The organism is Burkholderia ubonensis (genome assembly GCF_001718695.1).
Lineage (GTDB): Bacteria > Pseudomonadota > Gammaproteobacteria > Burkholderiales > Burkholderiaceae > Burkholderia > Burkholderia ubonensis_B.
The window spans coordinates 1,311,689-1,368,006 of record NZ_CP013420.1 but is presented as its reverse complement, the minus strand read 5'-3'; the positions used below and the strand labels follow the sequence as shown (position 1 = coordinate 1,368,006).

Annotated in this window: 53 protein-coding genes, 3 pseudogenes and 1 riboswitch (2 of these 57 running past the window's edge); of the genes and pseudogenes, 39 read left to right on the top strand and 17 right to left on the bottom strand. The window is 65.9% G+C overall.

The genetic code is table 11. The features are described 5' to 3' along the window. The 3 genes from WJ35_RS06135 to WJ35_RS31095 form a co-directional block, all read left to right on the top strand. A protein-coding gene (locus WJ35_RS06135; protein ID WP_060234507.1) for an NAD(P)-dependent oxidoreductase crosses the window boundary here: on the top strand, nt 1-291 show its final stretch. Its footprint begins 351 nt before the window's first position; 291 of the gene's 642 nt are visible here — the last part of the coding sequence; the start codon falls outside the window, past its left edge; it ends in the stop codon at nt 289-291. Between the two features lie 263 nt (nt 292-554). Beyond that, entirely contained in the window at nt 555-1,025 is a 471-nt protein-coding gene (locus tag WJ35_RS06130; protein WP_069238917.1) for an Lrp/AsnC family transcriptional regulator, read from the top strand. A 190-nt stretch (nt 1,026-1,215) separates the two neighbouring features. Continuing rightward, on the top strand, nt 1,216-1,377 hold the full coding sequence (locus WJ35_RS31095) for a hypothetical protein (RefSeq protein ID WP_011884072.1): 162 nt from the start codon (nt 1,216-1,218) through the stop codon (nt 1,375-1,377). A gap of 312 nt (nt 1,378-1,689) precedes the next feature. Here WJ35_RS31095 and WJ35_RS06125 read toward each other — a convergent pair whose 3' ends face one another. Continuing rightward, nucleotides 1,690-3,981 carry an FUSC family protein gene (locus WJ35_RS06125; RefSeq protein WP_069238916.1) on the bottom strand — a complete coding sequence of 764 codons (2,292 nt, stop codon included), beginning with the start codon at nt 3,979-3,981 and terminating at the stop codon, nt 1,690-1,692. A 180-nt stretch (nt 3,982-4,161) separates the two neighbouring features. Between WJ35_RS06125 and recC the strand changes: the two genes are divergently transcribed. From recC to arfB, 4 genes and pseudogenes are all read left to right on the top strand, one after another. Then, the gene (gene recC, locus WJ35_RS06120; protein WP_069238915.1) at nt 4,162-7,500 is read left to right on the top strand and encodes an exodeoxyribonuclease V subunit gamma; all 3,339 of its coding nucleotides are present in this window, start codon (nt 4,162-4,164) and stop codon (nt 7,498-7,500) included. Then, a pseudogene (recB, locus tag WJ35_RS06115) lies at nt 7,497-11,214 on the top strand (exodeoxyribonuclease V subunit beta). Before recC ends, recB begins: the two are co-directional and overlap by 4 nt. Then, nucleotides 11,211-13,433: an AAA family ATPase gene (locus WJ35_RS06110; RefSeq protein ID WP_060234500.1), complete on the top strand. Its 2,223-nt coding sequence runs from the start codon at nt 11,211-11,213 to the stop codon at nt 13,431-13,433. Before recB ends, WJ35_RS06110 begins: the two are co-directional and overlap by 4 nt. Continuing rightward, nucleotides 13,430-13,834, top strand: a complete 405-nt coding sequence (arfB, locus tag WJ35_RS06105) for an alternative ribosome rescue aminoacyl-tRNA hydrolase ArfB (protein ID WP_059614563.1) — start codon at nt 13,430-13,432, stop codon at nt 13,832-13,834. Before WJ35_RS06110 ends, arfB begins: the two co-directional genes overlap by 4 nt. Nucleotides 13,835-13,843: 9 nt before the next feature. Here the strand turns inward: arfB and WJ35_RS06100 are convergent. From WJ35_RS06100 to thiC, 5 genes and pseudogenes are all read right to left on the bottom strand, one after another. Then, nucleotides 13,844-15,134: pseudogene (locus tag WJ35_RS06100) on the bottom strand (EAL domain-containing protein). Between the two features lie 217 nt (nt 15,135-15,351). Further along, a complete protein-coding gene (locus tag WJ35_RS06095; RefSeq protein WP_069238914.1) occupies nt 15,352-16,278 on the bottom strand; it encodes a DMT family transporter in 927 nt (308 codons plus the stop codon). Nucleotides 16,279-16,407: 129 nt separating this feature from the next. After that, nucleotides 16,408-16,656, bottom strand: a complete 249-nt coding sequence (locus WJ35_RS06090) for a hypothetical protein (protein WP_069238913.1) — start codon at nt 16,654-16,656, stop codon at nt 16,408-16,410. 211 nt (nt 16,657-16,867) lie between these two features. Beyond that, nucleotides 16,868-17,080 (bottom strand): glycine zipper 2TM domain-containing protein, encoded by a 213-nt coding sequence (locus WJ35_RS06085; RefSeq protein WP_029226608.1) that lies wholly within the window; start codon nt 17,078-17,080, stop codon nt 16,868-16,870. Nucleotides 17,081-17,347: 267 nt separating this feature from the next. Then, on the bottom strand, nt 17,348-19,279 hold the full coding sequence (gene thiC / locus WJ35_RS06080; protein ID WP_042583550.1) for a phosphomethylpyrimidine synthase ThiC: 1,932 nt from the start codon (nt 19,277-19,279) through the stop codon (nt 17,348-17,350). Between the two features lie 75 nt (nt 19,280-19,354). Beyond that, nucleotides 19,355-19,472: riboswitch (TPP riboswitch) on the bottom strand. Between the two features lie 176 nt (nt 19,473-19,648). Here thiC and WJ35_RS06075 point away from each other — a divergent pair. The 4 genes and pseudogenes from WJ35_RS06075 to WJ35_RS06060 all read left to right on the top strand — a co-directional run bounded on the left by WJ35_RS06075 (nt 19,649) and on the right by WJ35_RS06060 (nt 23,083). Next, nucleotides 19,649-19,906, top strand: a complete 258-nt coding sequence (locus tag WJ35_RS06075) for a pentapeptide MXKDX repeat protein (protein WP_060234497.1) — start codon at nt 19,649-19,651, stop codon at nt 19,904-19,906. Between the two features lie 105 nt (nt 19,907-20,011). Next, nucleotides 20,012-20,644: a cytochrome b/b6 domain-containing protein gene (locus tag WJ35_RS06070; protein ID WP_060234496.1), complete on the top strand. Its 633-nt coding sequence runs from the start codon at nt 20,012-20,014 to the stop codon at nt 20,642-20,644. Between the two features lie 29 nt (nt 20,645-20,673). After that, on the top strand, nt 20,674-21,462 hold the full coding sequence (locus WJ35_RS06065) for a molybdopterin-dependent oxidoreductase (RefSeq protein WP_069238912.1): 789 nt from the start codon (nt 20,674-20,676) through the stop codon (nt 21,460-21,462). A gap of 446 nt (nt 21,463-21,908) precedes the next feature. Continuing rightward, a pseudogene (locus WJ35_RS06060) lies at nt 21,909-23,083 on the top strand (EamA family transporter). Nucleotides 23,084-23,105: 22 nt separating this feature from the next. Here the strand turns inward: WJ35_RS06060 and WJ35_RS06055 are convergent. From WJ35_RS06055 to WJ35_RS06025, 7 genes are all read right to left on the bottom strand, one after another. Further along, nucleotides 23,106-24,311 carry an MFS transporter gene (locus WJ35_RS06055; RefSeq protein ID WP_069238911.1) on the bottom strand — a complete coding sequence of 402 codons (1,206 nt, stop codon included), beginning with the start codon at nt 24,309-24,311 and terminating at the stop codon, nt 23,106-23,108. Between the two features lie 222 nt (nt 24,312-24,533). Next, nucleotides 24,534-25,358 (bottom strand): phosphodiesterase, encoded by an 825-nt coding sequence (locus WJ35_RS06050; protein WP_060234491.1) that lies wholly within the window; start codon nt 25,356-25,358, stop codon nt 24,534-24,536. 54 nt (nt 25,359-25,412) lie between these two features. Then, nucleotides 25,413-26,450: an ABC transporter ATP-binding protein gene (locus WJ35_RS06045; RefSeq protein ID WP_060234490.1), complete on the bottom strand. Its 1,038-nt coding sequence runs from the start codon at nt 26,448-26,450 to the stop codon at nt 25,413-25,415. Between the two features lie 22 nt (nt 26,451-26,472). After that, on the bottom strand, nt 26,473-27,363 hold the full coding sequence (locus tag WJ35_RS06040) for an ABC transporter permease (RefSeq protein ID WP_060234489.1): 891 nt from the start codon (nt 27,361-27,363) through the stop codon (nt 26,473-26,475). 10 nt (nt 27,364-27,373) lie between these two features. Next, complete coding sequence (locus tag WJ35_RS06035) at nt 27,374-28,198, bottom strand: ABC transporter permease (RefSeq protein WP_060234488.1); 825 nt, start codon at nt 28,196-28,198, stop codon at nt 27,374-27,376. A 16-nt stretch (nt 28,199-28,214) separates the two neighbouring features. Continuing rightward, a complete protein-coding gene (locus WJ35_RS06030) occupies nt 28,215-29,252 on the bottom strand; it encodes an ABC transporter substrate-binding protein (RefSeq protein WP_060234487.1) in 1,038 nt (345 codons plus the stop codon). Between the two features lie 71 nt (nt 29,253-29,323). Beyond that, on the bottom strand, nt 29,324-30,352 hold the full coding sequence (locus tag WJ35_RS06025; RefSeq protein ID WP_059723445.1) for a substrate-binding domain-containing protein: 1,029 nt from the start codon (nt 30,350-30,352) through the stop codon (nt 29,324-29,326). Between the two features lie 791 nt (nt 30,353-31,143). Between WJ35_RS06025 and WJ35_RS06020 the strand changes: the two genes are divergently transcribed. Then, nucleotides 31,144-32,346 carry a tyrosine-type recombinase/integrase gene (locus WJ35_RS06020; protein WP_069238910.1) on the top strand — a complete coding sequence of 401 codons (1,203 nt, stop codon included), beginning with the start codon at nt 31,144-31,146 and terminating at the stop codon, nt 32,344-32,346. A gap of 292 nt (nt 32,347-32,638) precedes the next feature. After that, entirely contained in the window at nt 32,639-33,133 is a 495-nt protein-coding gene (locus WJ35_RS06015) for a hypothetical protein (RefSeq protein WP_155121881.1), read from the top strand. 381 nt (nt 33,134-33,514) lie between these two features. On the opposite strand, the gene WJ35_RS31090 is transcribed toward WJ35_RS06015, so the two are convergent. Next, nucleotides 33,515-33,682, bottom strand: a complete 168-nt coding sequence (locus WJ35_RS31090) for a hypothetical protein (RefSeq protein WP_155121880.1) — start codon at nt 33,680-33,682, stop codon at nt 33,515-33,517. 279 nt (nt 33,683-33,961) lie between these two features. Continuing rightward, nucleotides 33,962-34,993: an acyltransferase family protein gene (locus tag WJ35_RS06005; RefSeq protein WP_196222090.1), complete on the bottom strand. Its 1,032-nt coding sequence runs from the start codon at nt 34,991-34,993 to the stop codon at nt 33,962-33,964. 501 nt (nt 34,994-35,494) lie between these two features. On the opposite strand from WJ35_RS06005, the gene WJ35_RS31085 reads away from it, so the two are divergent. Next, nucleotides 35,495-36,133 carry a hypothetical protein gene (locus WJ35_RS31085; protein ID WP_155121879.1) on the top strand — a complete coding sequence of 213 codons (639 nt, stop codon included), beginning with the start codon at nt 35,495-35,497 and terminating at the stop codon, nt 36,131-36,133. 82 nt (nt 36,134-36,215) lie between these two features. On the opposite strand, the gene WJ35_RS05995 is transcribed toward WJ35_RS31085, so the two are convergent. Next, nucleotides 36,216-36,788 carry a hypothetical protein gene (locus WJ35_RS05995; protein WP_155121878.1) on the bottom strand — a complete coding sequence of 191 codons (573 nt, stop codon included), beginning with the start codon at nt 36,786-36,788 and terminating at the stop codon, nt 36,216-36,218. Nucleotides 36,789-37,414: 626 nt separating this feature from the next. On the opposite strand from WJ35_RS05995, the gene WJ35_RS05985 reads away from it, so the two are divergent. The 13 genes from WJ35_RS05985 to WJ35_RS05930 all read left to right on the top strand — a co-directional run bounded on the left by WJ35_RS05985 (nt 37,415) and on the right by WJ35_RS05930 (nt 44,817). Continuing rightward, on the top strand, nt 37,415-37,783 hold the full coding sequence (locus WJ35_RS05985) for a hypothetical protein (RefSeq protein ID WP_080484252.1): 369 nt from the start codon (nt 37,415-37,417) through the stop codon (nt 37,781-37,783). Next, nucleotides 37,776-38,063 carry a hypothetical protein gene (locus tag WJ35_RS31080; RefSeq protein ID WP_069246198.1) on the top strand — a complete coding sequence of 96 codons (288 nt, stop codon included), beginning with the start codon at nt 37,776-37,778 and terminating at the stop codon, nt 38,061-38,063. The genes WJ35_RS05985 and WJ35_RS31080 overlap by 8 nt, the downstream gene beginning before the upstream one ends. After that, nucleotides 38,056-38,349 carry a hypothetical protein gene (locus WJ35_RS05980; RefSeq protein WP_155121877.1) on the top strand — a complete coding sequence of 98 codons (294 nt, stop codon included), beginning with the start codon at nt 38,056-38,058 and terminating at the stop codon, nt 38,347-38,349. Before WJ35_RS31080 ends, WJ35_RS05980 begins: the two co-directional genes overlap by 8 nt. 603 nt (nt 38,350-38,952) lie before the next feature. Next, nucleotides 38,953-39,648 (top strand): hypothetical protein, encoded by a 696-nt coding sequence (locus WJ35_RS31075; RefSeq protein WP_155121876.1) that lies wholly within the window; start codon nt 38,953-38,955, stop codon nt 39,646-39,648. 137 nt (nt 39,649-39,785) lie between these two features. Then, on the top strand, nt 39,786-40,052 hold the full coding sequence (locus WJ35_RS32035) for a transcriptional regulator (RefSeq protein ID WP_230459678.1): 267 nt from the start codon (nt 39,786-39,788) through the stop codon (nt 40,050-40,052). A 253-nt stretch (nt 40,053-40,305) separates the two neighbouring features. Beyond that, nucleotides 40,306-40,629 carry a hypothetical protein gene (locus WJ35_RS31070; protein ID WP_146125939.1) on the top strand — a complete coding sequence of 108 codons (324 nt, stop codon included), beginning with the start codon at nt 40,306-40,308 and terminating at the stop codon, nt 40,627-40,629. Beyond that, entirely contained in the window at nt 40,626-41,336 is a 711-nt protein-coding gene (locus WJ35_RS29625) for a helix-turn-helix domain-containing protein (protein WP_080484251.1), read from the top strand. Before WJ35_RS31070 ends, WJ35_RS29625 begins: the two co-directional genes overlap by 4 nt. Before the next feature lie 3 nt (nt 41,337-41,339). Then, nucleotides 41,340-43,079, top strand: coding sequence for a DnaB-like helicase C-terminal domain-containing protein (locus tag WJ35_RS05955; protein WP_069238902.1), 1,740 nt, complete (start codon nt 41,340-41,342; stop codon nt 43,077-43,079). After that, nucleotides 43,079-43,303: a hypothetical protein gene (locus WJ35_RS05950; protein WP_069238901.1), complete on the top strand. Its 225-nt coding sequence runs from the start codon at nt 43,079-43,081 to the stop codon at nt 43,301-43,303. Before WJ35_RS05955 ends, WJ35_RS05950 begins: the two co-directional genes overlap by 1 nt. Then, a complete protein-coding gene (locus WJ35_RS05945) occupies nt 43,300-43,494 on the top strand; it encodes a hypothetical protein (protein ID WP_059734002.1) in 195 nt (64 codons plus the stop codon). Before WJ35_RS05950 ends, WJ35_RS05945 begins: the two co-directional genes overlap by 4 nt. Then, a complete protein-coding gene (locus WJ35_RS05940) occupies nt 43,491-43,844 on the top strand; it encodes an ArsR family transcriptional regulator (protein ID WP_069238900.1) in 354 nt (117 codons plus the stop codon). The genes WJ35_RS05945 and WJ35_RS05940 overlap by 4 nt, the downstream gene beginning before the upstream one ends. Then, nucleotides 43,841-44,194 (top strand): hypothetical protein, encoded by a 354-nt coding sequence (locus WJ35_RS05935; protein WP_059607368.1) that lies wholly within the window; start codon nt 43,841-43,843, stop codon nt 44,192-44,194. Before WJ35_RS05940 ends, WJ35_RS05935 begins: the two co-directional genes overlap by 4 nt. Nucleotides 44,195-44,637: 443 nt before the next feature. Beyond that, a complete protein-coding gene (locus WJ35_RS05930; protein WP_069238899.1) occupies nt 44,638-44,817 on the top strand; it encodes a hypothetical protein in 180 nt (59 codons plus the stop codon). Here WJ35_RS05930 and WJ35_RS05925 read toward each other — a convergent pair. Continuing rightward, the gene (locus tag WJ35_RS05925; protein WP_155121875.1) at nt 44,814-45,221 is read right to left on the bottom strand and encodes a hypothetical protein; all 408 of its coding nucleotides are present in this window, start codon (nt 45,219-45,221) and stop codon (nt 44,814-44,816) included. The genes WJ35_RS05930 and WJ35_RS05925 overlap by 4 nt on opposite strands. A gap of 700 nt (nt 45,222-45,921) precedes the next feature. Between WJ35_RS05925 and WJ35_RS05920 the strand changes: the two genes are divergently transcribed. From WJ35_RS05920 to WJ35_RS05870, 12 genes are all read left to right on the top strand, one after another. Beyond that, nucleotides 45,922-47,925, top strand: coding sequence for a hypothetical protein (locus tag WJ35_RS05920; protein WP_069238897.1), 2,004 nt, complete (start codon nt 45,922-45,924; stop codon nt 47,923-47,925). Between the two features lie 2 nt (nt 47,926-47,927). After that, a complete protein-coding gene (locus tag WJ35_RS31065) occupies nt 47,928-48,089 on the top strand; it encodes a hypothetical protein (protein WP_155121874.1) in 162 nt (53 codons plus the stop codon). After that, on the top strand, nt 48,086-48,265 hold the full coding sequence (locus WJ35_RS05915) for a hypothetical protein (protein ID WP_059459737.1): 180 nt from the start codon (nt 48,086-48,088) through the stop codon (nt 48,263-48,265). Before WJ35_RS31065 ends, WJ35_RS05915 begins: the two co-directional genes overlap by 4 nt. 7 nt (nt 48,266-48,272) lie before the next feature. Beyond that, nucleotides 48,273-50,462, top strand: a complete 2,190-nt coding sequence (locus WJ35_RS05910) for a hypothetical protein (protein WP_069238896.1) — start codon at nt 48,273-48,275, stop codon at nt 50,460-50,462. Beyond that, complete coding sequence (locus tag WJ35_RS05905) at nt 50,459-50,809, top strand: M48 family metalloprotease (protein WP_059695371.1); 351 nt, start codon at nt 50,459-50,461, stop codon at nt 50,807-50,809. The genes WJ35_RS05910 and WJ35_RS05905 overlap by 4 nt, the downstream gene beginning before the upstream one ends. Continuing rightward, a complete protein-coding gene (locus WJ35_RS05900) occupies nt 50,799-52,598 on the top strand; it encodes a hypothetical protein (protein ID WP_069238895.1) in 1,800 nt (599 codons plus the stop codon). The genes WJ35_RS05905 and WJ35_RS05900 overlap by 11 nt, the downstream gene beginning before the upstream one ends. An 8-nt stretch (nt 52,599-52,606) precedes the next feature. Beyond that, entirely contained in the window at nt 52,607-52,798 is a 192-nt protein-coding gene (locus tag WJ35_RS05895; RefSeq protein ID WP_059695366.1) for a hypothetical protein, read from the top strand. Between the two features lie 76 nt (nt 52,799-52,874). Beyond that, nucleotides 52,875-53,369, top strand: coding sequence for a hypothetical protein (locus WJ35_RS05890; protein WP_059695364.1), 495 nt, complete (start codon nt 52,875-52,877; stop codon nt 53,367-53,369). A gap of 8 nt (nt 53,370-53,377) precedes the next feature. After that, a complete protein-coding gene (locus WJ35_RS05885; RefSeq protein WP_059695362.1) occupies nt 53,378-54,142 on the top strand; it encodes a hypothetical protein in 765 nt (254 codons plus the stop codon). 16 nt (nt 54,143-54,158) lie between these two features. After that, nucleotides 54,159-55,574 (top strand): N4-gp56 family major capsid protein, encoded by a 1,416-nt coding sequence (locus WJ35_RS05880; RefSeq protein WP_069238894.1) that lies wholly within the window; start codon nt 54,159-54,161, stop codon nt 55,572-55,574. A gap of 10 nt (nt 55,575-55,584) precedes the next feature. Further along, nucleotides 55,585-56,100, top strand: coding sequence for a hypothetical protein (locus tag WJ35_RS05875; RefSeq protein ID WP_060081934.1), 516 nt, complete (start codon nt 55,585-55,587; stop codon nt 56,098-56,100). A gap of 60 nt (nt 56,101-56,160) precedes the next feature. Further along, nucleotides 56,161-56,318: the start of a hypothetical protein gene (locus tag WJ35_RS05870; RefSeq protein ID WP_155121873.1), read on the top strand. 232 nt of this gene lie beyond the right edge of the window; only the first 158 of its 390 coding nucleotides appear in the window; it begins with the start codon at nt 56,161-56,163; its stop codon lies beyond the right edge, outside the window.

Here is a 56,318-nt window from a genome sequence, read left to right as displayed (position 1 = left end):
CAGCTCGTCGACGCCGAAGGCTTCCCGGACGCGTACAAGGCGGTCGCGCTCGCGCACCGCGATGCGCTCACGTACCTGCGCAGCGTCGGCGATCTCGACTGGACGTTCTTCGCGCCGGCCGCGCTGATCGCCCCGGGCGAGCGCACGGGCACGTTCCGCACCGGCGTCGGCAAGCTGATCGTCGACGCGAACGGCGACAGCAGGATTTCGGCCGAAGACTACGCGATCGCGTTCGTCGACGCGCTCGAGCAGGGCAGCTTCGTGCGCGAGATCGCGACCGTCGCGTATTGACCGCTGCCGCGCCGCCGCGCCGTCCATGCGCGGCGGCCGCCGTTGTCGTGACTTCAGGCGATTTCACCCGAACGGGTGAAGTCGCCTGTTTCGTTTGACGGGCGGCGTAACTCGGCGCCGCCCGCGCCCGAACCGGGGGTGAGGCGGTGTCGGATGCGCGCGGATTGGTATTTATCCCGGTCGACGGCAGCGAGTGCTTTCCATATTGTTCCCCGTTATGCTGGATGCATAGAATAAATTTCTATACACGAGGAACCGGGGAAATGGATGCCATCGATCGCAAGCTGCTGGAGCTGTTGCAGACGGACGCCACGCTGCCGATCGCGGAGCTTGCGCAGCGCGTGAACCTGTCGCAGACGCCGTGCTGGAAGCGCGTGCAGCGGCTCAAGGAAACCGGCGCGATCCGCGCGCAGGTCGCGCTGTGCGATCCGCGCAAGCTGGGGGTCGGCACGACGGTGTTCGTCGCGGTGCGCACGAACCAGCATACCGAGGAATGGGCGCAGCGCTTCACGCAGGTGGTGCGCGACATGCCGGAGGTCGTCGAGGTCTACCGGATGAGCGGCGAGACCGATTACCTGCTGCGCGTCGTGGTGGCCGACATCGACGACTACGACCGCGTCTACAAGCAGCTGATCCGTTCGGTGCCGCTGTTCGACGTCAGCTCGTCGTTCGCGATGGAGCAGATCAAGTACTCGACCGCGCTGCCGGTGCGCGACGTGTCCGAACCGGCGTAACGCGGTGCGCGCGCACATCGGTCGGCGCTGTGCGGCGTGTTGCCTGCCCGTCAGCGGCGCGCGCCCGCGCACGGAAACGATGTTCGACGGAAAACCAGGGGCGCAGTGCGACGGCGCAACCCGGCGCGTCGTAACGGGCGCAAGCGCGTAGAATGCCCGCTTCGACGAATTCGACGGAGCCGCACCGGCCATGAACGATCAGCGCAAGAAGAACCCAGTCCGCAACGTGAGCATCCTGATCGTCGTGGCCGTACTCCTGGTGATCGGGACGATCATGTACAACGCGATCTCGCAGAAGCACGCGTACGACGAAGCCCACCCGGCCGAGGCCGCGAGCGCCGCGTCGCACTGACGTCGGCGCGGGCGCGCAGCCGCAGGCGCGTGCTCTACGGGGCGGGAGCGATGTGCGCCTAAGAGGCGTGAGGCGTGACGACGCGCTCTGTTGCGTCGGGACCGACGCGGCCGCCGAAGCCTGCGCTCGCCTCCGAAGGCTGCCGTCGCTGCCCACGCCGGTCCACCGGCCGATCGACATCAGCACGGCATCGGCAACACGTGGAACAGCAGAATGCGCTCACGCACCGTGTTGATCGCGCGCGGAATCACGCGTCACGAGGCACGCGCGGCCGGGAAGATCGGCCGGTCGAACCATTGCGCACCCGCTTAGTCACGCCGGCAGGCGGATGACGCTCGCATCCTTGCGGATCAGCAGCGACGACGCGAGCATCTGCTTGCACTGGTGCGCGAGCACCTTCAGGTCGTGCGTGAGGTCGGCGCCCACGGCGTCCGATTTTTCCGCCGACACGACCATTTCGTCGAGCGCGCGCGTGATCTGTCTGGTCGTATCGAGATGGTCGGCCGGCGGCGGCTCGCCGGCTTCCGCCTTTTCGAGGTTGTCGAGCACGGCGGACAGGCCGCGATGCAGCGCGTCGTCGTGAACGCGCTGCCCGTCGGCTGAGCATGCGCTGCGAATCAGCGGCGCGGCGGCCGTGATCTGCGCGCCGAGCACGTGCGTCTGCACGAGCAGGTCGTTCAGCTCCGGCACGAAGCGCTGGTGCGCCTTCGGCTCGATCATCATCCGCTGGAACGCCTGGCCGAGGTTCGCGAACGCGATGTGCACGTTCTTGCGGGCGAGGCGGTACGGATAATCGTCGTCGAGGCCGGCGGCCGGCGTCTCGACCGCCGCGGCGACGACCGGCACGACGGCCGCGCCGTCGGCGGTCGGCACCGCCGGCGCGGACGTGCCGCGCCCGGCGCGCCACGCGGCCTGGAAGTACTTGCGGGTGGCCGTCAGCATGTCGGCGACCTGCTTGCCCATCAGCCGGTATTCCCAGTACGGGAACAGCCGGCTCGCGGCGATCGCGATCATGCAGCCGACCACGGTGTCGATCGCGCGCTCGCCGATGATCGCCATGTTGCCCGGCGCGAGCAGATGGAACATCAGCAGCACGTATGCCGACGTGAACACGACGCTCGCCGCGTAGTTGAACAGCAGCAGGCTGTAGCTCATCACCATCGAGCCGAACATGATCGCGATCAGCAGGTGCGCATCCTTGACCGTGTAGATCAGCGCGACGCTCGCCGCGCAGCCGATCAGCGTGCCGACGATACGCGCCGTGTTGCGCTGCTTGGTCAGCGAGTAGCCGGGCTTCAGGATGATGATGGTCGTCATCACGATCCAGTATGCGTTGGTGAGCGGCAGGAGCCGTCCGAGCCAGAAGCCGACCGCGACCGCGATCGTCACGCGCAGCGCATGGCGGAAGCTCGGCGAGCGCATGTTCAGGTTCGAGAAGATCAGCAGCGGCGACACGCTGCGGCGCTGCAGGAAGCGCGTGAGCGCCTTGTCGATCCGCAGTTCGGTCTGCTGCGGATCGGCGCGGCCCGACAGGTTGCGGCGCATCCGGTCGATCAGGCGCGTCGCGCTCCAGATGCGCCGGAACGTTGCGAGCACCGCCGCGTACGCTTCCGCGTTGGTGGTCGGGAAGTTCTTCTTGCGCATCAGCTCGATCTCGTACTCGATCGCGCGCAGTTCGGCCTTCACGCTGATCCGCGAATGCGGCGCGCGGTTCTCGAGCACGGCGAGGCCGATCTGCTCGAGGTCGATGGCCGCCTTGCGGATCAGGTCGCGGTAGAAGATGATCAGGTCCGAGCCGCCGAACGTGTTGCGCACGAGCGGGTAGTCGGTGTGCGCGCCGACGAACAGCTCGTGCAGGTCGACGCTGTTGATGAACAGGTTGTACATCGTCACGCGGCCCGGGTCGAGCTTGCCGCGCCGCAGCTTCGGCAGGTTGCGCAGCACGATGTCGCGCGCGGTTTCCTGCGTCTCGACCGCGGTGATCTGCTTCGCGACCAGGTTGCGATAGCACTCGTCGAGATCGGCGTCGAGGTCGTAGAACGCGGCGCGCGCGAGCAGGTAGTCGGCGCACGCGAACAGGCTCTCGGCGAGCGCCTGCTGCTCGATCCGGCGCGCCTGCCAGCTCGACACGACGGTGGCCCAGTACGTGTACCAGAGGCCGCCCGCGAGAATCCAGCCCGCGTTGACGAACGCCTGCAGCGGCGTGAGCTTCTCCTCGAGCGTCATCACCATCATGAACAGCGTCGCGAAGCTGATCTGCGGCCAGCGGTTGCCGTACACGACGATCAGCGACAGCACGAACGTGAGTGGCACGATCGTCAGCCACAGCGCGAAGATGTTGGGCGTCGCGAGGCCCGTCGCGAGCGCGGCGAGAAAGCCGATCACGCTGCACGCGAGCATTTCGTTGTGCTTGTGCTTGAGCGGGCCCGGCATGTCGACGACGCAGGCGCCGAGCGCGCCGGTCGAGATCGTGAAGCCGATCTCGCGGTTGTTGAACACGATCAGGCACAGCACGGCCGGCAGCGATACGCCGATCGCGATGCGCAGGCCGCCGAAAAAATACTGGCTGTAAAGAAACTTTCTGATTTCGACGGAGTAGCGCATCGATGGTCGGAATGGCTGACGACGACGCCAGGGCGGCATCGAGACTGGCGACGAGTCTATCGTATTTCGCGGGGCCCAAGCCCCTGGCCGTTCGACAGATACGCTTTGCGGCGGCCCTTTGCTATCCTTGGTGCTTCCGTTCGCCCGGCCCGGCCGGCGCGACGTCCCGACGCTTGTTTCATGCTCCATCTCTTCTATTCGAACCGTCACGAAACGCTGGCCGACGCGCTGCTCGACGACCTGGCCGCGTTCCCGGCCCGCAACGCGCCGTGGGCGCCTCAGCAGATCATCGTGCCGAGCGCGGCGCTGCGCCGCCGTCTCGAGCTCGACATCGCCGAGCGCCACGGCGTGTGCGCGAACGTCGAGTTCACCTATCTCGCGCAGTGGCTGTGGGCGCAGATCGGCCGCGTGATGACGGTGCCGGCGCGTTCGCCGTTCGCGCCCGACCGCCTCGTGTGGCGCTGCTACCGGCTGCTCGCGCAGGCGAGCGGCGATGCGCCTTGGCTTGCGTCGCCGCGGCTCGCCGGGTATCTGTCCGCGTCCGACGACGCGATGCGCTACGAGCTCGCGCAGCGCGTCGCGACGGTCCTCGATCACTACCTGACCTATCGTCCCGAATGGCTCGCCGCGTGGCAGGCGGGCGAGTCGGTGCTCGCGGGCGACGGCGCGCCGCGCGGGATCGGCGACGCGGCGCGCGACGACGAGCGCTGGCAGGCGGCGCTGTGGCGCGCGCTGCTCGCGGAGCTGAGCGACAGCGGCACGCCGCCCGCGCACCGCTTCCTCGGCGACGCGCGGCATCTCGATCTCGACACCGTCGCGCGCGCGGACTGGCCGGAATCGGTCAGCGTGTTCGCATTGCCGACGATGCCGCCGCTGCACGTCGCGCTGCTGCGCGAGCTGTCGCGGTGGATCGACGTGCGCATCTACGCGCTCAATCCGTGCCGCGAATTCTGGTTCGACATCGTCACCGCCGCGCACGCCGAGGCGCTCGACGCGGCGGGGCGGCTCGACTACCAGGAAGTCGGCCACCCGCTGCTCGCCGAATGGGGCCGCCAGACGCAGGCGCAGCTGCACATGCTGCACGAGCTGACCGAAAGCGCGGCGTCGAGCGATGCGTCGCGCTACGTCGGGAATCCCGCGCCGACGTGGCTCGCGCGGATCCAGAACGCGATCCTCGACCTGCAGCCCGAGGCGGAGCTCGGCGAGCCGCCGGCCGAGCATGGCATCGAGGTGCACGTGTGCCACAGTCTCGCGCGCCAGCTCGAGGTGCTGCACGACCGCCTGCTCGCATGGTTCGACGCGGACGACAGCCTGCGGCCGTCCGACGTGCTGGTCGCGGTGGCCGATCTCGCCGCGGCGGGGCCGCTGATCGACGCGGTGTTCGGCACGTCCGGCGCCGGCAGCGCGCGCATCCCGTACCGGATTTCCGGCCTGCCGCCGTCGCAGGCGAACCCGGTCGCGCGCGTGCTGCTCGATTGGCTCGCGCTGCCCGAACGGCAGGTGGGCGCGCCGGAGCTGGTCGAATGGCTGCGCGTCGATGCGGTGGCCGCGCGCTACGGCATCGACGCGGCCGCGCTCGAAACCGTGCAGACCTGGCTCGCGGCCGCCGGCGCGCGCCGCGGGCTCGCGCCGCAAGCCAGCGACGACGCGCTGGTGCCGTCACCGCGCCATACGTTCTCGGACGCGCTCGCACGGCTGTTTCTCGGCTACGCGATGCCGGACGGCGCGGCGCCGGTCGGCGGCTGGCTGCCGATCGAAGCCGCGACCGGCAGCGAGGCCGAACTGCTCGGCCGTCTCGCGCGCTTCACCGACGATCTCGACGGATTCGCGCGGCGGGTGTCGGAGCCGCACGCGCCGCGCGCGTGGAGCGAGCTGTTCGCCGACACGCTCGCGCGCTTCTTCGATTCCGGCGCCGCTTACGCCGACGCGCTCGCGGGCGTGCGCGACGCGCTCGACGCGATGCTCGCCGCGATGGCGGAGGGCGCGCCCGAGCAACGGCTGCCCGCCGCCGTCGTGCGCGCGGGGCTGGCCGCCGCGCTCGACGATCCCGCCCGCGGCGGGGTGCCGTGGGGCGGCGTGACGTTCTCGTCGCTGACGAGCCTGCGCGGGCTGCCGTACCGGATCGTGTGCCTGCTCGGGATGGACGACGGCGTGTTGCCGAGCCTCGCGCGCGCGGACGAGTTCGACCTGATGGGGGTGCTGCCGAAGCTCGGCGACCGGCAGCGGCGCGACGACGAGCGCAACCTGTTCCTCGACCTGGTGCTCGGCGCGCGCGACCGGCTGATGATCGCCTACACGGGGCGCAGCATCCGCGACAACGCGCCGTTGCCGCCGGCCGCGCTCGTCGACGAGCTGCTCGACCATCTCGCACTCGTCGCGGCCGGTCCCGACGCCGCGCCGGACGCGGTCGACGCCGCGCGTCGCGCATTCCTCGTCGAGCATCCGCTGCAGCCGTTCGCCGCCGCGTATTTCCGGCCCGGCAGCGAACTCGCATCTTACGACGCCGAGCGCGCGACGCTGGCGTCGCTGCTCGCGGCCGAAGCCACACGCGATGCGTCGCGGGAGCAGCCGTTCTTTGCGCAGCCGCTGCCGGCCGAGCCCGTCGAGCCGGTCGCGTTCGCGGACTTCGAGCGCTTCTGGCGTCACCCGGCGCGCGCGCTGCTGCGCGAGCGCCTCGGCATCGTGCTCGCGGACGCGCAGGCCGAACTGCTCGACACCGAGCCGTTCGCGCTCGACTACGCGGGCAGCGACGCGCTCGCCGAGCGCGTGCTGCCGCTCCTGATCGAATCGGGCGACGCGCGCGCGCGCGACCATGCGCTGCGGATCGCGGACGCGAGCCCGGAGCTGCCGGGCGGCGCGACCGGGGCCGTGTGGCGCGACCAGGCGCTCGGTTCGCTGACGCAACTGGCGACGAACGTGCGTCGTGCGCTCGCCGAAGGCGTCGCGCGGCGGCCGTTCACGCTCACGATCGCGCCTGCATGGCCCGAAACCGCCGATGAACTGTTCGGCGTGCACGACGCGATGCTGTCGGCCGATGCGGTGAGCGCGCCGCTCGCGCTGCACGGCACGCTGAACAGGCTCACGCCGGCCGGTCAGGTGATCTATCGCTACGCACGCCCGAGCGCGCGGGACTACCTGTCCGCATGGCTCGCGCATCTCGTCTACTGCGCGGCCGTGCCCGACGGGCCGCGCCGCACGCTGTGGTTCGGCAGCGGCGGCGCGTTCGAGCTGACGCCCGTCGCGGCGCCGCTCGAGCGCCTCGCGCCGCTCGCGGCGCTGTTCAGGGCCGGCCGGCGCATGCCGCTGCGCTTCTTTCCGCGCAGCGCGTGGGCCCGGGTGACCGATAGCGAAGCGAAGGCGGCAAGCGTGTGGATCAACGACCGGGTCGTGAGCGAAGCCGACGATCCCGCGCTCGCGATCGCGTGGCGCGGCGCGAATCCGTCGCTCGACGAGCCGTTCGGCACGCTCGCGCGGCTCGTGTTCGAGCCGATGCTCGAACATCTGAAGGAGCTCGAATGAACGCCGCATCCAGATCGCCGGCGGCGCTCGAGCTCGACGTGTTCGCGTGTCCGCTGGACGGCGTCAATCAGATCGAGGCGTCGGCGGGCACCGGCAAGACCTGGAACATCTGCGCGCTGTACGTGCGCCTGCTGCTCGAGAAGGATCTCGGCGCGGACCAGATTCTCGTCGTGACCTTCACGAAGGCCGCGACCGCGGAGCTGCACGAGCGCATCCGCGGCCGGCTCGCGCAGCTCGCGCACGCGCTCGACACCGGCGACGACGGCGGCGATCCGTTCATCGCGCGGCTCGTCGACACGACGCTCGGCGACGGCGGCGTGCTCGATCCCGAGACGGCGGCGAAACGGATCCGGCGCGCGCTGCGCGCATTCGACCAGGCGGCGATTCACACGATCCACGCGTTTTGCCAGCGCGCGCTGCAGGAAGCGCCGTTCGCCGCCGCAATGCCGTTCGCGTTCGAGATGCAGGCCGACGATGCGGCGCTGCGCTTCGAACTCGCGGTGGATTTCTGGCGCACCCGCGTCGAACCGATGGCGGCGCGCTGGCCGGGCTTCGCCGCGTGGCTCGTCGAATCCGGCGCGGGCCCGGCCGCGCTCGACGCGCAGCTCGCGCGCCGGCTGAAGAAGCCGCTCGCCGCGTTGCGCTGGGACGGCGTCGCGGAGCCGGACGAAACGGCGGAAGCGGCCGCGGCGGAATGTTTCGCGGAGGCGGCCCGGATATGGGCGGCCGAGCGCGACGCGCTCGACGCATTGCTGCGCGCCGCGCAGCCGGCGCTCAACCAGCGCTCGCACAAGCCGGAGGCGATCGCCGATGCGCTCGACGCGTGGGCCGCGCATTTCGCGCAAGCCGATGCGACGGCCGCGCTGCCGAAGGCCGCGCTGAAGCTGACGCATACGGCGCTCGTCAAGGCGACGAAGAAGGGCGGCGCGACGCCCGTGCATCCGTTCTTCGAGATCGCGGACGCGCTCGACGCGGCGGTCGCCGCGGCCGAGGCCGTGCAGCGCGCGCGCTGGCTCGCGCTGATCGCCGCGTGGCTCGACGACGCGCCGCGCGAGCTGGCCGAACGCAAGCGCACGCGGCGCATCGTGTCGTTCGACGATCTGCTCGCGAACCTGTATCACGCGCTGCACGAGCATCCGTGGCTCGCCGACACGCTGCGCGCGCGCTATCCGGCCGCGCTGATCGACGAGTTCCAGGATACCGATCCGCTGCAGTTCGCGATCTTCGACCGGATCTTCGCGCCAGGCGGGCCGCTGTTCCTGGTCGGCGATCCGAAGCAGGCGATCTACAGCTTCCGCGCGGCGGATCTGCATACGTACCTGGCCGCGCGCGCGCGGGCGAGCGCATGCTACACGCTCGCGGTCAACCAGCGCTCGACGCCGGCGATCGTCGATGCGTGCAACCGCTTCTTCCAGTCGAACCCGCGCGCGTTCGTGCTCGACGGGCTCGACTACTACCCGGTGCGCGCGGGCACGCGCGTGCGCGCGCCGCTGGCCGACGAGACGGATGCGGGCCCGGCGGGCGACTTCCGGATCTGGACGCTGCCGGACGGCGACGGCGTGTGGCTCAAGCGCGACGCGCAAGCGTATGCCGCGCAGGCGTGCGCGGCCGAGATCGCCCGGTTGATGCGCGGCGCGCGCGACGGCCGCGTGCGGCTCGGCGACACGCCGCTGTCGCCGGGCGACGTCGCGGTGCTCGTGCAGACGCACAAGCAGGGCAGCCTCGTGAAGCGCGAGCTCGCGCGATGGGGGATCGGCAGCGTCGAGCTCGCGCAGGCATCGGTGTTCTCGACCGGCGACGCCGAGCAGCTCGAGCGCGTGCTCGCGGCGATCGATGCGCCGGGCGACCTGCGGCGGCTGCGCGCGGCGCTGGCGTCGGACTGGTTCGGCCTCGACGCGCACGCGCTGTGGCGGATGGAGCAGGGCGGCGATGATGCGCCCGGCGCGGACGCCGCCGCTATCGGCGCCGCCAACGGCGCCGATGCGATGAGCTGGGTCGAGCGCTTTTCGCGCTACCGGCTGGTGTGGCGCGAGCGCGGCTTCGCGGTGATGTGGCGCACGTTCACGCGCGAGCTGCGGATCGCCGAGCGGCTGATGGCGGGCGCCGACGGCGAGCGCCGCGTGACGGACGTCAACCATCTGGCCGAGCTGACGCAGGCGCGCGCGTCGGCGCAGCCGGGCATCGCGCCGACGCTGCGCTGGCTGGCCGCGCAACGGCTCGACGGCGGCGGCGAGGACGCGCAGCTGCGCCTCGAATCCGACCGCAACCTCGTCCAGATCGTGACCGTGCACAAATCGAAGGGGCTCGAATACGCGATCGTGTTCTGCCCGTTCCTGAACGACGGCGCGCTGCGCGAACCGTTCGCGTCCGGGTTGCCGGACGCGCGCGAATATCACGACGAAGCGGGCGATGCGGTGCTGCACTACGGCTGCGACGACGAGGCCGCCGAGCATGCGGCGCGACAGGCGTTGCGCGAGCAGGCGGCGGAGCGTGCGCGGCTCGTCTACGTGGCGCTCACGCGCGCGGTCTACCGCTGCTATCTCGTCGCGGGGCCGTACCTGTCGTCGCGCTCGACGCGCGAATCGCGGCGCAGCGTGCTCAACTGGCTCGTGGCCGGCGGGCGGGTCGTTCGACGCGTGGCTCGACGAGCCGCCCGACGATGCGGCGCTCGAACAGGCGTGGCGCGCGCTCGCGGGCGGCTCCGTGAGCGTCGCGCCGCTGCCGGTGCCCGCGCGCCGCGAGCGGCTTGCGGCCGGACACGACGCGAACGAGGCGCTGGCGGCGCGCCTGGCGTCGCGCTTGCTGCGGGATGCGTGGCGGATGGCGAGCTTCAGTTCGCTGACGGCGTCGATGGCGCGCGAGGAGGCGGGCGTCGCGGCCGTGCCGGAAGACGATCTGCGGCCCGATCACGATGCGCTCGCGGCGCTCGCGCCGGATGACGATCCGGGCGACGCGTGGCTGGAGGCTGCGCCGCCCGACGACGACATCCTCGTGTTTCCGCGCGGCGCGGCGGCCGGCGAGTGCCTGCACCGCCTGTTCGAGCTGAGCGATTTCACCGATCCGGGATCGTGGCACGCGGCCGCGCTCGGCGCGCTGCACGACCGGCCCGTCGAGGCCGAGCCCGAGCTCGGCGAGCGGCTGCCCGCGATGATGGCGCGGCTCGTCGACGACGTCGTGCGCACCGAGCTCGTGCCGGGCATGCGGCTGGCCGGGCTCGATCCGGCCAGGCGGCTCAACGAAATGGGCTTCCTGTTCGCGGCGCCGTCGCTGGACCTGAGCGCGCTGCGCCGGCTGCTGGTCGCGCACGGGTATCCGGACGTCGCGCTGGAGGCGGGCGTGCTTGCCGGCTACATCAAGGGTTTCATCGACATGATCGTCGAACATGACGGCCGATTCTGGATCGTCGACTGGAAGTCGAACCATCTCGGCAATACGCCGGATGCCTACGGCCCGCGCGCGCTCGACGCGGCGATGGCCGATCACGCGTATCACCTGCAGGCGCTGCTCTATACGGTCGCGCTGCATCGCTACCTGCGCGGCCGGCTGCACGAGTACGACTACGACACGCATATCGCGGGCTACCTGTACCTGTTCGTGCGCGGCGTGCGGCCCGGCTGGCGCAGCGGCGGCGCGCCGGCCGGCGTGCACGCGCGGCGGCCCGCGCGCGAGCTCGTCGACGCGCTCGACCGGATGATGGAAGGGGGCCGCGCATGAGCACGCCCGACGATACGCTCGAGTTCACCGGCGGCCTCGTCGCGCGCCTGCCCGAGCCCGCGGATTTCGGCATTGCGCTCGCGGAAGGCTTCGCGCGCCGGATCGGCGATCTTGCGCGCCGCGCGGGCGCGCCGGCCGCGGCGGCGCGCTGGGCCGCGCGCGCCGCGTTCGCGGCCAGCCGCGCGACCGCGGGCGGACATGTGTGCGTGTCGCTCGGCGCGCTCGCGCAGCGTTACGACGAACCGCTCGCCGACGTGCGCGCGGCGCTCGCGGCGAGCGGCGTCGCCGCGTTCGGCGTGCTCGAGCGCGGCGAGGAGCGGCCGCTGATCGTCGACCGGCACGACCGGCTCTACCTCGCGCGCTATTTCGCATACGAACGGCGGCTCGCCGAAGCGCTCGTCGCGCAGGCGGGCGCGGGGGCGGCCGCGGCCGATGCGGCGCCGGCGCCCGACGTGCTGCGCGAGCGCCTCGCCCGCTACTTCGGGCCGGCGACCGGCGAAACCGACTGGCAGCGCGTCGCGGCGATCGTTGCGCTGACGGGCCGCGTGACGATCGTCAGCGGCGGTCCCGGCACCGGCAAGACGACCACCGTCGTCGGCGTGCTCGCGTGCCTGCTCGACGCGCATCCCGGCCTGCGCATCGCGCTGGCCGCGCCGACCGGCAAGGCCGCGCAACGGATGCAGGAAGCGCTGCACGCGCGGGCCGGCGACCTGCCGCCCGAACTCGCCGCGCGCCTGCCGAACACGTCGTACACGCTGCACCGCCTGCTGGGCGGCGGCGGGGCGGCGGGGTTCCGCCATCATCGTGACAACCCGCTGCCCTACGACCTGATCGTCGTCGACGAAGCGTCGATGATCGACGTCGCGCTGGCCGCGCATCTGCTCGATGCGCTCGCGCCGGGCGCGCGGCTCGTGCTGCTCGGCGACAAGGACCAGCTTGCCGCGGTCGAGGCGGGCGCCGTGTTCGCCGAGCTGAGCGCGCGGCCGTCGTTCAGTGCGGCAGCTTGCGCGCGCATCGCGCAGGCGCTCGGCATCGACGAAGCGGCGTTCGTCGCGGCGCTGCCGACGCCGGCCGATGCCGAGCCGGACGCAGCCACGGCGGCGGCTGCGATCGGGCGCACGCCGGTCGCGCCGCCCCCGGCCGATCCCCGCCAGGCGTCGCTGTTCGATGATGAGCCGCCTGCGGCCGTGGCGACGGACGACGAAGCCGCAGGCGACGCCGACGACGCTGACGATGGGCCCGCATGGATCGAGGCCGACGAACTGGCGTGGCTCGACGCGGCCGCATTGCCGCCGCTCGATGCCGGGGCCGCGCAGCGCGTCGCGGCGATGCCCCCCGTTGCTCCGGAGGACGTCGAGGCCGCTGAAGCGACCACCCCGGCGCCGCTCGCGGATTGCGTCGTGTGGCTCGAGCGCAATTACCGTTTCGGGCTCGATTCGCCAATCGGCCGCCTGTCGCTGGCGATCCGCCGCGGCGACGTGCAGGAGGCGCTCGACGCGCTGCCGGCGAGCGACGCGGCCGCCGCGTCGTTCCACGAGGATGCCGGCGACACGCTCGCCGCGACGACCGTCGAACGGCTCGCGCGGCGCTTTTCCGCCTATCTGGACGCGTTGCGGGATGCGCTCGCTGCCGCCGTGCCGGACCCGTTGCCGCTGTTCGACGCGCTCAACCGCTTCCGGATCCTGTGCGCGACGCGTGGCGGGGCGCGCGGCGCCGAACACGTCAATGCGCTCGTCGCGGCGCACGTGCGCCGCGCCGCGCACGTGCCGCTCGCGGTCGGCGCGCACTGGTTCACCGGGCGGCCGATCATGGTGACGCGCAACGACTATGCGCTCGGGCTGTTCAACGGCGACATCGGCATTGCGCTGCCCGACGCGCAGGGCGTGCTGCGCGTGTGGTTCAAGCGGGCGGACGGCACCGCGCGCGCCGTGTCGCCGGCCGCGCTGCCGCCGCACGAGACCGCGTTCGCGCTGACCGTTCACAAATCGCAGGGCTCGGAATTCGACGAAGCCGCGCTCGTGCTGCCGGCGACGTTCGGCCGCGTGCTGACGCGCGAGCTGGTCTACACGGCGGTGACGCGGGCGCGCACGCGCGTGCAGGTGATCGGCGGGCGCCGCGTACTCGCGCAGGCGATCGCGACGCGCACGCAGCGCGATTCGGGGCTGTCGGCGCGCATCGCCGAGGCGCTTGCGCGGCGCGCCACGGAGGCGTCGCGATGATGATCCGCTACACGCTCGATCCGGCCGAGATCGAATGGACCGCGGTGCGTGCGCAGGGCGCGGGCGGACAGAACGTCAACAAGGTGTCGAGCGCGATTCACCTGCGCTTCGACATCCGCGCGTCGTCACTGCCGCCGCTGCTCAAGGAGCGGCTGCTCGCGCTGTCGGACCAGCGCGTCACGCGCGACGGCGTCGTCGTGATCAAGTCGCAGGAGCACCGGACCCAGGAGCGGAACCGCGAAGCCGCGCTGGCGCGGCTCGACGCGTTGATTCGCAGCGTCGCCGTCACGCCGCGCGCACGTGTCGCGACCCGGCCGACGCGCGCGTCGAAAGAGCGGCGGCTGGAGCACAAGGCGCGCCGCAGCGTCGTGAAGTCCGGGCGGGGGAAGATCGTGGATTGACGCGCGTCGTCAGCGCATGATCGTGCCCGCGCTGTCGAGCACGAAGTCGACGCAGAACACGACGAGCCGATCGTGCACGCGGGTCGCGACGGCGGCCGTATAGCAATCGCGGCCTTCGGTCAGCGAGAAGTGCGGCCCCATCAGCGCGACGCGGCCCGGCGCGGCGATCGCGCGCTGGAAGTACGGCCGCCGCGACCAGTTGCTGTGCGTTTCCGGGAACAGCGGCGCAAGGCGTGTGGTGATCGGATTGCGCTCGTCGGGCTGCGCGCTGATCGACGGCAGGAACTGTTCGCCGATCTCGTTCGTGACGAACACGCGGCGCGCCGACGGCATCACGAGCACGCGCTGCGCGGCGTTGCGCAGGTCGCCGCTCGCGGCGAACGCGGCCGCGCCGGCGAGCACGAGCCGTTCGATTGCATCGAAGCCCGGCTGCGCGGCGCTCGTCTGCGCGTGGCGGCGGGCGATGAAGCGCTTCCACGCGGCATCGAGCAGCGCGGGCGCCGCCGCGCTCGCGCGGGCGATCGACGGGTCGGGCCGGCCGAACTGGAAGCCCTGCACGAAATCGATGTCCGCTTCCATCAGCGCCTGCAGCGCGTCGTCGCTCTCGACGCCTTCCGCGAGCACCATCGCGCCGGCCTGATGCAGCATCGACACGAGGTGATGCATGATGCGGCGGTCCTCGGCGGACCACGTCGCGCGCTCGACGAGCGAGCGGTCGAGCTTGACGATGTCGGGCTTCGCGCGCCACACGCGGTCGAAATTCGAGAAGCCGGTGCCGAAATCGTCGATCGCGATCAGGAAGTCGCGGTGCTGGATCATGTCGATCGTGCGGGCGAGCGCGGCTTCGTCGCGCGACGGCTGCTCGACGACCTCGAGCACGACGCGGTTCGGCGGCAACGCGAAATGCTTGCACAGCAACTCGACGAACTCGCGCTGCACGAGGCCCGAATCGAGCACGCGCGGCGTCACGTTCAGGAACAGCCAGCCGTCGCCGATGCCTTGCGCGACGAAATTGGCGGTATGCAGGCAGCGGGCGAGCCGGTCGAGCAGCAGCGCGTCGGCCGCCGTGCGCCTTGTCGAACAGGGCGCCGGGCGACAGCGTCTCGCCGTTCGCATCGGTCGCGCGCAGCAGCGCTTCATAGCCGACGACGCGCTTGTGCGTGATCGACAGCACCGGCTGGAACACGCTGCGCAGCGTCACGCCGCGATAGTCGGTCACCCAGCCGCTGGGCGTCGGCGTAAGGCGTTCGAGCAGGGATTCGAGCGAGAGTTCGCGGGGGAGGTCGCGGGCGGGCTTCATGTCGAAGATGCCCTGCGGCGATCGGCGAGACGGTCTCGTGCGCGCCGCGCCGAAACCGTCACACACGCGGGTGGACGCAAAAGAACGCGGTGCATCGTAACCGCCTTGTGCGGATGAGTGCTGCGAGTGTAACGGTAACTGCGCGCCGTGCGTATCAGGGAAACTCCAGACGCAAACGCTACACCGGCGCGCGGCGCAGGCGTCAGCCGCACGCCGCTCAGGCCGCCTCGCCGCCGCGCGGGCCGAAGCCCGGAATCCGTCTGATCACGCCGGTCGCGAGCGCCGTGCCGGCGAGCACGATCGCACAGCCCTCGAGCATCACGGCCGACACGTGTTCGCCGAGGAACAGCGCGCCCCACAACAGGCCGAACACCGGGATCACGAACGTCACGGTGATCGCGCGGGCCGGCCCGACGTGCGCGATCAGGTAGAAGAAGATGAAATACGCGATGCCCGTGCACGCGATGCCGAGGCCGAGGACGGCGCCCCACGCGTGCGCGCCGACCGGCGCGGCCGGCCAGGTCGCGATCGCGAACGGCAGCAGCAGCGCCGTCGAGCCGATCATGCTGCCGGTCGCGTTGACGAGCGGGTCGACGCCGCTCAGCTTGCGCTTCGTGTAGTTGGCCGCGATGCCGTACAGCAGCGTCGCGCCGAGCGCCGCGGCCGCGGCGAGCGCGGTCGCGCCCGCGCCCGCGCCGCCGTGCGCGCTCGCAACCTGGTCCCAGACGAGCGTGAGCACGCCGGCGAAGCCGATCACGAGGCCGAGCGCGCGCGGCAGCGACAGCTTGTCCTTCAGCCACAGGTACGCGACGAGCGCGCCCCACAGCGGCGTCGTCGCGTTGATCACCGACGTCACGCCGGCCGACAGCGTGAGTTCCGCGAACGCGAACAGGCAGAACGGCACGCCGGAATTGAGCGCGCCGACGACGAACAGCGGCCATGCATGGCGGCGCAGTTGCGCGCCGAGCGCGGCGGGCGCAATGCGCGTCAGCGCGAGCCCGAGCAGGAACAGCGCGCCGATGCCGACGCGCAGCACCATCAGCGGCGCGACGCCGAACTCGGCGACGCCGATTCGGATGAACAGGAACGACGCGCCCCACAGGGCGGCGAGCACGGTCAGCAGAAGGGCGTTCTTGGGCGACATCGGGCGGCCGGCGAGAGGAGGAATGCGGTGGATGTTACACCGCAGGATCGCGCGTTCGTTTCACGATCGGATGAAACGACAAGAAACGGGACCTCGGCGCGCGCGCCCGCCCGGCCGCGCCCCGGTGCATCAATGGTGGCGCCAGCCGCCGCGCCCGCCGAAGCCGAAATTGAGCGAAACCGCCGGCCCCCACCAGCCGCCCCAGGCCGGCGCATAGGCGGGCGCCGGATAATAGTAGGCGGGCGCGGGCTCGACATACACCGGCGCGGTCTGGACGGGCGCCGCCGCGTAATAGCCGGACGGATAGTAGCCGTACGGGTAGTAGCAGCCGGCGAGGGCTGCGCATGCGAGCGCCGTGGCGACGAGGGTCCTGGTCATGATGTTTCTCCGGCGGGAGCCGATGCTTCAGCTTAGCCCGCACGGCGACGCATCGGCGAGCGAAAGGGTAACGGCGCGTTTCCGGGGGCATCGCCGCGCAATGTGCCAATGCGTGCCCGCCAATGCGAAACGGCGTTTCCGCACCGCGGAAACGCCGTTTTGCCCAAGCCGCCGCGCGCGGCGGCGACCTGGAATGAGCCTGAGCGTACGCTTACTTGCCGATCTGGTTGCCGATGATGCCGCCGGCGGCTGCGCCGCCGAGGGTCGACAGCGCATTGCCGCCGATCGCCGCACCGGCGACGCCGCCGACGCCCGCGCCGATGGCCGTGTCGCGTTGACGTCTCGTCATCGAGTCGCACGCCGTCAGGCTGGCCATCGTCGCGACGAGCAGTGCGTACACCCCAATACGTCGGATCGAGTTCATGATCGTTGTCCTTGTGGTAGTGGAGGGAGGTCGCACGACCGTATCGAGGCTGTGCATATGGCCAATCTACCCGCCGTCCCGTCATGCTGCTGTAAGGACTTGTTAAGGCTCGGGCGCTTTCGTAATGAATTGTTTCTCGCCCGCGGGCAGGCATGCGCGATGCGACGAACGCGCAAAACAAAGCCCGCTCGAAAGCGGGCTCGTGCAGGCGTCGGCAGACGTGTGCGGGGCCGCGGCCCGTGCGAGCCGCGGCCTCCGCATGTCCGCTTACTGGCGGTGATAGATCTCGGCGCCGGTCTTCACGAACTCGACGGCCTTGACCTCCATCCCTTTCTTCAGCGCTTCGGTTTCGGACACGCCTTGCTGCGCCGCAAACTCGCGCACGTCCTGCGTGATCTTCATCGAGCAGAAGTGCGGGCCGCACATCGAGCAGAAGTGCGCGACCTTCGCCGAATCCTTCGGCAGCGTTTCGTCGTGGAATTCGCGCGCCTTGTCCGGATCGAGGCCGAGGTTGAACTGGTCTTCCCAGCGGAACTCGAAGCGCGCCTTCGACAGCGCGTTGTCGCGCACCTGCGCGCCCGGGTGGCCCTTCGCGAGATCCGCGGCGTGCGCGGCGAGCTTGTACGTGATGATGCCTTCCTTCACGTCGTCCTTGTTCGGCAGGCCGAGGTGCTCCTTCGGCGTCACGTAGCACAGCATCGCGGTGCCGAACCAGCCGATCATCGCGGCGCCGATGCCCGACGTGATGTGGTCGTAGCCCGGCGCGATGTCGGTCGTCAGCGGCCCGAGCGTGTAGAACGGCGCTTCCTTGCACCAGTCGAGCTGCAGATCCATGTTTTCCTTGATCAGCTGCATCGGCACGTGGCCCGGGCCTTCGATCATCACCTGCACGTCATGCTTCCACGCGATCTGCGTGAGCTCGCCGAGCGTCTTCAGCTCGCCGAGCTGCGCTTCGTCGTTCGCGTCGTAGATCGAGCCGGGGCGCAGGCCGTCGCCGAGCGAGAAGCTCACGTCGTACGCCTTCATGATTTCGCAGATCTCTTCGAAGTGCTCGTACAGGAAGCTTTCCTTGTGATGCGCGAGGCACCACTTCGCCATGATCGAGCCGCCGCGCGACACGATGCCCGTCATCCGGTTCGCGGTGAGCGGCACGTACTGCAGGCGCACGCCCGCGTGGATCGTGAAGTAGTCGACGCCTTGCTCGGCCTGCTCGATCAGCGTGTCGCGGAAGATTTCCCAGGTCAGGTCCTCGGCCTTGCCGTTGACCTTCTCGAGCGCCTGGTAGATCGGCACCGTGCCGATCGGCACCGGGCTGTTGCGGATGATCCACTCGCGCGTTTCATGGATGTGCTTGCCGGTCGACAGGTCCATCACCGTGTCGCCGCCCCAGCGGATCGCCCACGTCATCTTGTCGACTTCCTCGCCGATCGACGACGTGACGGCCGAGTTGCCGATGTTCGCGTTGATCTTCACGAGGAAGTTGCGGCCGATGATCATCGGCTCGGATTCCGGGTGGTTGATGTTCGCGGGGATGATCGCGCGGCCGCACGCCACTTCCGAGCGCACGAATTCCGGCGTGATCTCGGTGAGCGCATTGGGGCCGAATGCGGCGGCGCCGAACGCCTGGCCCGCATGCTGGCGGCCCATCATCGCGGCGAGCTTCGCGCCGTTCGGGCCGCTCGCCTTCAGGCTTTCCAGGTACTCGGCGCGGCGCTGGTTCTCGCGGATCGCGATGTATTCCATTTCCGGCGTGATGATGCCCTGGCGCGCATAGTGCATCTGCGTGACGTTCTTGCCGGCCTGCGCGCGGCGCGGATGGCGGTGCAGGCCCGGGAAGCGCAGGTCGGCCGTGGCCGGGTCGGCCGCGCGTTCGCGGCCGTACTCGCTCGTGAGGCCCGACAGCGTTTCGGTGTCGCCGCGCGCTTCGATCCAGCGCTGGCGCAGCGCGGGCAGGCCCGCGCGGATGTCGATCTTCGCTTCTGGATCTGTGTACGGGCCCGACGTATCGTAGACGTAAATGGGCGGATTCTTTTCACCGCCGAAGCCGGTCGGCGTGTCGGACTGCGTGATCTCGCGCATCGGCACGCGGATGTCGGGCTGCGACCCCGTCACGTAAATCTTGCGCGAATTCGGCAGCGGCGCGACGGCAGCGGCGTCGACGTGCGCGTCGGCGGACAGAAACTTCGGATTGGCGTTCATGCGATCTCCTGATGTGGGGCGCTCGCTAAGCAGGAGACGAGATTCGTGAGGCGGCGGGTTTCGTCAGAGGGATGGCGGCGAAGCCCGTACGCTTCCCTGCGCTGGCATTATCCAGATCAGGTTCAAAGGGTATTTCTCACCCGCAATTGCCGGTTTGTTGACCGGGCGCATTGCAGGACCCCCGCGTTAGCAAGCGCACACGATACACCGGCTTCGCGGCGGTTTCAACCGGGGACAGATCCGTGCCGGATGCACGGCCGCAGCATCGCGCGGCTGCGCGCGTCGCGAAAAAATTTCGCGACGGCCTGTCATATGGCGCCGCGTCGTCCGTCTATTCGGCTCCTTGAACCCATGTACTGGAGTGATGTCATGAAAAAAGCACTGATGGCAGCCTGCGTCGCCGGCCTTGCGTTCGCGGTGACGGGCGCTTATGCGCAGAACGACGCGATGTCGAAGGATCAGGCGCCGATGTCGAAGGACGCGATGGGCCACGAAGCGATGTCGAAGGACGAAGGGATGCAGAAGGACGGCATGAAGAAGCAGAAGCACGCGATGAAGAAGGGCGCCATGTCGCACGACGAGATGGGCAAGCCGAAGCAGGACGACAAGATGAGCCCGTCCAACTGACGGGATGGTTCGCGCGCGGCACGTGCCGCCGGCCCGGTCATGCGTTCGCGACAGCGGGCGCCGCCCGGCCGGCGCGGCAGCCGCGCCACTGGAGGAGTCGTCATCATGCAAACCGTTCACGCCACCGGGCCCGCGGCCGCGACGCCGCCCGCGCGCTCGATCCACCCGCCGTGGGTGCGCGTGTGCCACTGGCTCAACGCGCTCGCCGCGATCGTGATGGTGCTGTCCGGCTGGCGCATCTACGATGCGTCGCCGATCTATCCGCCGTTCGCGTTCCCGCACGGCATCACGCTGGGCGGCTGGCTCGGCGGAGCGTTGCAATGGCATTTCGCGGCGATGTGGCTGCTCGCGGGCAACGGGATCTTCTACCTGACGATGGCGATCGCGACCGGACGCCTCGCGCGCAAGTTCTGGCCGGTCACGCCGGCCGCCGTGTGGCGCGACTTGCGCGCCGCGCTGCACGGCAAGCTGTCGCACGACGACCTGAGCGTCTACAACGCGGTGCAGCGTGCGGCCTATCTGACCGCGATCGTCGATCTCGTGGTGCTGGTGCTGTCCGGTCTCGTGATCTGGAAGTCGGTGCAGTTTCCGCTGCTGCGCACGCTGCTCGGCGGCTACGACAGCGCGCGCGTCGTGCATTTCTGGGCGATGTCGGTGCTCGTCGCGTTCTTCGTCGTGCACGTCGCGATGGCGCTGCTGGTGCCGCGCTCGCTGCTCGCGATGCTGCGCGGCCGCTGATTCGTCTGCTCACGATCGAGGAACTCATCATGTCCGAATCCGAATCCCCCGGCGAGCGCCGGCCGTGGACGCTCGACCGGCAATCGCTCGCGCTCGACGTGCGGCGCGAGCTCGCGATGCCGTCGCGGCGCCTGTTCAATCGCCGCATCCTGACGCTCGGCGGCCTCGCGATGCTGTCCGGCTGCACGCTGCAGGACGATGCGTCGGTCAACGCGTTTCTCGAGAAGGTGTCGCGGATGAACGACCGCGTGCAGGCATGGCTGTTCAGCCCGGACCGGCTTGCGCCGACCTATACCGAAGCGGACCTGACGCGGCCGTTCCCGTTCAACGCGTACTACGGGATCGACGAGGTGCCGCACGTCGATGCGGCGACGTACCGGCTCGCGCTGTCCGGCCGCGTGAGCGGCAAGCGCGTGTGGACGCTCGACGAGCTGTATGCGCTGCCGCATGCGGAGCAGATCACGCGGCACATCTGCGTCGAGGGATGGAGCGCGATCGGGCGCTGGGGCGGCACGCCGTTCGGCGCGTTCCTCGCGCGCGTCGGCGCGGATACGAGCGCGAAGTACGTCGGCTTCAAATGCGCGGACGATTACTACGAGAGCATCGACATGCCGACCGCGCTGCATCCGCAGACGCTGCTGACGTTCGAGTACGACGGGCGTCGCCTGCCGCCCGAATTCGGCTTTCCGATGAAGCTGCGGATGCCGACCAAGCTCGGCTACAAGAACCCGAAGCACATCATGGAAATCTTCGTGACCAATACGTATCCGGGCGGGTACTGGGTCGACCAGGGGTACAACTGGTTCGGCGGATCGTGAGCGGCGGGGCGGTGCGGGGCGGGGCGGTGCGTCACGGCGGCGCACCGCGCGCGATGGTGGGCGATGGTGCGTGATGGTGGGCGGCGTCGCGCGGCGGCCGCCCGAGCCGGCCGTCGGCACACGCCCGACGTACCCGCGGCGTCCCACCTCACCCGTGCCGCGCCCGCAAATGTCGCGCCGAAACGTCAGTCGACATCCTTTCGGCCGGGCCGGGCGATCCTTTCGAATCCTTGATGCCATAATGCCGAGCATGCGCGCACGATGCCGTGCGCGCACATCTTGTCCGACCCTCTGCCGCCGCTTGCCGGTTCCTATTCGTCGCCGTTCGCACTGTCATGTCGTTCCGCACGCTCGTCCCCGCTTCCCCGGTCCCGTCTGGGCCGCTTGCCGGTTGCTCCGGCGTCTTGCAGCGGAGCGCGCCACCTGCCGTGCGGGCAGGCTGAACGATGACGCCGCTCGACCGCCTCCTCGATTTCTTCGCCCGGCTGCCCCGACTGCCATTGCGCATCCGCCTGCCGCAAAGCCGCGGCGGCCGCGTCGCGCTCGCGCTCGTGTTCATCTACTTCGTGTGGGGCTCGACCTACAGCGGCCTGCACTTCGCGCTGCAGTCGTTCCCGCCGCTGCTGCTGTCGGGGCTGCGCAACCTGCTCGGCGGCATCGGCCTGTTCATCTTCGCGCTGCGGCGCAAGCCGGAATGGCCGACGCTCGTCGAGATTCGCAACACGGCGATCGTCGGCACGATGCTCGTCGCGCTGTCGTCCGGCACGATCGCGCTCGGGATGCGCACGGTCAGCAGCGGCTCGGCCGCGGTGATGGTCGCCACGGTGCCGCTGTTCGCGACCGTGATCGCGGCCGTCGCGGGGCGGCCCGTGACGAAGGGCGAATGGGTGGCCGTCGCGCTCGGGATGGTCGGCATCGTCGTGCTGAATTCGGGCGGCGCGCGGCCGCGACGAATTCGGCGCTCGGCACGATCTGCGTGCTGGCCGGCGCGCTGTTCTGGGCGGGCGGCGCGCATCTGTCGACGCGGCTCAAGCTGCCGTCCGACCTGTTCCTGTCCACGTCGCTGCAGATCGGCCTCGGCGGCCTGATGTCGACGCTCGCCGCGTGGCTGCTCGGCGAGCGCATCGAGCACCTCGCGGCGGGGCCGGTATTCGCGTTCCTGTACCTGATGGTGTTCTGCACGATGGCCGCGTACGTCGCGTACGGCTACCTGATCCGCCACACGAGCCCGATCATCGCGAGCAGCTGCATGTACGTGAACCCGATCGTCGCGGTCGCGATCGGTGCGCTGATGCTCGGCGAGCCGGTGACGATGGCGACCGTGATCGCGACGGTCGCGATCCTCGGCAGCGTCGGGCTGTCGTTCGTGTTCGACCCGGCGCGGCGGCGCGTGTCGCAGACGGCGTCGGCGAGCGTCTCGGCGCCCGTGACCGCGTCCACCGCATCCGCGCCGGAGCCCGCCACGGCGCCGGCGCCTGCAACGACATCGACGTCAGCGTCTGCACCGACGCAGGCGACGCCGCCGCCGTCCGCACCCGAGCCGACGCAGGCGGCGACCTATGCGTCAGCGCCCGCGTCGAGCGTCAAGCCGGTGCCCGGCGCTCCGGCGGCCGACGCGTGACGGCGACACGCGCGACCGCCGCTTAGCCGCCGCGCTTGCCGCCCCGATGGTGGCACGCGCCGGCGAGCGCGGCGAACGCCAGCCCCGCCGCGCACATGCCGGTCCAGCCGAACGCGCGCCACGCGGCGACGCCGGCCGACGAGCCGAGCGCGCCGCCGATGAAATAGCACACCATGTACACCGTGTTGACGCGGCTGCGCGCGTCGGGCTTCAGCGCATAGATGCGCGACTGGTTCGAGATCTGCGCGGCCTGAACGCCGACGTCGAGCACGATCACGCCGGTCACGAGCCCGGCGATGCTCGCGCCGGACAGCGCGAAGATCACGAACGACAGCGCGACCAGCGCAATCGCGAGCGAGATGATCGCGCGCGGCCCGCGCTTGTCGGCAATGCGGCCCGCATAGGGCGCGGCGAGCGCGCCCGCCGCGCCGACGATGCCGAACAGGCCAGCCGCCTGCGGCCCGAGATGGAACGGCGCGCCGGCGAGCAGCAGCGTGAGCACCGGCCAGAACGCGCTGAACGCCGCGAAGATCGCGGCGCCCGTCAGCGATGCTTCGCGCAGCCCGCGCAACTCGGCCGCGAGATGCCACATCGAGCCGAGCAGCTTGCCGTACGGCAGCGTCGACGTCGGCGAGCTCTTCGGCAGGCGCAGCACGATCACCGCGGCGAGCGCGACGAGCGCGGCGACCGACGCGCCGAACACCGCGCGCCAGCCGAAGTATTCGGCGACGAAGCCGGCGGCCGTGCGCGCGAGCAGGATCCCGATCAGGAGGCCGCTCATCACGGTGCCGACCGCTTGCCCGCGCGCGGCGGGCGGCGCGATTTCCGCGGCGAACGGCACCGCCTGCTGCGCGATGGTCGCGAGCACGCCGATCGCGAGGCTCGCCGCGGCGAGCACCGTGAGCGATGGCGCCGCGGCGGCCGCCGCGACCAGCGCGACCGACAGGCCGGCGATCTGCAGCAGGATCAGCAGGCGGCGGTCGAAGCGGTCGCCGAGCGGCGCGAGCAGGAACATCCCGGCCGCATAGCCGAGCTGCGTCGCGGTCGGTATCGCGCCGATCCACGACGCGTGGTCCGGAAACGCCGCGCGGAAGCTGTCGAGCAGCGGCTGGTTGTAGTAGATGTTCGCGACCGATACGCCCGCGATCGTCGCGAGCAGCAACAACAGGCTGCGCGAATAGTGGGGCGAGGCGGCGTCGGTCGGACGGTCGGGGGCGATGGAAGACATGGCGATACGGGGCGATCGGGTGTGACGTGACCCGTGCGGCCGCGGCGGCTGGCGCCGGCGCGCGCCGGGCATCGGTCGGGGCAGCCGATGATACCGGAGCCGTGCGAAACGTGCCGGTCGCGGCCTCGCCGGGCCGAGTGCGCACGCAATTCCGGCGGCGCAGTGACGGTGCGAGCGGCGGCGAGGGCCGCCACTGCGCCGGAACCGCCGCCGCGGCCGCGCTCAGTCGACGAGCTCGCCGGTCGGCTCGTAGAACGGATACGGGCCGTCGCCTTCGTCGACGTACACGTGATGCGTGATCACGCCGGCATCGGGCGTATGGCGATGCACGGCGAACGCGGGCGGCTCGAGCCGGAAGGCCGACGGCGCGTTGTCGCGCAGGTCGAACGCGACCTGGTGCGCGGGCGCCGGCACGGCCGACGCGATCGTGCCGCCGAAGCGCGCGAACATCGTCCGGTGCACGTGGCCGCACAGCACGCGCTCGACGTTCGGGTAGCCGCGCAGCAGCGCGTCGAGCTTCGCGGCGGCGGCGGGCGCGAGCCGCAGCGCATCCATATGGCCGATTCCCGACGCGAACGGCGGGTGATGCAGCGCGACGATCACGGGCCGATCGCGCGCGGCGTCGAGTTGGCCGGCAAGCCATGCGAGGCGCGCGTCGCACAGGTCGCCGGCGCTCGTGCCGGGCACCTGCGAATCGAGCGCGAGCACGCGCACCGCGCCGACGTCGAGCGCGTACTGCACGAACTCGCCGTCCTGCCATTCCGGGCGATCGGCGAACGCGCGGCGCATGGCCGCGCGGTCGTCGTGGTTGCCGACCATCAGGTAGTACGGGATCTCGAGCGGCGCGAGCAGGTCGCGCAGGTGACGGTATTCGTCGTCGTTGCCGAAATCGGTCAGGTCGCCCGTGACGAGCACCGCATCGGGGCGCGGCTCGAGCGCGTTCAGGCGCGCGATGCAGCGCGCGAGCGCGGCGGCCGTGTCGACGCGCCGGTACGCGAGCTGGCCCGGTCGCTTGATGTGGAGATCGCTGATGTGTGCAAGCAGCATCGTGTTCCTCGGATCATCGGTTTATTATGGGGGACGTCACGTGCGGCACGTGCGTCAAGCGGCGGCGCCGAGCGCGATCAGCCCGTCGGCCGCGATCGTGATGCCGACGGCCGTGCCGCGCGCGAGCTCGATGCGGCCCGGCACGTCGATCACGAGCGCGTCGGGCGCCGCGTGCTCGATCGTGAGCCGGGTGCGCTCGCCGAGGAACGCGCAGCCGCTGACCGCGCCGCGCAGCGGCGCGTGCGCGGGATCGGCGAGCTGCGCGTCTTCCGGCCGGAAGAACCATTCGTCGGCGGCGTGCGGCGTGACGAGCGCGCCGCCCGTCGTCACGAGCGCACCATTTTTCCATTTTCCCGCAATACGGTTCAGCGTGCCGATGAACTGCGCGACCGCGCGGTTCGCGGGCCGGTAGTAGATGTCGCGCGGCGTGCCGATCTGCTCGATGCGGCCCGCGCTCATCACGACGATGCGGTCGCCGAGCTCCATCGCCTCGGCCTGGTCGTGCGTCACGTAGACGGTCGTCACGCCCAGCTCGCGCAGCAGCGCGTTCATCTCGCGGCGCAGCGCGTCGCGCAGCTTCGCATCGAGCGCGGTCAGCGGCTCGTCGAGCAGCAGCACCCTCGGCCGCACCGCCAGCGCGCGCGCCAGCGCGACCCGCTGGCGCTGGCCGCCGGACAGCTGGTCGATCGGCTTCTCCGCGTGCGCGTCGAGCCGCATCATCGCGAGCAGGTCGTCGACGCGCTCGCGCAGCACGCGCGGCTCGGTATTGCGGATCCTGAGTCCGTAGCCGACGTTGCCGCGCACCGTCAGGTTCGGAAACAGCGCGTAGTTCTGGAACACCATGCCGACCTGGCGGCGCTCGATCGGCAGCCGGGTGACGTCGTCGCCGCCGAACAGGATCGCGCCGCCCGCGTCCGGCGTGTCGAGGCCGGCGATCAGGCGCAGCGTCGTGGTTTTGCCGCAGCCGGAGGGCCCGAGCAGCACGAGCGTCTCGCCCGCGCCGATCGACAGGTCGAGCGGCTCGAGCACGCGGGTGCCGCGGAAGGTCTTCGCGCAGCGGGTCAGGGTGATCGGGATCGAATCGAGTTTCATGTGAGCCACGGGTTCAGCCGGTTCAACGTTTCGCGCGCTTGACCGCGCGCGTGCCGGACGGATCGACGCCGAGCCACTGCATCGCGACGAGGAGCGGCAGCGTCATCAGCAGGAACAGGATCGTGTACGCGCTGCCGACTTCGAGGCGCAGCGACGCGTAGGTGTCGGCGAGCCCGACCGGCAGCGTCTTGGTGTCGGGCGTGTGCAGCATCCACGTGAGGTTGAACTCGCCGATCGACAGCGTGAGCACCGCGAGCGCGCCCGCGACGATGCCGGGCCGCAGGTTCGGCAGCACGATCGTGACGAAGCGCGTGACGAACGACGCGCCGAGGCTAGCCGCGCCTTCCTCGAGCGTGCGCAGGTCGGCGCCCGCCGCGACGGCCGCGACCGCGCGCACCATGAACGGCAGCGTGAACACGACGTGGCCGGCGACGATGAACCACAGGCTCATCCGGAACGCGGTGAAGCCGCCGTAGACGACGAGCAGCGCGAGCGCGGACGCGAGCCCCGGCAGCGCGACCGGCAGCACGAGCGCTTCCTCGATCACGCGTGCGAAGCGGCCCTTGCTGCGCGCGAGCGCGTAGCCGGCCGGCACGCCGACGGCGAGCACGATCGCGAGCGTCGCGAACGCGACGACGAGCGACAGCATGACCGACCCGTGATACTGCTGCCACACCTGTTCGAGCCAGCGCAGCGTGAGGCCGCTCGACAGGCCGCGGAAGTAGTTCACGGTCAGCCCCGCGAGCACCGACATCACGACGGGGACGATCAGGAATGCGCCCAGCAGCAGCGTGACGAGCCATTGCAGCGCGGCGATCGCGCGTGCGCCGGACACGCGCGGCGCGCGTCGCGCGGCGCCGTTCGCGCGGGTGGGGGCCGGCGACGGCGCGGAGGAATCGGAAAGCGAATGCATCGAATGGACCTCAGGCGGCCGCGGCCGCGGTGTGGCCGGTGAATTGGCGCGCGAGCGCGAGCACGGCCCACGTGACGACGCCGAGCACGATCGACAGGCCGGCGGCCGTCGCGATGTTCGCGTTCAGCGTGAACTCGGTATAGATCGTCATCGGCAGCACGTTCAGGTCGGTCGCGAGCGTGAACGCGGTGCCGAAGGCGCCCATCGCGGTCGCGAAGCAGATCGCGCCGGCCGCGATCAGGCCCGGCGCGAGCGCCGGCAGCACGATGTCGCACAGGATGCGCCACGGCGACGCGCCGAGCGAGCGCGCCGCTTCCTCGAGCGACGGATCGAGCTTCGACGCCGCGGCGATCACGGTGACGATCACGCGCGGAATCGAGAAGTACAGGTAGCCCGCGAACAGGCCCGCGACCGAATACGCGAACACCCACTTGTCGCCGGCGAGCTTCGCGGACAGCATGCCGATCAGCCCTTGCCGGCCCGCGAGCATGATCACCATGAAGCCGACGACCACGCCGGGAAACGCGAGCGGGAAGGTGAGCAGCGCGAGCAGCACGCGCTTGCCGGCGAACTCGCGGCGCGCGAGCAGCAAGCCGGAGATCGTCGACAGCGCGAGCGTCGCGAGCGTGACGGCCGCCGACAGCGCGACCGTCTCGCCGAGACTCTTCATGTAGCGCGCGTTGCCGAGCAGCGCCGCGTATTGCGTGAAGAACGCGCCGTTGGCCGACACCCGCGCGAGCGACGCCATCGGCAGCAGCCAGAACGCGGCGAACACCGCGAGCGCGGGCGCGACGAGCGCGATGCGCCAGCGCAGCGGAAAAGTCAGGTCGAGCATCGGTCGCGTCCCGCCGTCACTGCATGATCTGCAGGTATTGCTGGCCGAACGCCTGCTGGCCGGCGGCCATCTTGCCGAAGTCGACGGCCTTCGCGCGCGCATAGTCGCTCGCCGGCAGGAACTTCGACGCGACGTCGGCGCTCATCGCCTGCGCGCGCACCGGGCGCAGATAGGCGTTCGCCCACAGCTTCTGGCCTTCGTCGGACAGCACGAAATCCAGCACCTTCCGGCCGTTCGCGTCGTGCGGCGCGCCCTTCACGAGGCTCATCACGTATGGCACCGCGATCGTGCCTTCCTGCGGAATCACGAACTCGACGTTCGCGTGATCCTTGTACTTCGCACGATAGGCGTCGAAGTCGTAGGAGAGCAGGATCGGAATCTCGCCCGACAGCACGCGCGCGTACGCGGTCTGCTTCGGCACGATCGGCGCGTTCGCCTTGAGCTTGCGGAACCAGTCGAGGCCCGGCTTGAAGTTGTCGAGGCTGCCGCCGAGCGCCTGGTTGACGGCGACCGCGCCCGCGTAGCCGACGAACGCGCTCGACGGATCGAGATAGCCGACCATCCCCTTGTATTCGGGCTTCAGCAGGTCCGCCCACGAGCGCGGCACCGGCTTGCCTTCGAGCGCGTCCTTGTTGACGAAGAAGCCGAGCGTGCCCGAGTGGATCGCGAACCAGTAGCCCTGCGGGTCCTTCAGGTTCGCGGGGACGTCGTTCCAGTGCGCGGGCTTGTACGGCGCGATCACGCCCTTGTCCTTCGCCTGGAACGCCGACGATACGCCGAGATAGACGACGTCCGCGACCGGGCTCTTCTGTTCGGCGATCAGCTGCGCGATCGCCTGGCCCGAGTTCTTGTTGTCGAACGGCACGCGCACGCCGGTCTTCTGCTTGATCGCCGCGATCTGCGCGGCCCAGTCGGCCCATTCGGGCGGGCAGTTGTAGCAGATCGCGGTGTCTTCCGCGTGCGCGGTGGAGGCGCCTGCGAGGAGCGCGGCGCAGGCGAGCGGCGCAAGCGGTTTGATCAGCGCGCGCAGCAGGGACGGCAGTCGAAATGTCATGGTGTGGTCTCCGGGTGAGCGGGTGGGGCGCGGCGGGGGCGCGTGTCGTGTGGTCGGTGCGGTCAGTGCAATCAGGCTTCGCGTGCGCGCAGGTCGGCCGGCGTGATCGTCGCGACCGTCGCGCCTTCGCGGACCGCGTGCGGCAGGATCCGCGACGTGCGTTCGATGGCCGCGCCGCCGATGCTTTCGACGAGGCGCAGCCATGCATGACGGCCGATGTCGCGGTTCGGCGTCGCGACGCTCGCGAGCGGCGGCGCGAGCAGCTCGCCGATCGCGATGCCGTCGAAGCCGAGCACCGAGATGTCGTCGGGCACCGAGAAGCCGGCGCGCCTGAGGCCGCGCATCACGACCATCGCGAGCAGGTCATTGCTGCAGAAGAGCGCCGTCGGACGCGTCGCGCGCGCGGTCAGGTGCGCGAGCACCGCGTCGGGCAGCTCGGGCGCGTTGAAGTCGACCTCGACGGGCGGCAGCGGCGCGACGCCGCTTTCCTCGAGCGCCTGCGCACAGCCGAGATGACGCTGCCGCGCGCGGTCCGACGCGGCGAGCGAGCCGGCGAGCATCAGCACGCGGCGATGGCCGCGCGCCGTCAGCATGCGCACGCCGTCGTAGGCGGCGCGGCGGTTGTCGACCGACACCGACGGGCGGCGCTGCGTGTCGTTGTGCATCAGCACGTAATGCGGGCCGTCGCGGTCGAGCATGTCGAGGAGCGGATGCGTGTCGGCATCGGCGACGGTCAGGATCAGCCCTTCGACGCGCTGCTCGCGCAGCGTTTCGATCGCGTGGCGCTCGCGCGCCTCGTCGTACTCGGTCGTCATCAGGATCAGCTTGAAGCCGGCCGCGGTCGCGAGCTCGTCGATGCCTTGCAGGCAGTCGGCGAACACCGGGTTCGCGAGCGTCGGCAGCACGACGCCGACGAGCCGCGTGCGCTCGCCGCGCAACTGGCGGCCGAGCGGGCTCGGGCGGAATTTCAGCGTATCGATGGCCGTGCGGATCGCGGCGAGCGTCGCGGGGCTGACCGTATGCGGCGCGTTGAGCGCGCGCGACACGGTGGCGATCGAGAAGCCGGCGAGTGCGGCCACATCCTTGATGGTCGGGGTCATGAAGAAAGCGCGATGTAAACGTTTTCGGCGGGGAAATTATCGAGAACGTTTGTGACTTCGCGATGACGCGCGGCGAGGCGGTTTCGCAAGAACGCGTGGCGGGGATGCGGGCGTTCGGTTGCGCACGAGCGTGGCCGATCCGATTGTAGCGGCGGGAGGCTGCGACGCGGGAAACGAGCGGTGGCGATGGCGGCGGCGCTCATGCGCGCGGCGCGGTGCGATGCGCCGCACCCGAATCGGGGAACGGATGCGCGAAGCAATGGTAGAATCCCGTCCGCCCTTGCCGGGGTGATGAAATTGGTAAACATAGCGGACTTAAAAGATTGAGTGCCCGGCCGGAAACGGCCGGTGCAGAACCCTTCAAATTCGGCGAAACCCCTGATGCACGGCATCGAGGCAACGCCGAGCCAAGCCTCGCGGCGCACGCGAGGAAGGTGTAGAGACTAGACGGGGGGCGCCTAAGGCGCACGGGCCACCAAGCGAGCCCGCGCGCGATGGCGAAGGCATAGTCCAGCGCACGAACGGCGTCGCCCAGGCGTGGCCGGCTTCGAAAGAAGCAGTGTGACGAAAATCCGCCGCCTTAACTGGCTTGCCGGTTCGAGTCCGGTCCCCGGCACCACACATACTCCCAAGTGTTTCCATGGTTTGCCAAAAATCCCCGTCAGTCAAGCACTTACGGGGCTTTTTGTTACCAGCGTTGCCCATCGTTTCCCATTGACACCCACATAATCCGGGGGCATCGTAGGGGGCAGTTATCCTGATCCGGGGCATCGCAATGCCCCCATGCCCAAATGCCCCTTACCGATGTCGCCGTCCGTGCGGCCAAGCCTCTCGAAAAGTCCTACAAGCTGGCCGACGGCCAAGGCATGTACCTCGAGGTCATGCCGAACGGCTCGAAGTACTGGCGGTTGAAGTATCGCATCGACGGTAAGGAGAAACGGATGGCCCTCGGGGTCTATCCGGCCGTGACCTTGCTGGCTGCGCGTAAGGCCCGAGATGAGATCAAGGAGCAGTTGCGCGGCGGTCTGGATCCATCGCACGAAAAGAAGCGTGTGAAGGCACAGCGCAGCCTGGACCGCGTGAATTCGTTCGAGCCCATCGCTAGGGAGTGGCATGAACAGCGAAAGCAGTCGTGGAGTGAGGGCCACGCTGTACGAATCATGAAGCTACTCGAGCGCGAGTTGTTTCCGGGACTCGGTGCACGACCGATCGCCGATGTCTCGGCGCCGGAGCTGCTTGCAGTGATCCGAAAGATAGAGTCGCGCGGTGCGATCGAGCTCGCACACAAGACTATTCAGGCAACGAGCCAGATCTTTCGATACGCCATTGCCACCGGCCGGGCAGAGCGCGACCCCGCTCCCGATCTCCGCGGCGCGCTGAAGACCCGTTCCGTCGTGCACATGAAACGCGTGAGCGAGGCTGAACTGCCGGAACTCATGCAGAAGATCAGCGCGTACGACGGCGACTTGCAGACGCGCCTGGCGCTGCAGTTCATGGCGCTGACATTTGTTCGTACGAGCGAGCTGCGGTTCGCTGAGTGGACTGAGATCGACGAGAAGAAGAAGGAGTGGCGCATCCCGGCCGAGAAGATGAAGATGCGCACGCCGCATATCGTGCCGCTGTCGAAGCAGACCCTCGAGGTGATCGCGAAACTCCGCGAACTGAACGGCCGCAGCCAGTTCCTGTTCCCGAGTCGGTCGAGCTCCAAGAAGCCGATGAGCGAGAACACGATCCTGTACGCCTTGTACCGGATGGGCTACCACTCACGGATGACGGGGCACGGCTTCCGGGGCCTCGCGTCGACTATCCTGAATGAGCACAATTTCAACCGGGACTGGATTGAGCGCCAACTGGCGCACAGCGAGCGCGACGGCGTCCGGGCTGCGTACAACCATGCGGAGTACCTGCCGGAGCGCCGGAAAATGATGCAGTGGTGGGGGACTATTTGGAGAACCTGGGCGACCACCAGGCCCACTGAGAAGGAGGCTGCGTGACGATCTATGGGGACGCTCGTCACGATCGGCATAGCGTCCGCAGATCGTGAGAATAGCTCTGGTCTGAGCGGAGCAAAAAATCTCGCTGTGTCGATTTGTCACAAAAATTTCAAGGCTAGGTGCCGTTACCCCCTTGAAATCGGCCGTCCGAGGCCGATAATTTGTCTCGGGAGCAGAAATTTTTCGTCTGTCAACTGCAAGTTCAAATTTTCGTAGGTACAATCCGGCGACGCGGTTTGGCACCGCAGCAAAATGTGATCGTGCCTGATTGCGTACGGTAATGATCATATCCATGGAGATTGCAATGATACGCATGGAAGTTTCGCGTCTGCGCTCCTTCGGGCAACTTGTGGAGTTTGAGGCCAGTCGTAGCGTTGATCTCATAAAGGCGATCGACGATACGATCTATGCTGTTTGCAAGCTCCGAGACCAAGCAGATACGTTGGCCGGAGAAGCGGCAGAGCTGATCCAATCGATCAAGCGTGCGGAAGGATCCATCGACGCTGATGGAGAGATTCTTCGGCTGCTTGAGCACGGCCGAGACGCTCTTCACACATCCTACGAGAGCCTTCTCAGGAAGAAGGACGCAGCGTCGCGCGCACCGGAACTGAAATCGGAAGACGGATTGGTGGAAGCGTACGAGGTCCTTCTCGATTCGGTGTCTGCGGCCCACAACATTGTGAACGAACTGTGTTGGACTCTTGGCGAACACGAAGCAGAACTCGACGAAGTCATGGATGGCGAGTACTCATCGGCAGAAGACCTGATCAAAGCGCTCCGAGGTTAGATTGGCGATCAAGTCGATACGTCGGAAGGCGCGCTTCCAAAAGGAGTACGATGGGCTGACCGACGAATTGAGGGGGCAGGTTGACGACGCTCTGCGGGATTTGATGTCTGATCCTATACCTGCGGGGCGGCGGTTCCATTCCCTCAATGGCTTCAAGAACCCTAAGATTTATACGATCGACGTCACATCGAACAAAGCGTACAAAATATCGGTCGAGATTGACGGTACGTGTGCGACGCTCCGACGTGTGGCAACCCATCGAGAAATCGACCGCGCTCCTTAAAGCCCCGCCCCGAGCGGGGCTTTTCACATCGGAGCCGACGGTGTCGATCAGCCACGTTGGCATCACACTTCGGATCTGCGACGCCGCCCCTGAATTTCTCAACCAGCATCCGGTTTCGTGACCATTTCATCGACTCGTCGTTCGGCCGATCGCTTTGCTTCATGCAGCATTGCTGCATACCCAAGTGGCCGATCATGCGATTCGTAGTAGCCGGCACCATCGACAGAATAGGCCCAGCGCCATCGACCTCGTTTCATGTCGAGCATGTCAATCGATATCCAGTGATTTCTATACGAGTATTCGACGTGATCTTGCATGTGGCCTCCCTTAACGATGCGTTGCGGCCAGAATACGCCGGGGCGCCTCAGCCGTCTCACAGTACTTGTAGATGTTCTTCTGATCTGTGGCCTAGCTCCGGCCTGTGGTTCTAATGCTTTTATCTATCATGCGAATGGTTAAGCATCGCACAATGCATTACTTCGGCGAAGACAAGCGGTCATCAGTGATCCTGCGGCCGGCCGATTGGGATGAGTAGTTCGCAAGCGCTAGACCTTGACGCGCTCTGAGACTTCCTCCCGATAACCTACGGGCACAAACAAGTCGCGATAGCGTTTGTAGATCGGGCGTTCAAAGTAGCGATATACAAGCGTCGACAAGGTCAACACGACCGCGGCAAAGGCCGCAAAGCGGATGTACGGGTTGGTGATTTTCATCATCCCCAGGTAGACGCCCAGCGTGATCATCGGAAAATGAACGAGGTAGACCGAGTAACTGATCTCGCCCAGCCATTTCATGGGGCGGCATGAGAGGATGCGAGCGACCACGCTTCCAGACTGCGACACGCTGAAGATGAGGAAGGGCATGGCGGCGAGTGCCTCAAATTCGATGTTGCCGCGTGCGTCGCCATAGACGACGTAGACGATCCCGCCGAGCAGTAGCGCTTCCACCAAGGCAGAAAGGTTCTTCCATCGCGAGGGGTTCGCCGGCGTTTGCGCGGTAGCGGCAGCAATGCGATAGATGGCGACGCCGAGCAGGATGCCGCTGAACGAGCGCACCATGCCCGTCGACAGTCCGGCAGGGAGCGCCTGGTACGCAGCGTGAATCGTGTGTGCCGAGTTGTACAGGAAGAAGTAGCCCGCATAGGCGGCCAGTACGATGGCTTCCGTCCGAACCTTCTGAAACACGACAGGCAGGATGAGCGCGCCGATCCAGAACTCATTGGAGATGGACCAGCTTGCGGCGTTCCAACTCCACTGCGATGTGAAGCCCATGCTTTGCAACAACAGGACGTTCAAAACCCCGGTCCATACTGGGCCGTCAACGTAGGGCAGTTTGCCCCAGTAGAGATGATCCACCACGCCCATCGCGATCATGCTTGCGATGTGCAAGGGGTACATGCGCACGAATCGATGGCTGATGAATTTGGCCGTCGAGATCGTCCTGGTTTTCATCCCGTGCTCGTACACGTGACACAGCACAAAGCCAGACAGCATGAAGAAGAAGTCGACGGCGAGGTTCGCGTTGGCGAACGGGAAGTTGCTCCATCCGGCCCCGGACCCGAAGAAGTGCAAAGCCATGACGAGTATCGCGAACATTCCTCGAAGGCCGTCCAGGGCGGTGTATCGTTCTCGGTGACTGATGGGCTGCATGAGGTGGTGTTTGCGTGCTGTCGGTAAATGATCGCGATTCTAGACCAGTCGTCATCGATCGGTGGGACAGAATGGTTGACGACGTCGCGCGTCGAGGTGATGCGGGCGATGCTGCAGGTTTGCCCGCTGACGATATGGTGGTCGGACCATATCAAGGAACTTTGGCCGACAAGACGGATTCGTGAGCGGCGCGCGGCTTGTGTTCTATTTGTGCACTCGGTGGAATATCGCGTCCGCAAGCACGCGTGGGTTTGCAGACAAAGCGTGCGCACCCACGATCGTCTTCCGCACTAGGTGTTGTCGGGAAAGCACTAGGCCTCCACGGTTGCGATGACCTGATCCATGTATATGCTTGATAGGCCCAGGAAGAACTGCTGGGAGACCGTGCTGTATGGGGATCGATGAGTCAAAAACGAAAAAGGACAAGTGATGAACCGCACCGCAATCGCTACATTGGGGGTAGTGCTGGCACTAACAGCATGTACATCGGATCGTCCGCTAGTTTCTGGTCTTATGGTTACGGACAGAGGTTTTGTTACTACTGACGGAGGTGGGAAAGACACTGGTGATCGCAACACGACAATTGTTGCCTGGAACGCGAACAACAACGTTGCGCTGTTCGATGGGCACGGGCAAGGATGCTTTGAAGCTGCCGCAGCATTCAAGAGTCAAGATCACGAGACAGGGTTGTCAGCAACGCTCCCAAAGCTGCTCGGCGAGAGCGGAGACATCAATGCGGTAAATCGCGTACTGGAAAACGTCAAACTGCTCAGTGATAAGGACAATGCGGTGACGTTCTTGGACACGGCACTATCCAACATCTGCATCATCGCGATGAATCAACTGAACCACAAGGTTGACGGGACGGTACTGAAGCGCGAAGACTTGATCGAATTGATCAAATACTCGATCGACAACGCTGTGAAGCTTGGCACGAAGCAAGCGCAGGCACAAGCCGACAGCCACCGGCTAACCGAGGGGCAGGTGCAGCCTGGCAAGCAGCCTGATAAGCCACAATCGCCTGCCGTTGCGTCGAACGGGGCGCCCAAGTCGGCGACAGGGAACTAAGTGCAACTGGAACTCGAGCCACTGTTGTGGCTCGACGCTCCGAGCGAATCAAATGATTACGCCTGCAGTGTCGCCGGCATCCTCAAGCCATATTCGCGAAGAGGCTGGCGGCTGCCCGCTTCACCAGATAGCTTTGCAACGTCGTCGCCTCGACGCTTGAGAGGGAAAACTGGATCGTCCCTTCGCGCATCAATACCAGGCTGCCGTCGTTTGTCACCGCGCAGGCGAATCCCGTAGGCCCCATCTTCTGGATCGGAGTCGTAGTATGGGCTGCTGCCGGGGCAGTCTTCGCGACGCTGGACTTGCTTTTCGTTTTCAGTCGCTTAGTGTCGAACACGCTGGTACGTGCATCATCTGATTTCGCGATCGGAATGACGTTCTTTGCGTCGACGATTTTCTGTTGGATACGTTCTACGGCGTCGGGCGGCACGTCATCAGACATGTAGTGCGCATTCATGGTCTGACCGTTTCGGTTAATACGCTCGACGAGTACATGGCCGGCTCTTACAGCCGGCCATACGGAGGTTGAGACCTTGGTGGAACTTTCCAATCCGAGCTTGTCTGCAATTTCTGCGGACGTGATGCCGGGTTGGCGTTTGATCAAATCGACAACTTGCGCGCGACGGCTAATCTGCTCCTTCTTCGACTTCATCATCAATGCTCCTATGTGAGCCTGCGCTCTCGTGACGCAGGGGCCAACAGGATATTTTTTGGTCGAGGCGGCCGTGATGGATTTGAACGACCGGCTCAAGTTTTTCATCAGAAGAATCAATTTGAAGCGACGCGTGTCGAGTGGCGGGTGGTCTCGCAGCGCGGAGTTCAGTGCGCTGTACTCGTTCCGTCAAATGCACTTGACCGTCGAGCCTGAGACATTGATGTCTCAGGCGTCGTGATGGAGCAATAGCACCGCTACTATTTTTGATGGGTTGTTATGTAGACCTGAAGTAAATCGTTGTGGCGATTGTAGATGTAGGGCCATGAAATGGCTCGCATCGTCGAAATGTGACTTGACGTTCGCAAGCCGTGGAACTACAGTTGTATTGCGCTTGAAACAACAAGCGCCGGGTTTGGCGACCTGGAACGAAGGCGGATGAGACCGCCGCCCTAGGCGGTATTTTTTCGTCCGTTGTATCATTGCGTCCTCCTTTTATGGGCGGGCAGCAGTGGGGAGACCTTCGGGTCTGCCGGTTCCTTCGTTCCGGTTCGCCAACCTCGCTGTATGCCTGCCCACCCCTCCGTTTGGCGACGGATAGGGCAGGTTCCTCAAACGAAGGAGCCGTCATGTCTACCGTTCAGTCCCAGTCTGTTTCCTCCTCCACACCTGACTACACCGATCCGACGTTTCGCGGCGCGCTGACGAGTGACCATTGGGTCGCCGACGACGACGCGTTCGCCATGGTTCCGGCGACCCTCATCGCGGACGTGTACCGCGCATCTGATGCGATCGCGACAATCTCTCGGCTGGTTCATAACAGCAGCTGCGAGCCGGAAATGTCGAACGCTGAACCTCTCGGGCAAGCCGCTCACTTGGGCCTGCTGAACGCGGCCGAGCTCATCGGCCAGTACCTGACCGAAGTTGCGGATCGAATGGTGGAAGGCCTGCAACTGGCCAAGCGCGCGCGCGACTCTGCGGAGGTTAGCCATGACTGACATTCGTGCGCTGAAGACCGCTCCCGAGTTGCTTTCCGGCAGCAGTGTAGTGACCAGTTTTCTGTCGATCACTGCAGGCTTGCCGCTGGTGGATGCCCTGGAAGCCTCGTCCTGCCATCTGGCGATTGCACGCGACGTGTTGAACGAGACTGCCTCCAATAGCGGCGTAAGCTCGAGTCATTTGTATGCTGTTCTCACGGCTGTTGAAATAGCCAAGGGCTTGCTCGATGCCGCTGTCACGGCTATTGCGCGCGATGGCAAGGAGGTGCGTCATGACTGACGTTCGCGTACCGGCCGGCACACTCAAATGGCTCGGTGACTCACTGCTTTGTGACGGAGAGCCGGCAATTTTTCAACTCATGCGCTGTGACGGGCGAATCGACACGATGCCGCTGCGCGAGTGCCTCGCGGTCGCTGATCGGATCGACCCATACGGCCGTAGCCGGATCGTGTCGGCGCTCGAGTACGGCTTGCAGCACAATATGCTTGCTAACGAGGACCGCGACGCTTGGGAGACCGAGCGCACGCGCGTTCTTTCACTATCGACTGCACAGCGGGGGGAATGATGACGAAGTCCAGGAAGTCGCAGAAAAAGCCGACGCCGGCATTTGAACGCCCATGGATCGATGCGTTTCCATATCGGAGTCTGGCATCACGCACTCAAAATCCCGCTACAGCCGACGCAGAGCTTAGAGCGTTTTTACCAGGTGGATGCGTAGTAGCGTATATCGACGAGTTGGACAGAACTCATGTGATGGAGGGCCGGGTGTATGGCTTGACTGCCGGGGGAAGACCGCTGCTGATTGGATATCAGGTAGAGCATGGGCTGGTCCGAGAGCACGTGTGGAAGGCGATTGAAAGGGTGGACCGGATCTTCATCCTGGAGCGCGATGTCCAATTGGTCGATAGAACGGCCCCGTGTCAGCACGCGTCTAGATTCACTGAAATCTTTGCGTTGGCACCTAATACGGCGCTGGATCTGACAAAGCACGAAGCAGAAGGATATTGATAGTTGCAACCTCGTCTAGCCCAATAGGGGCAGCCGCCGCGTAATTGGCGGAAACATGACTAAGGCGCCAGAACTGCATTCGGAGTCGATGGGGATCGTCGCGTCGTGCGATGGTGAAATGGCGACGATCTGCCATCAATAATTTTTGACGGGTGGAATTATGAGTGCAAAAAAAATATTCGAGACGTTTAGCGATCTCATTTCGGGTATGTCTGTCTTTAATGAGAAGATGGCTAATGATTTAATTTCTTCAAAATTTCAGGATGTGGCGGAATTCAATATAAAGGCGGAGTCTAATCAGCTCAGGGAGCGTTATCCGACATATGATGCATTGCTCGAGTATGCGTCGCGTCTGTCGGTTCTTCATGATGCTTTCCAGAAGGCTGTTCCTAAAACTGTTGAGGAGTTTTTGCTTTCTGTTGTGCCTTATCTTACTGATAATTTGATGTCGTCGGGACTGAATGACGGAATGGGTGCTGAGGAAGTTGTTCAACTATTTGGTCCGAAGGTATTTGCGATGATCCGGGAGAATGCTGAGAATAATTTTCAAGAAATTAATGCACTTTTGGCGAACTCGGTAAAGGCGGAAGCTAAAATGTCCGCGATTCGCCATGGTGCCAGTGGTGGTAGGAAGAGGGCTGATAAATTTGCGCCACTAAAGGATAGAGTATTTGCGCTTGCACGTGATGGAAGTTTCTCTAGTGCGCATCATGCAGCGACTCACATTGCCCCTCTTATTCTGAGTATGCCGGAGGCGAAAGCGATCGGACTTTCCAGTGCTAGCGCTGTTCAGACTATTGGCAACTGGATTCGAAAGGAAGGGATTCAGTTTCAAGTTCCGCGTAACAGTGAATAGGGGGTTCGCGCTAACGCGAACCCCCTTGGAAATATCGCGAAGGGGGTTTGCATTATTGTGTGCCTCCTACACGCAATAGCAAAAAATCCTTATGCCCCATAGCATTAGCTCACAATGACTTCCCAACGTGAGCCAACGTGAAAAAGACAGCAGCGCCAGCCGGTTCCGGCAAGCCGACCGAGCCGATCCTCCCGCGGGTCGGGCTCTCCAAATGGGCCCAGATCGCGCCCTTTATTCCGATGTGCCGCGAGTCCTGGCGGAAGCTGGGGATCGCCGGAAAGGCGCCTCCGCCGATCCGCATGAGCCGCACGCATTCCTGCTACAGCAACGCCGAAGTGCACCGGTGGCTGGCGGATCCGCTCGGGTACGCTGCGGCGCCTCAGGAACAGCAGGAGGCGGCGTGAAATCACAGCTCGGTCCCACTGCGTCACCGGCGTGCATTGATGGGCGCGGCTTGGCCGGGAAACCGAAATAGCCTATGGACGTCGACCGCCAATCGACGGAGAAAGAGGGAAGCCCCGTTTTTGGGGAGAGTTGAGGTAAGCCGAACCCTCCGGCGAACCGAACCGGCTTGGCCGCCGGCAGCTTTCCCCAAAGGCGGGGCTTTTTTATTGCAGGTTAGGAATCCTTATTGGATTTTGGGCAGAGGTGGTAAGCATGAATCGCATTCAATCCGACGTCGTGTTCGGCAATCCCCCGTGTCAGGACTATCGATCCGTTTTGCGGCGCCGGCGGTTTAATCGCCCGGCACTCGGATCGTGGTCTATCGAGCAGGCTGAAGCAGCGCCGGTGACCGGCCAGGCCCGCGCCGATTACGAGCGCGAGCTTCGCATCAGCGCGATCGGCAAGCTGCTCGAATCGCCTGCCGCAACGCCTCTCTGGCGGCGCGTCTGCAAGCACGCGATGTACAGCGAGATCCGCGGGCGCAGCGCCGACCAGCGACTCGTCATGGAACTGGCCATCCAGGAGTCGATGCGATGAGCTTCCAAGCCATGACATGGGCCGTCGAGCAGGACTTGCCGGCCCTCCAGAAGCTCGTCCTGCTGATGCTGGCGAACTGCTGCAACGCGCACACGGGACGTTGCGACCCATCGCACGACCGGCTGGCGAAAGAGTGCGGAATGAGCCGTGACTCCGTGCGACGTGCAATTGCGGAACTCGAGAAGTGCGGCCTAATCGAGATTCGACGTCAGACTCAAAACGGCGTCAATCTTCCGAATCAGTATCTCCTGAGGGTGGGGTCATCCGTAGGGGGAGTGGGTGCTGATAGCACCGACGGGTATGTGCCCACAGCACCTACGGTGGGTGCTGACAGCACCGAGGGTAGGTGCTCACAGCAGGGAGGGGTAGGTGCTGACAGCACCACAAAACAGGAAGTTAAACCAGGAAGTAAACCAAATACATCGTCCGAAGAGTCCGGACGATCTGTGCCTAGGGCGAAAAAGTCGGCTGATCGCAAAACGCCATTGTCCGAGAACTTCGCCATCAGCGACCGCATTCGGCAGTGGGCAGAGGAAAAAGGTCATGCGAGGCTTCAGGAGCGACTCGACCATTTCGTCGGTACGGCGAAGGCAAAAGGCTATCGATACGTCGACTGGGATCAGGCGTTTATGAACGCAATTCGAGACGACTGGGCGAAGCTCGGAAACGATGCGGCGCCGAAAAAGCAACCTGCGTTGGCGTGGTGATCGATGAAGACCTTTGGCGATTTCGGTATCCAGCTCGGCTCGAAGAACGGCGTCGAAGTCAAGGTGACTTGTCCGCAATGTTCGCCGAGCCGGAAAAAGAAGAACTATCCGTGCTTGAACGTCAACACGGAAAAGGGCGTCTGGAATTGCTGGCACTGCGGCTGGAGCGGCACGCTCAAGAGCGGCGAATGGCAAAAGCCAGAAGTGCGCCGCGTGTATGCGAAGCCCAAATTCGTGAAGGCGGAGAAGCACGTCGACGAGCTCCAGGCGTGGTTCGATGCACGCGGCATCTCTGCCGCGGTCGTCGAGCGCAACCAGATCACGCTCGGCCACGAGTACTTCCCGCAGGCCGAGGAAGAGCGCGGGTGCGTCCTGTTCCCGTACTTCCGCGGCGAGGATGTCGTCAACGTCAAGTACCGTACGCGTGACAAGCTGTTCCGTATGGCGGCCGGCGCTGAGCGCGTGCTGTACGGCCTGAACGACGTCGATCCTGGCTGCCTCGTATGGGTTGAGGGAGAGATGGACAAGCTCTCGGTCGAAATGGCCGGCGTCAAGAGCTGCGTATCCGTCCCGGACGGCGCGCCGGCACCGGATTCGCGTGATTACGCGCACAAGTTCGACTTCCTGCTCGATCCGGCGATTGAAGCGGTCGCGACGCACATCATCGCGGTCGACAACGACGCGGCTGGTGTGCGTCTGCAGGAGGAACTTGTACGTCGCCTCGGGCGAGACAAGTGTCTGGTCGTCACGTGGCCGGACGGTTGCAAGGACGCGAATGACGTGCTGCTGAAGCACGGTGCCGAGGTAATCGGCGACTGCATCGCGGCGGCGCGCGCGCTGCCTGTCGAGGGGACGTACACCGTCGAGGATTTTCGGCAGGCGATGCGAGATCGGTTCGAGCACGGCGCGCCGCGTGGCATCACGACGGGCTGGAAATCGATCGACCCGCACTACCGCGTCATGCCGGGGGAGATCACGCTGATAACCGGTATCCCGGGCGCTGGCAAGAGCGAATGGCTCGACGCGCTCACGGTCAATCTCGCGCGCGATCACGGCTGGACTTTCGGCGTCTTCTCACCGGAGAACCAGCCGCTCGAATATCACGCCGACAAGTTGATCGAGAAGTATGTCGGCAAGCCAGCTGAGTTCGGGCCGACGGAACGGATGACGGTCGCCGAGCATGAAGACGCGATGGACTGGCTCGAGGCGCACTTCACATTCGTCTTGCCGGAAGAGCCGACGGTCGATGGTCTGCTCGACATTGGCCGGTCGCTGGTGCGCCGCCACGGCATCCGCGGCTTACTGCTCGACCCGTGGAACGAGATCGATCACAAACGACCGCCGGCACTTACTGAGACCGAGTACATCTCGCAGTCGCTGACACGGATTCGGAAGTTTGCTCGCGAAAACGGCGTGCATGTCTGGATCGTGGCGCACCCAACGAAGCTGCAGAAGGGCACCGACGGCCGCTATCCGGTGCCGACCCCGTACGACATCGCGGGCAGCGCGCACTGGCGCAACAAAGCGGACAACTGCATCACCGTGCACCGAGACCAGGTTGGCAGCGATGCGTTGGTTGAGGTCCATGTCCAGAAGGTCCGAAAAAAGCAAAACGGCCGGATCGGCATGGTCGAGCTTCGTTACAACGCGGTCGTTGGGCAGTACTCGTGCGAGTCGAACTACGTGGCTGATGTACCGCGCACACCGCCGGCAAAACCTCATCATGAAACGGGAGAAGAGTGATGTACGAAACGTGGGTGCAGACGTTGATTTGGCGGAAGCCTCCGCTCGGCGTTCCGAATTTCCTCGACCGCGTATTCGTGGTCATCGGCGATCAAATTCAGATTGCTGCCATCGAGTTCGGCGTTTTCTTCGACCACCAGATCGGTAAGCAACTTAGCGGGGTTCAGTGGTGGGCGGAGTGCAATTCTGTCCCGGCAATTTTTGTGCAGGAGCAAGCTGCATGAACGACATCGATTGGTCCAAGTACGGCCGAGTTCAGCGGCAGCAGAAGAAGCTGGATGTCGAGATTTCGTTTAGGGACGTCGACGGCCGGATTATTTGTTGCGCTTCGTTTCCTGTCGATCGACTCGACGAAGTGATCGATAAACTCCGCGCGCAGCGTGATTTCTGGCTGTCCGAAAAGGCCGGGATGTGAAGCAGATCGAGCGAGAAGGATCCGCGCAGCGCTGCATCTGCGAACTGCTCGCGCGCCGCAGTCCGATGACTATCAACGAAATCGCCGAGGCGCGGGGCATCCATCCGCGGGCGACGGCTCGCCAGCTCGATGCATTGGCCGAGGCAGGATTCGTTTCCGCGGCCGGCATCCCAAAGCGCTATACGCGTACCAAGAAGCCGATCCCGGCCATCGTGCCGCTCGCGCCCAAGTCCGCGCGTATCGCGGAGAGCAGGCGGCGCGACGCGGAGCGTGTTTCGACACCGTTCCGGATTCCGGCGCCGACGGAACTCGATCGCGTGATGCTGTCCTGGGTCGGAGCTGAAGCATGATCTCGCTGCGTAACCTGTCCAATCCGGATCTCGTCGGCCACCGAATCTGCGAGTTGCTCGAGCAGCAGGGCATGCTGACCCAAGCGAGTCTCGGTTTGCAGATCGGCGTGCCGCGGGGGACGATTTCGAAGTACCTGACGGCGCTGACTGACGAAGGCTACACGTACATCGCCAACTCCATCTCCTACGCCAAATCGAGCGGGGCTCGAGGTATCAGACGCGGCGTAATCCTGCTCTACGCTCGGACGAAAAAGCCGCTGCCCATGATCACCGGGGATCGCGACGAGGTCACGCCGGCCGAACTACACCAGATCATGTGCGGCATCGTTCAGCGAGGGAAACAGCTTTAACGTGATCGCGTCTCCTTCACTACGGTGATTTGCCCGGCACGTCCGGGCGTCTTTTTCTGGAATGCGCCTCGAATCCTCGATCTGCCCGCAATGCAAGCGCCTCTGGCGACTGGACATCGTCGCCATGCTGCGTGAAGCGAAGGGCAGGAGATGGGTGTGTCGCGTCTGCCAGATCGCCAACGAAGCGGACGTCGCAAATAGGCAGCGCGACTCAGAAGAAATCGCCGACGGGGGCCCATTAGCCCAGGCCCGAACAACTGGTGCCGAGCCAGCTCGATAAACGTGGCTGAATGGCGGAGTCGCACCGCCAGGACCGACCGGAATGGCTGAACGCACCAAGGCGCAGCAGGTCGACCAAGCCGGATATACCCGCCTCGGCCTAGCAACGCTTCTAAAAAAAGCGGGTGGGAGGTTGCGCCCGTTCCATCGGTCCGGAGTTGAACATGATCGCGTACGCCATCTTCACGTCTGACGGCACACTACTTGCCACGATCTCGACATCGAGTCCGCCGACGCTCGAGCTGATGGCGGACTACTGCGCGGAAATCAACGGGTTTGCCGATCGCGACGAATGGATGTACGAGGCGCGCATCGAAGGCATCGCGTACGCGCCTGTTCACTAGCGGTAACGGAGCTCGCTCAGGCGACGACCGTGGAGGCAGGCTCGGAGGCAATCTTCGAGACGAAGCGGTAGCGCAGTGACGCATTCCGGGCCGATACTGCCAAGCTTTCCGGTCTTGATTCGGTTCCCGTGATATTCCGGAAGATCGCCGTGATAGTCCCAGAAAACAACCCCGTTCTCCGCATCGAGTTCGATCCAAAAGCGGCAGTCTTTGTCACGATCGAGTGGAGCACCAGGCTTGTCGCGATGAAGCCTGAAAATCACTTCGGCTTGCGCCTTGTACGGTTCTTCCGTCTTCTCGGAGTAGACGGCCTCGAACTTGCACTCGACGATTTGTTCCACGAAGCCACGGAATTCCGGCCGCAATTCGCGCATCAAGTCATCGAACGCGACTCGATTGATCATAGCTCTCCTGTTTCGTGCGGATTCCGAGTTTCGATACTCCTGGAATTGCGCTTTCTCACGCTCAAGCTTCTCCTGCAGCAGCTCGCTATACCTTTTCATCTATGCCCCGTGGCCCATGGTCTTGTGTAGTGATCGACTGCTCGCGATCGTTGTTCGTTTGCGCGCTGAGATTGATCCGTCGCTCATGGCGCGCTGGCATTTAATCACATCCGCAGCGATCGAGAGTCCTCGTAGCTTTCGCAGGTCGACCTCCTCGCGTGCGCGCACGTACGCGCGTGGAAAGGCTCAGGCGGATACGGCAGAAAGGGATGAGAAATGGAGGATGAGGGTGTCCTGCGTGCCTCAAAAACACGCGTTTCCCGCTCTGCCTCATTCCATTCAAATACCTTTCTGTCACATTCAAAGGCTTACATGTTGCAGTGCGTTCGCCGAGATCAGCGTATCGACCAACTGCGGAAATATCGCAAGTAATTGATTTTATTGAATTGGTGCGGTGCATCTCGATTTGACATAATGGTCGCTATCGGTCGAAACGGGGCGTTATCAGATCATAATGAGATCGATTCTCGTCTGAGTCTTACGAAAACCTAACTCTGGGACCACCCGAGGCCCACCGGACGGGGGTGACGAAATTTCGCGAACCCTCTCTCCAATCTGCGCACGGGAAAAACATTGATGATCCTCCGCGAGGAGGAAAGTCATGGCCCTGACCAATGGAGTGTTGCTGAAGGCGATCTCGGACGATCGCGCGCTCGGTTCCGCGATGCTGTTTCCGCATCGGCATCCGCAGGCGTCGCCGGCGTTCCACGTCGAGGTCATGGACCTCTGGCGATGTGCGGACGAGTGGGTGCTGATCGAAGCGTTTCGCGAGGGTGCCAAATCGACGCTCTCGGAAGAGCACCTGTTGATCGAGGCGTGCTTCGGCAACTTCGGGTACTGCCTGATCATCGGTGAGACGTACACGAAGGCTTGCCAGCGTCTCGAGGCGATTAAGTTCGAGGCGACCCGAAACACGAAGCTGCAGGGCCTTTTCGGCCGACTGAAGGAGTCGGGGCGGGTCTGGAACGAGCACCAGATGGAGCTTTCGAACGGCGTCCTGCTCGAGGCTCACGGCTGGGAGGAAGAATTCCGCGGCTTCAAGTGGCGGGACATCCGGCCGGATCGGGCGTACCTCGACGACATCGAGAACAAGGAGCGGGTCAAGGACAAGGCTGCGGTCGACGCCTCGATGCGCAAGCTCTACCTCGAGCTGATTCCGGCGATGGACAAGGTCAAGGGCAAGATCAGGGTTACCGGCACGCCGCTGGCCGAGGACTGCATGATCACCCGGCTTCGCGAGAATCCGGACTGGACGAGCCGACGCTATCCGATCTGCAACGGCGACATCGACGATCCTGAGACGCGGGCGTTGTGGCCGGAGCGCTACCCGATGGACTGGGTCCGCCGGAAGCGCGACGAGATGGAGCGGGCGGGGCAACTCCGGGGCTTCATGCAGGAGTACATGCTCATGGCGATCGGCTCGCAGGACAAGCCGTTCGAGAGTGAGCATATCCGGGAATGCGCGGTCGACCCGGCGCCTTGGCTGCCGAAGGTCGTGATTACCGATCCCGCACGGACGACGGACGTGAAGAAGAGCGACCGTACCGGGCGAGTCGTGGTCAGCCGCCTTGGCACGAAGATCTACGTACATACCTCGTCCGGTGAATTCTGGAAGCCGGACGAGGTCATCGAAGACGCGTTCAAGACGTCGGCTCGGTACGGCGACGCGGCCGTTGCGATCGAGAAGAACTCCCTCGACGAATGGCTGCTGCAGCCGATGCGCGCGGAGATGCTCCGCCGCGGCGTGACGCTCGCCCTGCGCCCGCTTTCGGCGCCGCAGGACCGGGACAAGACGCAGTTCATCATGGGCATGCAGCCCTTTTTCGAGGCCGGCGACATCGTGCTGGTCGGCGGGCAGGGCGCGCATCCGAAGCTCGTTGCCGAGATCCTGAACTTCCCCAGCGGGCGGCGCGACATCCTGAACGCGCTCGCGTACTTCCAACGCGTGTTCTCGGGGGCGCCCGTGTACGAAGACTTCGGACAGTGGAACCTGGTGAGCGAGTACGAGCCCAGTCAGCAGCATCCGCTCGCGCTCGCGTTCAACGCCACCGGTACGGAGACGACCGCGGCGCTGCTGTGCATCGAGGGGCAGCGCGTCGTGGTCGTCGCGGACTGGATCTCGCCCGTCCCTCCGAAGGAGGCCGTGCCGGACATTGCGCAGCTCGTGCGCGCCGCGTTCCCGCGCGCACGCGTGACGGCGTGGCTGCCGGCCGACGTGCTCGACCAGGCCGACCGCATGCCGATCGTGCCGGCGCTGCGCGCCGCGGGTATGTACCCGATGCGCGGCGCGTACGTGAACGTCGCGCGCGGCGCGCTGTCGCCGCTGATCCGCACCGAGGCCAAGGCGCGCCGCCTGTTCCAGGTCGATACGGAAGGCGCCACGCATACGCTCAATGCGATGGCCGGCGGCTACAACTACCCGGTCGACCGCGCGGGAAACCGGAATACGCTCCCCGAGACTGGTCCGCACCGTACCCTCGTCGAGGGACTCGAAGCGGCCGTGTACGTGATCTGCTCGCAGCAAGCGGACGTCCTGCCGGAAGGCGTGAACACGGGCGTGAACCCGCAGGGTGTGAGCTATCTGACCACTTTGCCGCGGAGATGAACATGGCAGTCGATCGCAAAATTACGCCCAAGGCGCCGTCGCAGCGCCCGTCGGACTTCTACAAGGGCAAGCAGCAGGGCGGCGCGTATGGCAAGCCGGAGAAGGTCGGCGAACGCATGTCGGGCGGCCCGATGCGCGAAAAAATGTCGAAGCCGGGTCTGTGATCGTGAAGAAGCCCCGCGAATTCCAGGGCACGCGCTCCGAGTCGCGCGATGTGCGCGAGTTCTTTGGTAAGAGCTCGAAGAAACCGAATGACGACGATCGTCCGAAGCGTACGCCGCGCGATCGTGGCACCGGCTCTTCGCTGGCGAAGAAGCTCGCCGGCAAGGTGATCGGCTGATCCTTCCATGGCCCGCTCGAAGAAGCCGAAGAAGCAGGACGATAAGCCCGCGGTCGAAACACTGGACGCGCGGGCGCTTGACGCTGAGAAGACGGGCGAAGAGATCGAGAACTGGGCCGACCAGCCCGATTCCGACGCCTATACCGAAGCGGCGAAGCTGTATCCGAAGATCGCGAAGTGCTACCAGAACAAGCAGGAGCAGATGGACCGCTGCGAGGAGTACTGGTCCATCTACAACGCTCAGCCGGACGAGAATCAGCAGTACTCCGGCAACTCCCAGTGCTACATCCCGGCCGTGCGCAACGCCGTCAACGCGCGCATGAAGCGCACGCTGGCGCAGTTGTTCCCCGTGAACCATAAGCACGTCGGTGCCACCGGCCCGGACGGCAATATGCCGTTCGCGCAGATCAGCCTGCTCGAGCATTACATCCGGTCGGCCGCGGTGAAGGACGTCGTGCGCGCGGACCTGATTGCCGGCGACGTGACGGGGCAGTGGAACCTCTACATCGACTGGTCGCGCACGCAGCGACGCATCACCGAGCTGATCAAGAAGCCGCCCATCCTGGAAGACCACGAGCTGGGCGGGGAAGTCGAAGACCTCGCCGCGGATGAGGACGACTGGGACTGGGAGAAGGAATCGAAGGAGGTCACGACCGAGGGCCCGGACGTCGTCCCGTTCGCTACCGAGGACCTGGCGGTCTATCCGCCGACCTGCAACGACATCGAGAAGGCCACCGCGACGGCAATCCGGCTGCGCCTGACTGTCGACGCCGTTCAGCAGTTTATCGACGAGGGCGTTTTCGTCGGCGTCGAGGCGAAGGAACTGGTCGACAACCTTGCGAAGCCGGACGGCGGGCGCGAGAAGTACGTCCCACCGAAGAAGCGTACCGGCGACGCCGGGATTCGCACGGAAGGCACGTTCAAGTACGCGCTGATCTACGAAGTCCACACGAACCTGGATCTCGGTAACGGCAAAGAGCCGTGCTTCGTGTATTTCGCCGGTCAGGATGTAATCCTGGGGATCATCCGCAACCCGTTCTGGTCGGGCAAACGGCCGATCATCTCAGCGCCGATCGAGCGCATCACGGGCTCGTTCTTCGGGATTTCGAAGATCGAGCCGGTCAAGTTCCTGCAGTGGAACCTGAACGACTACTGGAACATGGGGCAGGACTCGGCGCAGTACAGCCTGCTGCCGATCACCATGGTCGATCCGCTCTCGAACCCGAATTATCAGTCGATGGTGGTCGGGCTTGCCGCGGTGTGGTTGACCGACCCGACCAAGACGAAATTCGCAAACTTCCCGGCGATCTACAAGGACGCGATGATGCTCTGCCAGGGCATCAAGCAGGAGATCAACGAGTCGATGGACGTCAACGACGCCATGCTCGGAAAGATGCCGACCGGCCGGAAGAATCAGGCGCAGATGGCCGCTATGGCGCAGCAGCAGGAATCGAACATCATCGACAACGCCAAGCGGTACGAGGAGGTGGTCCTCAACCCGCTGCTCGAATGGATGTTCGAGCTCGACCGGCAGTTCCGTACCGAGGAACTGACCGTCGAGGTGCTGGGCGAGCTAGGCGCGCGCGCGAACCTGCAGAAGATCCCGCCGCAGGCGTTCGGTGAGCGCTACTTCTTCCGGTGGTGCGGCACGTCGTATCAGCAGAACCTGCAGCGTATGCAGCAGATGATCGCGTGGATGAACGTCCTGCGCGGCATCCCGCCGCAGCAGCTTGACGGCCGGCGGCTGAACATCGGCCCGATCCTCGAATATGGCACGGAGCAGATCTTCGGGCCCGAGGTGGCGCCGCGCATCCTGATCGACGAGCGGAATCTGTTCCACCTCGATCCGCAGGACGAAAACCTGATGATGCACAACGGCCTGCCGGCTGAGATCCATCAGGCCGACGACGACCGCGCGCACATCGCCGCGCATCTGCAGGCGGCGCAGCTCACGGGCGATCCTCAGGGCCTGTTCCGCGCGCACGTTCAGCAGCATCAGCAGGCCATGCAGGCGAAGCTCCAGGCGCAACAGGCGCCGAAGCAGCCGCAGGGGCAACCCGGCGTGCCGGGCGGCGCGGGGCCGGGTGTTGCAGGAACGCCGCGCGCGGGCGCGCAGCCTGGGCAGCCGCGGCCGCAGGGGCCGGCCGGCATGATCCATCCGGACCAGATTGCGTCACCGATGGCGGGGCCGCGATGAAAAACTTCTTCGCGCGCGCGACGCCGTGGCATACGGTCCAAACCGGTGACCTGATGGGGCACCTGACGTCTTCGGAGCAGGCCGCGGTCATCGCGCACGAGCGCGGACACCTGGCGCACTGGCATGCGGAGAAGCGCCTGATGTGGTTCCTCACGCTGGCCGTGTTCTGGAACTGGCACGGCTTCCTGAAGATGTGCGAACGCCAGGAACTCGAAGCGGACGGATACGCGATCTCCTGCGGGCACGGTCGCGGCTTGCGCATGTTCCTGATCAAGCACGGCAGCCGGCGCAAGCACCTCGGTTATCCGTGCTTGCACAAGCGGCTGGAGGCGCTCGATGTCCGATGAATTCCGCATCGTTCCGCCTTTCGTGCGCGCCGAGGGCAAAGACGTACCGCCGGAACAGATCCAGGCGGCGCTGAACTCGCTTGCGCAGCAGTGCACCCAGGCGCTCAACCTGATCATCTCGCAAGGCCCGCAGGGCCCGGCCACGGGTGACCTGAACGGGAACTACCCTAGCCCGAGCGTGATCGCGGTGCACGCGACGTCCGGCACGCTCGACGGCGTCACGATTGGAGCGACGACGCGCGGCGCGGCGTCCTTTACGACGCTGAGCGCCAATGGCGCGACGAATTTCAGCGCTGGTGGAACGTTGACCGGGACATTCACCGGCGGCGCGTACACCGGTGCGACGATCGACAATACCGTCATCGGCGGCACGTCCCGCGCCGCCGGATCGTTCACTACGCTTTCCGCGAACGGCACGACTTCGCTCGCCTCCGTGACGGCGACCGGATCCTATTCGCAGTCGGCGACGCAGAATTTCTTCCAGAACAGCGGTGGGATCGTCAATCGCGGCAACGACCGGATGTTTGTCGGCGATGCGACGGCCGGCAGTGGCACGGCCGGCACCGCGCCGTTTGACTGGCTGTCGACTTTTCAAAAAGGTACGGGCGGCCTGGGGTTCGGCGTGAGCGAGTTCTCGCAGGCCGCCATCCTCACCAACCAGAACACGAACGCCCTGATCGGGCTGACTGTCGCAGCGCAGACGCTCAACGCTAACCAGGTGCGCGATTTCTGGGGGGTAGGCGGATACGCTCTGAACAATTCCGCATCGTTCGCCACGAATGCGTGGGGCATTTACGGCGAAGCGCACCGTCTGACGACGCAAGCCGGCGCCACGTACGCGGCCGAACTGGACACCCGCAACATCACGACGTTGACCGTGATCGATCCGTACACGCCGCAGCCGACGCAAACCGTAGGCTTGCAGGTTGCGTCCGGCGCCGGGTTCACGGGTACGCAGGCGGACAACTCAGCCGCCATCAATATCCAGAACAACAACGCGAAGTGGAACATCGGGATCAATATCGGTGCCACCGCGCTGACTGGCGATGACGGATCGACCGGGCAGGGCGTTGCGATCGCGACCGCCTACGGCCACGCATGGCAGTGGTACGGAGCGTCGAATGTCGGGACGAGCCGCATCATCTGTTTCGCGAAAACGACCGCAAAAGCGATGTCCCTGCAGTTCGACGAGGGCTTCTCGAGCGTCAAGAACAGCAACGGTGTGTCGGCCCTTCAGGTAACGAACAACAACAGCGGCGCGAATTTCCTGCTGGTGAATCCCGCCAACGCCGGCGCGGCCCCGCAGCTCGCCGCCGCTGGATCCGACACGAACGTCACGACGTATATCGTCGGCAAGGGCACGTCTGGCGTGACGCTTGGCGGGTTCACGGATGGCAGCAACGCGTCGGCCGGGACCGTGGGCGAGTATGTCACCAACTCGGCGACCGGCGTATCGCTGACGAGCGGCACCTCGGCGAACATCACGTCCGTTTCTCTCACCGCCGGTGATTGGGACGTGTCCGGGACGATCAGCTTCGTCCCTGCCGGAACGACAGTTCCATCCGCATTCAACTGCGGCGCCAGTACGACGTCCGCAACGCTCGGAGGTCTGGGCACGCAGACGTTCCTCGGCGCCAGCTTTCCCGCAGGTGTTGCTCAGGGCCTTGCGGCCCCGTCGCAGCGCATCAGCATTGCGTCGACCACGACGGTGTATCTGGTCGGCGCGTCGACCTTCACGACCAGCACGATGACCGCGAACGGTTTCATCCGCGCGCGGCGTGTGCGCTAGGAGAAACGATGGATTCGCAACTCGTTCAGGAAAAGATCCGGTCCGCCCGGCTGGAAATGGAAAACATCCACCTGAAGGGACAACTGCTTGCTATTCGACTCGGTGAGTTGACCGCCGAAGTCGCGAAGCTTGAAGCCCAGCTCGCCGCAGCCGCGAGGAAATCCTCTCGGAAACAGGAGCCGGCGAAGACCGCCGTTTGAACGAGGCGGGAAACCGGAATAAAAAGTGCGGAACCCTGATCAGGAGATCATCGTGCAGAAAACCCGAATCGCCGCTTTGATCGGCATGCTGTTCCCGGCGATCGGCCCCGGGCAGACCCCCAACATCCCGATGCTGGGCGCGTTGCCCGACCAGACGGGGCTGAGCAATGCGATCCTCGGTGTCAATCCGCTGCAGGAAGCGATCTACAACGCCGCAACGAACACGACGGCGTTCACTGCGGCCGGCAGCCAGATTTCGGGTGCTGCTCAGGTGTTCTTCAACCTGACCGGCACGCTCGCCGCAGGCCAGGCGCTGACCCTTCCGACCGTCGCGAACCTCATCGCATCGCTTCCGTCGGTGGTGCAGCAAAACCCCGTCGGGATGACATGGCAGCTGCGCGTCATCAACAGCTCGAGCGGCGCGTTTGCCTGGACGGTCACGACGAACACCGGCTGGACGCTGAGCGGAACGCAGTCGGTTGCACAAAACACGTTCCGTGACTTCGTGGTCACCATCACCAGCGCGACGACCGCCACGATCCAGTCGGTCGGTACGGGCACGCAATCGTAAGGGCCGCCATGAGCAAGCTCCTGCAGCGACTTCTCGGTCTTCTCTTTCCCGGTGTCGACGGTGCTGATCCGGCGGACCCTGGTGGCGATGCTGGGGGCGGTGACCCTGGCGATGATGGTGCTGGTGGCGGCGATCCTGGCGCTGGCGATCCCGCTGCTGATATTCCGGAAGATGATTTCGACTTCGATTTCGTCGAGCCGGCAACGCCTTCCCGACGCGCGACTTCGGACGCGGACCGCCTCGCGGCGCTCGAAGCCGAGGTAGAACGCCGCGGCCGCGCGGTCGATACGTCGCGCGCGCCCACGACGCCGGCGCCGATTGCGGATCGCGATTACGAAGCGGAAGAAGCTCGCCTGCGCGATCCGAATACGACGGACATCGAGCGCTGGCAGATCCAATCGAACCGTACGCTGCGCCAAAGCCAACAGGCGGCGCAGGCGGCGTTGTTCCAGGCGCAGGATCTGCGGGACCAGACACTGTTCGAAGCGAAGATCGCCAGCGACCCGCACCGCGCACGATATCGCGATCGCGTCGAGCAGGCCGTGCAGGACGAACGCCGCGCAGGCCGCAACGCGTCGCGCGAGGCGGTCTACTACTACATGCTCGGCAAGGACATCGCGGACGGCAAGCTGAAGCCGAAGGCGAAAGCCAAGGCGCCCGCTGCCGACGTTCCGCGCGGCAAGACGCCGGGCGTGCGCTCAAACGTACCGCCGGCCCGCGGGCAAACCGAACACCAGAAGCGCACCGCGCGTCTGGCCGACGTGAACATCTGACCAGCACGAGGACACCATGCTGACAAAAATTCTGGCCCTCCTGACGGGCCTCATGTTCCCCGGGGTGACGAACCAGTCGACGAGTTTTACGGCTGACGTCGAAGCGTACATCCAGGAAGAAGTCGAGCCGCTCGCACGCCGGCAACTGGTCGCGTACCAGTTCGGCAAGCCGCTGAAGCTCGACACGAACCGCGGCACGACGTACACCGCGTCGCGCTACCAGCGCCTGCCGCTGCCGTACGCGCCGCTGCAGGAAGGTGTTGCGCCTCCGGGCGAAGCGATGACGCTGCAACAGGTCAGCGCCACTGCTCAGCAATGGGGCGATCGCGTCATCATCACCGATGTCGCGAACCTCACCATCAAGCACCCGCTGTTCCAGCAAGCCTGCGAGCTGGTGTCGATCCAGATGCCCGAAACGCTCGAGCGCAACACGCTGAACACGCTGCTGTCCGCGCCGCAGGTGAACTACGCCGGGGGCGCAGCAAACCGTGCTGCGCTGACCGCGTCGAACGTGATGTCGCCGCACGAATCGAACCGCCTGTTCGCATCGATGGCGGCCTACGGCGTGCCGCGCTTCAATGGCGACGAGCGCGAAGACATGATGATCGAGGCCGGCGCGTATCGCGATCCGTCCATGACGCCGCGCGTCAAGCAGCACTACGTCGCCCTGATCAGCCCGTTCTCCGCGCAGGACATGCGCGAGAACTCGTCCGTGCAGCAAGCCTGGGCGTACAGCGACGTGAACCGGCTCTACAACAACGAGCTCGGCGACTTCGGAGGCATCCGTTTCTGCGAAACGAACATGATGCCGTACTGGACCGGTGCGGCCGCGATCAACGGCACCGCGTCCGCGTCGGGCGGCCAGCTCGCAACCGGCACGTACTACATCCAGGTGACGGCCGCGCCGGCGCTTACGTCGGTCGAACAGACGATCTACCAGGTGTCGTCGTCGATCAGCGTGACGGGCCCGACCGGCTCGATCTCGGTCACACTGCCGTCGTTCCCGAACTACGTGTTCAACGTGTACATCGGCACGACCACGAGCCCGGCCAACCTCGCCACGGCGATCGGCAACGGTGTTCCGGTCACCGGTGTGCTCGCTGGTCAGGCAACGCAGCTGCAACCGAACCAGACGGTCACGCTGACCGGTATCGGCGTCACGCAAACGCCGCCGGCCGCGCCGGCGAACGGCGTGTCGGTGTTCCCGGTGATCTTCATCGGCAACCACAGTTACGGCCAGGTGCTGCTCGAGAACCCCGAGTTCCACTACCTGACCGGCGCCGACAAGTCGGATCCGCTGAACCAGACCCGGGTCGTGTCGTGGAAAGTGTTCTACGGCTCGATCCTGCTCAACACGGCCTTCCTGGCTCGCGTCGAATGCGGCTCCGCGTTCGCGCCGGGCTATCAGGGCGGTACCGTGACCACCCCGTAAGGAGTAACTGATGGCCGCACGTAACTCGCAGGAGCCGGGTAAGCCGGCTCCCGAGTCGGCTGACGCCGACGAATTGCTCGGCGGCGCCGCACCCGTCGAAGAAAGCCGCGAAGCGCTGCTCGAGCGCATTAAGGCGCTCGAAGCCGAAAACGCGAAGCTGGGCGCCGCGAAGGACATCGCCGAGGAAGAATCGGCGCGGCTGTCCGCACAGGCGCAATCGGCATTGCTGACGTCGGGCGTCGTCGAGCGCTTCGCCGGCAAGGCCGAGGACGGCAAGACGGATCTCTGGTGGTACCGCATCGACCTCGCGCCGTGCGGTGGTGAGCACCTGAAGATCAACGGCACCCCGTACCTGCACGGCCATACGTACAAGTTCGATACGGACACGCTCCGCTCGATCAAGGAAATGGTCGCGCGCACGTGGGTGCACGAAAACGACATCAACGGGCACGCATTCAACCCGTACAAGCAGGCGCAGAACAAAGTGCTCGGCGGCGGCCCCGTGCCGGCCTGGGCGCGATCGTAATCCCTCACCCCCGAAAGGAAGACCATGTCGCAAGCCTCCCAGGAAGTCACGGCTGCAACGGTGATCGGCAACTTCTCGATCACTCTCCCGGCGCCGAATCAGGCGCAACTCTCGGCCAGCGGTTATCTGGTCGAGGGCGAGGACAAAGCCTCGCTCGATGCCCGCATGGACACCGTGCGCGAAGCGCTTCAGCGCCAGCAACGCATGCTGGAAATCCC

What these genes read in the sequence shown, in the direction of transcription:
- WJ35_RS06130 (WP_069238917.1), top strand. Translation starts at nt 555, where the DNA reads ATGGATGCCATCGATCGCAAGCTGCTGGAGCTGTTGCAGACGGACGCC.
- WJ35_RS31095 (WP_011884072.1), top strand. Translation starts at nt 1,216, where the DNA reads ATGAACGATCAGCGCAAGAAGAACCCAGTCCGCAACGTGAGCATCCTG.
- WJ35_RS06125 (WP_069238916.1), bottom strand. Translation starts at nt 3,981, where the DNA reads ATGCGCTACTCCGTCGAAATCAGAAAGTTTCTTTACAGCCAGTATTTT.
- recC (WP_069238915.1), top strand. Translation starts at nt 4,162, where the DNA reads ATGCTCCATCTCTTCTATTCGAACCGTCACGAAACGCTGGCCGACGCG.
- WJ35_RS06110 (WP_060234500.1), top strand. Translation starts at nt 11,211, where the DNA reads ATGAGCACGCCCGACGATACGCTCGAGTTCACCGGCGGCCTCGTCGCG.
- arfB (WP_059614563.1), top strand. Translation starts at nt 13,430, where the DNA reads ATGATGATCCGCTACACGCTCGATCCGGCCGAGATCGAATGGACCGCG.
- WJ35_RS06095 (WP_069238914.1), bottom strand. Translation starts at nt 16,278, where the DNA reads ATGTCGCCCAAGAACGCCCTTCTGCTGACCGTGCTCGCCGCCCTGTGG.
- WJ35_RS06090 (WP_069238913.1), bottom strand. Translation starts at nt 16,656, where the DNA reads ATGACCAGGACCCTCGTCGCCACGGCGCTCGCATGCGCAGCCCTCGCC.
- WJ35_RS06085 (WP_029226608.1), bottom strand. Translation starts at nt 17,080, where the DNA reads ATGAACTCGATCCGACGTATTGGGGTGTACGCACTGCTCGTCGCGACG.
- thiC (WP_042583550.1), bottom strand. Translation starts at nt 19,279, where the DNA reads ATGAACGCCAATCCGAAGTTTCTGTCCGCCGACGCGCACGTCGACGCC.
- WJ35_RS06075 (WP_060234497.1), top strand. Translation starts at nt 19,649, where the DNA reads ATGAAAAAAGCACTGATGGCAGCCTGCGTCGCCGGCCTTGCGTTCGCG.
- WJ35_RS06070 (WP_060234496.1), top strand. Translation starts at nt 20,012, where the DNA reads ATGCAAACCGTTCACGCCACCGGGCCCGCGGCCGCGACGCCGCCCGCG.
- WJ35_RS06065 (WP_069238912.1), top strand. Translation starts at nt 20,674, where the DNA reads ATGTCCGAATCCGAATCCCCCGGCGAGCGCCGGCCGTGGACGCTCGAC.
- WJ35_RS06055 (WP_069238911.1), bottom strand. Translation starts at nt 24,311, where the DNA reads ATGTCTTCCATCGCCCCCGACCGTCCGACCGACGCCGCCTCGCCCCAC.
- WJ35_RS06050 (WP_060234491.1), bottom strand. Translation starts at nt 25,358, where the DNA reads ATGCTGCTTGCACACATCAGCGATCTCCACATCAAGCGACCGGGCCAG.
- WJ35_RS06045 (WP_060234490.1), bottom strand. Translation starts at nt 26,450, where the DNA reads ATGAAACTCGATTCGATCCCGATCACCCTGACCCGCTGCGCGAAGACC.
- WJ35_RS06040 (WP_060234489.1), bottom strand. Translation starts at nt 27,363, where the DNA reads ATGCATTCGCTTTCCGATTCCTCCGCGCCGTCGCCGGCCCCCACCCGC.
- WJ35_RS06035 (WP_060234488.1), bottom strand. Translation starts at nt 28,198, where the DNA reads ATGCTCGACCTGACTTTTCCGCTGCGCTGGCGCATCGCGCTCGTCGCG.
- WJ35_RS06030 (WP_060234487.1), bottom strand. Translation starts at nt 29,252, where the DNA reads ATGACATTTCGACTGCCGTCCCTGCTGCGCGCGCTGATCAAACCGCTT.
- WJ35_RS06025 (WP_059723445.1), bottom strand. Translation starts at nt 30,352, where the DNA reads ATGACCCCGACCATCAAGGATGTGGCCGCACTCGCCGGCTTCTCGATC.
- WJ35_RS06020 (WP_069238910.1), top strand. Translation starts at nt 31,144, where the DNA reads ATGCCCCTTACCGATGTCGCCGTCCGTGCGGCCAAGCCTCTCGAAAAG.
- WJ35_RS06015 (WP_155121881.1), top strand. Translation starts at nt 32,639, where the DNA reads ATGGAGATTGCAATGATACGCATGGAAGTTTCGCGTCTGCGCTCCTTC.
- WJ35_RS31090 (WP_155121880.1), bottom strand. Translation starts at nt 33,682, where the DNA reads ATGCTCGACATGAAACGAGGTCGATGGCGCTGGGCCTATTCTGTCGAT.
- WJ35_RS06005 (WP_196222090.1), bottom strand. Translation starts at nt 34,993, where the DNA reads ATGGCTTTGCACTTCTTCGGGTCCGGGGCCGGATGGAGCAACTTCCCG.
- WJ35_RS31085 (WP_155121879.1), top strand. Translation starts at nt 35,495, where the DNA reads ATGAACCGCACCGCAATCGCTACATTGGGGGTAGTGCTGGCACTAACA.
- WJ35_RS05995 (WP_155121878.1), bottom strand. Translation starts at nt 36,788, where the DNA reads ATGATGAAGTCGAAGAAGGAGCAGATTAGCCGTCGCGCGCAAGTTGTC.
- WJ35_RS05985 (WP_080484252.1), top strand. Translation starts at nt 37,415, where the DNA reads ATGTCTACCGTTCAGTCCCAGTCTGTTTCCTCCTCCACACCTGACTAC.
- WJ35_RS31080 (WP_069246198.1), top strand. Translation starts at nt 37,776, where the DNA reads ATGACTGACATTCGTGCGCTGAAGACCGCTCCCGAGTTGCTTTCCGGC.
- WJ35_RS05980 (WP_155121877.1), top strand. Translation starts at nt 38,056, where the DNA reads ATGACTGACGTTCGCGTACCGGCCGGCACACTCAAATGGCTCGGTGAC.
- WJ35_RS31075 (WP_155121876.1), top strand. Translation starts at nt 38,953, where the DNA reads ATGAGTGCAAAAAAAATATTCGAGACGTTTAGCGATCTCATTTCGGGT.
- WJ35_RS31070 (WP_146125939.1), top strand. Translation starts at nt 40,306, where the DNA reads ATGAATCGCATTCAATCCGACGTCGTGTTCGGCAATCCCCCGTGTCAG.
- WJ35_RS29625 (WP_080484251.1), top strand. Translation starts at nt 40,626, where the DNA reads ATGAGCTTCCAAGCCATGACATGGGCCGTCGAGCAGGACTTGCCGGCC.
- WJ35_RS05955 (WP_069238902.1), top strand. Translation starts at nt 41,340, where the DNA reads ATGAAGACCTTTGGCGATTTCGGTATCCAGCTCGGCTCGAAGAACGGC.
- WJ35_RS05950 (WP_069238901.1), top strand. Translation starts at nt 43,079, where the DNA reads ATGTACGAAACGTGGGTGCAGACGTTGATTTGGCGGAAGCCTCCGCTC.
- WJ35_RS05945 (WP_059734002.1), top strand. Translation starts at nt 43,300, where the DNA reads ATGAACGACATCGATTGGTCCAAGTACGGCCGAGTTCAGCGGCAGCAG.
- WJ35_RS05935 (WP_059607368.1), top strand. Translation starts at nt 43,841, where the DNA reads ATGATCTCGCTGCGTAACCTGTCCAATCCGGATCTCGTCGGCCACCGA.
- WJ35_RS05930 (WP_069238899.1), top strand. Translation starts at nt 44,638, where the DNA reads ATGATCGCGTACGCCATCTTCACGTCTGACGGCACACTACTTGCCACG.
- WJ35_RS05925 (WP_155121875.1), bottom strand. Translation starts at nt 45,221, where the DNA reads ATGATCAATCGAGTCGCGTTCGATGACTTGATGCGCGAATTGCGGCCG.
- WJ35_RS05920 (WP_069238897.1), top strand. Translation starts at nt 45,922, where the DNA reads ATGGCCCTGACCAATGGAGTGTTGCTGAAGGCGATCTCGGACGATCGC.
- WJ35_RS31065 (WP_155121874.1), top strand. Translation starts at nt 47,928, where the DNA reads ATGGCAGTCGATCGCAAAATTACGCCCAAGGCGCCGTCGCAGCGCCCG.
- WJ35_RS05910 (WP_069238896.1), top strand. Translation starts at nt 48,273, where the DNA reads ATGGCCCGCTCGAAGAAGCCGAAGAAGCAGGACGATAAGCCCGCGGTC.
- WJ35_RS05905 (WP_059695371.1), top strand. Translation starts at nt 50,459, where the DNA reads ATGAAAAACTTCTTCGCGCGCGCGACGCCGTGGCATACGGTCCAAACC.
- WJ35_RS05900 (WP_069238895.1), top strand. Translation starts at nt 50,799, where the DNA reads ATGTCCGATGAATTCCGCATCGTTCCGCCTTTCGTGCGCGCCGAGGGC.
- WJ35_RS05895 (WP_059695366.1), top strand. Translation starts at nt 52,607, where the DNA reads ATGGATTCGCAACTCGTTCAGGAAAAGATCCGGTCCGCCCGGCTGGAA.
- WJ35_RS05885 (WP_059695362.1), top strand. Translation starts at nt 53,378, where the DNA reads ATGAGCAAGCTCCTGCAGCGACTTCTCGGTCTTCTCTTTCCCGGTGTC.
- WJ35_RS05880 (WP_069238894.1), top strand. Translation starts at nt 54,159, where the DNA reads ATGCTGACAAAAATTCTGGCCCTCCTGACGGGCCTCATGTTCCCCGGG.
- WJ35_RS05875 (WP_060081934.1), top strand. Translation starts at nt 55,585, where the DNA reads ATGGCCGCACGTAACTCGCAGGAGCCGGGTAAGCCGGCTCCCGAGTCG.